Source organism: Saccharothrix sp. CB00851, from assembly GCF_001905065.1.
In the GTDB taxonomy this organism is placed as follows: Bacteria; Actinomycetota; Actinomycetes; order Mycobacteriales; family Pseudonocardiaceae; genus Actinosynnema.
Genome location: NZ_LWLC01000020.1, coordinates 1 through 56,535 on the forward strand (window position 1 = coordinate 1; position 56,535 = coordinate 56,535).

Genomic DNA, 56,535 nt, shown 5'->3' on the forward strand with positions numbered 1-56,535 from the left:
GCGACAGGTTAAAGATCAAGGTAAGGGGCCCCATGTCAAATCGAGCCGGGAGCAACCACCGAGCCGACCCAACCCACCGAGCCGACCCAGCCACAAGCCGACCCAACCCACCAAGCCGACCCAGCCACAAGCCGACACACCTACCCACCGGCAGGTGCCGTCCTCCAGCCGCCCCGCTAAGTTATCCCGTATGCGCAGGTCGGGAATCGTGCTGCACACTCGGGACCTGGGTCGTCACGACCACGTGTGCTGGTCGTACGACGACCGGGCGGACGTCGGCCTGCGCGTCGCCGAGTTCCTCCTCGACGGCCTCTCCCGCGGCCAACGCGTCCTCTACGTGGGCTCCGGGGACGCCGAGACGCTCACCGACTCCGTCCGCGGGCTCGACGGGATCGAGGCGGCGTTGGCCAGCGGCGCGGCGCAGGTCGCCCCGCTGGAGCCGCGGTACGCCGACGGCGCCGTCATCGACCCGCAACGCCAGGTAGAGGCCTACGCGGAAGCCACCGAGCAGGCGGTAGCGGCCGGGTACCGCGGGCTGCGGGTCGCCTCCGAGGCCACGCCCCTGGTGCGCAGCCCGGCGCAGCTGACGGCGTTCCTGCACTACGAGCACCTGGTCGACCGGTACATGGCCGACCACCCGTTCTCCGCGCTGTGCGCCTACGACCGAACCCGGCTCAGCGAGCAGGCGCTGGAGCAGTTGGCCAGCGTGCACCCGAGCACGAACCTGCCGGGTGTCGGTTTCCGGCTGCACGCCTCGGCCAGACCCGGCCACAGCGCCGAACTCAGCGGGGAGATCGACATGTTCAACCGGGACGTGCTGGTGCAGGTCCTCGAGCGGGTCCGGCCGCAGCCCCGCGACGGGCGGGTCGTGCTCGACGGCGCCGGCCTGACGTTCATCGACCACCGCGGCCTGATGAGCCTCGACGAATACGCCCGCCGTCGGGCCACCACGCTGGTCCTGCGCACCGCGTTCCCGGGCGCGGCGCGGATCGCGGGCCTGCTCGACCTCCCCGGTGTTCGCGTGGAGCCCGTCGCGTGAACGCCGTCAACCACACCAGCGGCCTCAGCGCCATCAGCACCGAACCGGACCCCCTGTTCATCCACCCGGCCCTGTTCTACCGCTCCGACGCGGAGTACCTGGCGGCCCTCGTCCCGTTCGTCACCGACGGCGTCGACCTCGGCCAACCGGTCGCGGTGGCCGTCCCCGGCGAGCGGCTCACCCTGCTGCGCGCCGCCCTGGACGACGCCTTGGGCGACGCCGCACGGCACGTGACGATGCTCGACATGGCCGAGGAGGGCCGCAACCCGGGCCGGATCATCGCCCGGGTGCTGCGCCGGTTCGCCGACGCCCGCACCGGTAGCCACGTGCGCATCATCGGCGAGCCGATCTGGGCGAGCCGGTCCGGCGTCGAGTACCCCGCCTGCGCGCAGCACGAAGCGCTGATCAACGCCGCGTTCACCGGCCGTGACGTCACGATCCTGTGCCTCTACGACACCTCCGCGCTGGACGACACGGCGATCGCCGACGCCAGGCAGACCCACCCGGTGGTCTGGGAGGCCGACCGCCGCTACACCAGCGACCGGTACGCCCCGGACCGCGTCGTAGCCCGCTACAACGCGCCGCTGCCCGACGCCGCCGGCACCGCCGACCACGCGTTCCCCGTCAGCAGACCCGCCGACCTCTCCCCGGCACGCCGGTTCGCCGCGGACCGCGCCCGCCGGTTCGGCCTGGCCGAACCACGTCTGGCCGACCTCGAACTCATCGCGGGCGAGCTGGTCACCAACAGCCTCCGGCACACCTCCGGCCCGTGCCGGCTCGGCGTGTGGGCCGAGGACGGCCACCTGGTGTGCGAGGTCCGCGACGGCGGCCGGCTCACCGATCCGCTGGTCGGGCGTCGGCCACCGGAGCCCGACGGGACGTCCGGGCTCGGCCTGCTGCTCGTCAACGACCTCGCCGACCTGGTGCGCGTCCACTCCGACGCGGAGGGCACCACCGTCCGCGCGCTGCTCCGCCTCCGCCAGTGATCCTCTCGGGTCGTCCGCCGACACCACGACCGGCAGGCTGACAGCACGACCCGAGAGGAATTACCCTTTTCCCCCGTAGGCCCGCGCCCCGCGGCCGACGACCCGGAAGACGTGCCGTTGTGGATTGGTTCCTGGACAGAAACGACCGGCGGGTCCCGACCGCGCTGCGCCGTGACATCAGGGACTACCTGGCCCGCCACTCCGACACCGATCCGGATCACCTGGCCGACGCCGAGCTGATCGCCCAGGAGATGCTGGCCAACGCCATCGACCACAGCGACGGCCCGATCTGGGTGTCACTGGAGTGGTCCGAGGCCAACCCGGTGCTCACCGTCCGCGACATGGGCGCCACGTTCACCCTCCCCGAGCACGTGCCGGACACCGCCCAGCCGCGCGGTCGCGGGCTCTGGCTGATCTCGCAGCTCGCCCCGGAGTTCACGGTCGCCGCCCGCCGGGTCGGCAAGGCCGTGGAATCGGTGCTGCCCCTCACCCGTCCGGTGGAACCCCTCGATCCACCGCGGCACACCGTCAACCCGCTGCCGCACCTGTCCGAGGCCGGTCCGCGCGGCGGTTTCGGCCGGGAGAGCTTCCTGCGCGCGTTGGTCGTGCAGCTCGCCAACGCCGTCGAAGCGCAGCAAGGGCCCGACGCCGCGCAACGCGCCATCGCGCAGGTCGCCGTCGACGTCGGCGGTCAGGCGGAACTGGAGTTCCGGCAGGCCACCGGGACCACCGGCACCGCGCTGACGCCCCAGCAGATCGCCGACTGCGCGGTCCGGCTCAAGGCGGCGATCGGCGGTGGCTTCCGCGTGGTCGACGTGACCGACGAGCGGATCGTGCTGGTCAACAGCCAGTGCCCGTTCGGCCTGGAGGTGCGGCAGTCGCCATCGCTGTGCCGGATGACCACCGCCGTGTTCGGCGGTATCGCCGCGCGCAACACCGGTCGTGCCGCCGTCACGCTCGAGGAGCGCATCGCGATCGGCGACCCCGGCTGCCGGGTCGTGATCCACCTCGGCGACTCGGCGGCCAAGGCCACCCGCGCCCATCACTACACGGCCGCGCCACCGTTCACAGCAGGGCGTTGAGCAGCACGGTCAGCAGCACCGACACCAGGATCGACACCACGAGCATCGTCAGGCACCCGGCCCGACCGCCGAGGAACTCCACCCTGGTGTTGCCGATGCGCACGACCCCTCCCGTCGACTGTCACCACCACCCGACCAGCCCACCACGTCATTCCGCCACGCACGAGATCCAATACCTGCCACCCTCGTGGTGCACACCGTGCGTCTCCGCCGCGAACCCGGGGAACCGCTGGTCGAACGCCTCCAGCACGCGCAGGTACCGCAGCAGCGGGCTGTCGGGCGACCCGACGCGCTCGCCGGGCACCAGCACGGGGATGCCGGGCGGCGTGGTGGTGACCTGGGTGGCCACCACGCGATCGGCCAGGTCGTCCAGTCCGACCAGCTCGGTCCGGCCGCGGATGAACCGCTGGTAGGCCTCGGCCGGCGTCATCACGGCCGTGGGCGGCGTCGGGCTGGTGAACGCCTCGTTGAGCAGCTGCACGACCTTGCTGTCGGCGAGGGTGTGGTGCATCTCGTCGCACAGCTGCGGCAACGTCAGCGGCCCGTACCGCTCGGGGTGCGCCTTCACCAGGTCGGGCAGCACGTCGCCCAGCGGTGCGTCCCGGTCGTGGAGCTGCTTGAAGTCGGTGAGCGCGTCGAGCAGCGTGCCCCACTTGCCCTTCGTGATGCCCATGGAGAACAGCACGAGGAACGTGTAGACGTCGGTCTTCTCCACCACGATCCGGCGGGTCTCCAGGTACGCGGTGACCACCCGGGCCGGGATGCCGAACGCCGACACGTCGCCCAGCGCGTCCACGCCGGGGCAGGTGATCGTCACCTTCACCGGGTCGAGCAGGCAGAAGCCCGGCTCCAGGTCGGGGAAGCCGTGCCACCCGGCGTCCGGTTCCAGCGTCCAGCAGCCCGGTTCGGTGCGCAGCAGGTCCAGCGGTGCCTGGTGGAACGGCACCCGCTCGCCGGTGGCCGGGTCGGTGACCTCGCTCGGCTGCCACACGCCGAAGAACCACGGTGGCCGGTCGCCCGCGTCGGCCAGCCGCCTGCCGAGCCGGATCATCGCCTGCCGGAACCGGACCGCCTCGGTGATCGCCTCGGTGGTCAGCCAGTTCCCGGCCGGGCCGTCCATCATGCCCGCCGCGACGTCGCAGGAGGCGATCATCGGGTACAGCGGCGAGGTGGTGCCGTGCATCATGTACGTCTCGTTGAACCGGGACCGGTCGAACGGCGCCTTGCCGCCGGACTTCACGTGCACCATCGCGGACTGGGACAGCGCGGCCAGCAGCTTGTGCGAGCTGTGGGTCGCGAACACCGTGGGCCGCTGGTCCTCCGGCAACGCGTCGAGGTCGGCCGCCATCCCGTACCGGCGCGCGTAGAGCGGGTTGAACCGGCCGTAGGCGAACCACGCCTCGTCGAAGTGCAGCGCCCTGGTCGACGCGCCGAGCAGTTCGGTCACCCGGACGGTGTCGTAGCAGAGCCCGTCGTAGGTGGAGTTGGTGACGACGGCGTACGCCGCGTCCCGGCTCACCGCGTCCGCCGCGATCGGTGTGCGGTCGACCTGCGCGCGCACCGCCGCCGCGGACAGCCGTTCCGGCGGGATGGGCCCGGTGATCCCGTAGCCGTTGCGGGTGGGCACCAGGTAGACGGGACGTGCGGCGGCGAGCGTGACGCCGTGGTTGATCGCCTTGTGGCAGTTGCGGTCCAGCAGCACGATCTCGTCGTTGGCCACCGCGCTGTGGACGATCATCCGGTTGGACGTCGACGTGCCGTGCAGCACGAAGTAGGTCTCGTCGGCGCCGAAGATCCGGGCGGCGTTGCGCTCGGCCTCGCCGACCGGCCCGGTGTGCTCGAACAGGGAGCCGAGTTCGCCGACCGACACCGAGATGTCGGTGCGGAACAGCCGCTCGCCGAAGTAGTCGAAGAACGCGCGCCCGACCGGCGACTTGAGGAACGCGATGCCGCCGGCGTGCGCGGGGGTGTGCCACGAGTACGGGTGCGTGTCGTCGAACCGGCGCAGCTCGCGGAAGAACGGCGGCAGGATGTGGTCGAGGTAGTGGCGCGCGGCGAAGTCGATCCGGCCCGCGATGAAGTCCGGGGTGTCCTCCAGCAGCCAGATCCAGCCGTTGATCACCTCGGAGACCCACAGCGGTGTCTCGTCGCTGTAGTCGCCGGTGGTCAGCAGGAACACCGGCAGCCGTGAGGAGAACCGGTCCAGCAGCATCCGCAGCACCCCGCCCTCCACGGCCGGGCCGGTGTCGGCGGGTCGGACGGCGCCGCCCGCCAGTTCCCAGCTCACGACGGCGGCGGCGAGGTCGGGCTGCGCGGTGATCGCCGAGGCGGCGTCGGTGGCCGAGTGGACGACCATCACCTGGTGCCCGCACTCGCCCAGGTGCGCGCAGACCTGCTCGACCTTGGCCGCCGGCACGGTGTTGTCCTCCGCCGGCTTCTCGGTGGCGATGAGGATGGTGGACCGGGTCATCAGGATCATCTGCTTCCTACGCCGGGATACCCACCGAGCGTAGAAGCGGCGTGGACGAGCGCCGGCCACGTCACCGCAACGTGTACAGGCTCACCCGACCGTGGCGGAAGCGCTGCGCTCAGTCGAGCGGATAGGCCATCTCCACCCCGGCCAACGTCACCCCATCGTGGAGCTGAACCCGAGTGCGATTCACCTCGCGGAAGCCGAACGACCGGTACAGCGGCACGCCGGGCAGCGTGGCCATCAGCACCAGGGACCGGAAGCCGGCCGCCTCGGCGTCCCGGGCGCACGCGGCCAGGGTGGCGCGGCCCAGACCCCGGCGCGTCCAGTCCCCGCGGACGAACATCGCCCGCACCCGCGCGGGCTCCGCGGCCGGGTCGAGCAGCCGGCCGTCGGTGGGCCGGTCCCCCGATCCGGTGTAGAGCTTGTCGCGCTTGCTCCACCCGCCGCACGCCACGACGTCCCCGCCCACCTCGTGGACGAAGTAGGTGCCGTCGTCGATCAGCACCACGTCCGGCTCGGTGAGGTAGCGTGCCGCGCTCACGGTCTCGCGCTCGTCGTGGAAATGCGGGAACAGCTCCAGCACCGACCGGCGCATGAGCGCGGCGATCCGCGGCACGTCCGACCGGACCGCTTCGCGGTGCACGGGAACCGGGTCCACGTGTCCCTCCCCTCGTCGGGGAGATCATCCCACCGGTTGCGCGCGCGGCGCGTCAGCCGCCGATCCCGACCAGCGCCACCATCACCGGCAGGCCGAGCAGGATCAGCACCGCGCCGAGCACGTCGAACGAGATGCCGGACCTGATCATCTTCGTGATCGGCACCACGCCGGACCCGTAGACGACGGCGTTCTGCGGCGTCGACACCGGCAGCATGAACCCGAACGACGCGGCGAACGTCGCGGCCAGCGCGGGGACGAACGGGTCGACGCCGGCGGCGACCGCGATCGGGATGACGATCGGCACCACCACGGCCGCCGACGCGGTGTTGCTGGTCGTCTCCGACACCACGATCGCCAGCACCACGGCGAAGATCGTGATGGGCACGACGCTGCTCAGCCCGAGCGCGTCGGACGCGGTCTCGCCGAGGGTCTTGGCCAGGCCGGTGCTCGCCAGCAGCGAGCCGAAGACGATGCCGGTGCCGAACAGCAGGATGGTGCCCCAGTCGATCTCCGCCGCGTCCCGCCAGCGCAGCGTGAACTCGCGCCGGCGCCAGTCCGTCGGCAGGAGGTAGAGCAGGGACGCGCCGAGCACGGCGACGATGCCCTCGTCCAACCGGTCGCTGATCACCGCGTAGACGTCCGAGTCGTTGCCCGCCACCAACGCGACGACGCCGGGCACGATCCACAGCGTCACCGTGACGCCGAACGCGATCAGGGTGTTCTTCTCCGCGCGGGACAGCGGTCCCATGGCCGCCCGCTCGCGCGCGACGTAATCGGCCACGCCCTCGATGCGCCGGATCTCCGGCCGGTTGAGCAGCAGCAGGACGACCGCCAGCGCGACGAACATGAGCGCGCAGATCGGCAGCGCGGTGGCCGTCCACTGGGCGAACGAGATCCGCTCGCCGGTGGCCTCCTCGATCAGGCCGCGCCCGATCAGGTTCGGCGGCGTGCCGACCGGGGTCAGCAGGCCGCCCACGCTCGCGCCGTAGGCGAGCATCAGCATGATCGCCGCGCCGACCCGCAGCCGCAGCGGGTCGAAGTCCGCCGCCACGAGACCCCGGTCCTGCAACAGCTTCGCGATGACGCCGAGGATGCCCAGCGCCGTCGGCAGCAGCATCGCCACCGTGGCCGTGTTGGACACGAACGCGGACAGCACGCAGGTGATGCCGCCGAACGCGACGATCACGCCGGTGGTCGAGGAGCCGACCCGGGGCAGGGCGAGGATCCGGAACGCGAACCGGCGGGCCAGGCCGTGCTTGAGCATGGCCTGGGCCAGGATGAACGCGCCGATGAACGTGAAGATGGTCGACGAGCCGAACGGGCGCAGCGCGGCGTCGGGCGGCACGACGTTCAGGATCACGATGAACGCGACACCGATCAGGCCGCCGATCGGGATCGGCACCGCCTCGGTGATCCACAGCACGATCACGCCGAGCAGGATGCCGCCCAGCGTCTGCTGGTGGCCCGGGATGTCCAGGGGCAGGGCCAGGAACACGATCGCGACGAGCGGTGCGAGCCACAGCCCCACCGTCCGGCGTCCGCGCTCGAACTTCTCCTCGGCCGGGGACAACCGCTGCTCGCCCAGACCCCGGTAGGTCGAGTGGCCCAGCAGCGCCTTGTCGACGTCGGTGCGGTTCGTGGGCTTCCCGTCAGCCATGATCAGCCTCCCGTCGTCCACCTCCACCCTGGCACCGCACGGCCGGGACCGGCTATCCGCCGGCCGCGTTGTCCTGGCGGGGCGATCGGTCACGGGCGCGGGCGGTGCCGCGTCCACTTGCGCCCGCCCCGTTCGGCGCGCGGGGTGGTGGCGGCGGTGCAGCGCGGGCACAGCGACAGGTTCTGCTCGGCGGTCTGCGCGAGCCACACCGCGTCCGCCCACGGCACGTGCCGGAACCGGCCGAGGCGGCTGCGGCTGAGCGCCTGGCCGCACAGCGTCTGGTTGGTGCCGGGCGTCCACGCGTGCACGTCGCCGGACGGTTGGCGGACACCGTCCTCGTCCACCCACTGGCTCGACGCGGCGACGCACGGCTGGGTACCCATGACGTCGGTGTACCCGTTGCGCGGCACCCGACACCGTGCGTCCTCAGTGGACGGTCAGGCGCCCCGCGGCAGCGGAACCACGGCGGCGGCCGTGTACGGCGCGAGGCGTCCGACCAGGTCGCGCCGGTCGCGTGGCGACTCGGGCAGCGGCCGGGCCGACCGGTCGCCGCGCATCAGGCCGCGGACCCAGCGGGCGACCGCTTCCGGGGCCGGCAGGACGTCCGGGCCGAAGTGCGCCTGGACGATGACGTCCTCGCCGCTGTGCGTCTCCACCGCGGCCGACCACCCGTGCTCTTCGTCCCACAGCAGCGCCACGTCGCGGTCCGGGAACCCGGGCAGCCTGCCGTCCAGCGCCAGGTAGGCCGAGACGGGCCGATCCGCCTGCACGTACGAGCACTCGCCGGAGAGCCCCAGCGCCCCGGTGACCTCGCGGACGTAGCCTCGCAGGCCCCAGGTCAACGCGTCGTCGAAGTCCAGTTCCATCGCGCATCGCCGCCTTCTCCGACCATCGGTCGGGTTTGTCGATGCGCCGGCTGTTTGACGCCTTCGGCGAATACCCCAACCGGGTGAAGCCGAACCCGCGACCACGACTGTTTCGATTCAGTCGACCTCGGTTGACCATGGTGTTCGCGCTCAAGCACAGTGGTGGCGTGCAGAGGGCGTTGAGCATCCTGACGGTGGTGGCGTACGTGACGCTGCCGCTCGGGTCGGAGAGCTTCGAGCAGTCGCTCGTGCCGACCCTGCTCGTCGGGCTGGCCTACGGCGCGCTCGCCGTCTTCGGTTTCCCGTTCGTGCAACGGCGGAGCAGGGCGTTCGCCGCGGCGTACGTCCTGGTCCAGCTGCCGCTGGGGTTCGTGCTGTTCGCGCTGTCCGGCGCGGCGGTGGGCGCGGTGCTGTTGCTGGTGGTGCTGGTCGCGCAGGGCGTGCTCCTGCTGCCGCTGCCGGCCGCCGCCGCGGTGGCCGCTGTGATCCCCTTGATCCACGTGGAGATGGAGTGGCCCGACGGGCTGCGCGAAGGGCTGGGCACCTTGGCCGTCACCGGGTTCACGGTCGTCATCACGGAGCTGCTGGTGCGCGAGCAACGCGCCCGCGCGGAACTCGCGGTGGCCAACGAGCGGCTGCGCGGGTACGCGGCGCAGGCCGAGCAGCTCGCGATCACGCAGGAGCGCAACCGGGTCGCCCGCGACATCCACGACGGGCTGGGCCACCACCTGACCGTCGTCCAGATGCTCCTGCAGGCCGCACGCGCGGTGATCGGCACGGCCGAGCCCGACCGGCTCGACGCGATGCTGGCCAAGGCGCAGGACCAGTCGAAGCAGGCGCTGGCCGAGGTGCGCCGCTCGGTCGCCGCGCTGCGTGAACCCCGGCCCGAGCCGCTGGTGGACGCGGTGCGCGCGTTGGCGTCCGAGGTCACCGAGGCCGGTGTGCCGACCGACGTCGAGGTGCGCGGCGCGGCCCGTGCCTGCCGCGCCGAGGTCGAGGAGTCGTTGTTCCGGGCCGCCCAGGAGGGGTTGACCAACGTGCGCAAGCACGCCGAAGCGACCGCCGCGACCGTCGTGCTCGACTACGGGCCCGACCTGGTCCGGTTGGAGGTGCGTGACGACGGCCGCGGGCTCGGCGGCGACCCCGGCGGCGGGTTCGGCCTGGTCGGGCTCGAGGAACGCGTCGCCGGGCTGGGCGGCCGGGTGTCGGTCGACTCGGCCGCCGGGCGTGGCGTGACGCTGACGGTCGAGGTGCCGGCATGACCGACTCACCCGTGCGCGTGCTGATCGTGGACGACCAGGCCCTGTTCCGGGAGGCGCTGGCGACGCTGCTGGAGGTGCAGCCCGGGATCGAGGTGGTCGGCGAGGCCGGTGACGGCGAGCAGGCCGTGCGGCTGTGCGCCGAGCTGCGGCCGGACGTCGTGCTGATGGACCTGCGGATGCCCGTGCTGGACGGCATCGCGGCCACCGACCGGCTGCGGGTCGAGCAGCCCGGGGTGCGGGTGCTGGCGCTGACCACGTTCGACGACGACGCGGACGTGTTCGCGGCGGTGCGCGCCGGCGCGCTGGGCTACCTGCTCAAGGACGTCTCGTCGGCCCGGCTGGTCGAGGCCCTGGTCGCGGCGCGGCGCGGCGAGTCGGTGCTGCAGCCGTCCGTGGCGGCGAAGCTCGTGGCGCGCGTCGCGCAGCTGCCGCAGGAAGGCGCCCCACCGCCCCGGCACGTGCCCGTGCCGCTGTCGGACCGTGAGCTGGAGGTCGTGCGGCTGCTCGCCGAAGGCCGGAGCAACCGTGAGATCGCCGGCAGCCTGTACCTGGCCGAGGGCACCGTGAAGAACCTCGTCACCAGCGTGTTGGCCAAGCTCCAGGTGCGCGACCGCACGCAGGCCGCGCTGCGCGCCCGTGAACTCGGGCTCTGCTGAGGTCATGTGACCTCACGCATGACCTTCGGCACCTGACCGCGCCGCCCCGGCGGCACAGGATCTCCCTTGCGCACAACGGATCGCAACGGAGGAGCTGTGATGAGTTCGGAGCAGACGGTCACCCGGACGGGCCGCAAGCGGTGGCTGCGCTTCGCCCGGCACGCGGTGGAGATGGCCGTGTCCATGGTGGTCGGCATGGTGGCGCTGGAGCCGGTCTGGTCGTTCGCCTGGCCCGGCCTGACCGACAACGTGACCGCGCACGTGCTGGTGATGGCGACGAACATGTCGCTGGGCATGGGGCTGTGGATGAGGATCCGGCGGCACGGCTGGGCGGGTATCGCGGAGATGTCGGTCGCGATGTTCGCGCCGTTCGTCGTGCTGCTGCCGTTCCACTGGGCCGGCGCGCTGTCCGGGATGGCGCTGATGACCGCCGGGCACGTGCTGATGGTCCCGGCGATGCTGGTCGCGATGTGGCGCCGCCGCCACGAGTACGGGTGCTGACCATGCGCACCGTCGCGCGGATCGCGGTCTTCCTGCTCGCCGCCCTCGCCCTGCCCACCGCGCTCGGCGCGCCGACCGTCCGTGCCGCGTTCGACCACCTGAACGCGGCACGTGCGGACGGCGCCTCTCCCCCGCCCGCACGGGTGGCGCACGATCCGGCCAAGCCGACCGCCGTGGTCGTGGTGGGTGACCGCGGCGCCGTCGTGTCCGACACCCTCGCCCCCTACGAGATCCTGGCCACGACCGGCGCGTTCAACGTCTACGCGGTCGCGCCGTCCGCCCGCCCGGCATCGCTCACCGGCGGCCTCGACCTGGTGCCGGACCTGACGTTCGCCGGGCTGGAGGACCTGCTCGGCGAGGCGGCCGACGTGGTGGTCGTGCCCGCCATGCCCGACCTGGGCGAACCCACGTCGAAGTCGGTCACGGACTGGCTGGCGCGGCAGGCGGCCGGTGGGGCGCTGCTGCTCGGCGTGTGCAACGGCTCCGGGGTGCTTGCCTTGGCCGGACTGCTCGACGGCCGTGACGCCACCGCGCACTGGTTGCGCCTGGACGCGTTCGAGGACGACTACCCGGACGTCGTCTGGGCTCGCGGCACCCGGTACGTGGACGACGGTGACGTGATCACGACGGCGGGGATCCTGTCGGGGGTCGACGGCACGCTGCGGGTGGTCGAGCGGCTGGTCGGCCCGGACGCCGCGGCCCGCGCGGCGGAGGCGACCGGTTGGCGGCACTACCACCCGGGCACCGCGGCGTCGATGGCGCAGGCGCGGGTGCGACCGGCCGACGCCGTGGTGGCGCTCAACACCGCGTTCGGCTGGGACCGCGACACGACCGGGGTCCTGCTGACCGATGGCGTCGGCGAGATCGAGCTGGCGTCGGTGTTCGACACCTACGGCCAGTCGTTGGCCGTGCGCACGGTGGCCGTGGGTGCCGGGCCGGTCCGGTCGCGGCACGGGTTGACGTTCGTGCCGAGGGCGGAGCCGGGCGGTGACGTGGACCGCTTGGTGGTGCCGGGGGCGCGGGCCGCGCAACGGCGGGCGGACTTGGCCGTGGAGGCGGTCTACCCGCACGAGGACGGCGGGTTCCCGTTCGACGGCGTGCTGCGCGACCTGGCGCGCACCACCGACGTGGCGACGGCGACGTGGACGGCCCGGGTGCTGGAGTACCCGACCGACCACCTCGCGCTCAGCGGGCGGGCATGGCCGTGGACGCGCACGCTGCGGCCGTTCGGGCTGGCTTTCCTGGGCGTGCTCGTGGCGCTCGGGCTGATCCGGTTGGCGCGCTCCCGGCGTGCGGTCAGGTCGACACCAGCCGCACCGCCGCCACCGCCTCGTCCACGGACGGGTGCAGCGGCAGGGCCGCGTCGACCTGGCTGATCTGCAACGGCCGCAGCACGGCGCGGGTGTTCGCGACGATGGCGAACGGGATGCGCAGCCGGCCGGCCCGGTGGTGGCAGTTGACCAGCATGGCGATGCCGACCGAGCCCATGAACTCGACTTCGCCGACATCGAGCACGACGCCGGGCGGGCGTGCCTCGAACACGGCGTCGAGTTCGCCCACGACCGGCCGGTGCGTGGCCGCGTCGAGGGCGCCGGACACGCCCACCAGCAGGATGCCGCGGTCCAGTTCGGTGGTGGTGAGGCGGTGGGCGGGCTCGGTCATGGCGGGCGCTCCTCGCGGTCGGAGACCACGAGACTCCTACCCCCGGCCGGAAGCCGCAAAACCTGGCGTGGCCGGCTGAACCCGTCGGGGAGGGTTCAGCCGGCCACGAGGCACGCGCCCGAGGGCACCTGGGAGCGCGCCCAGCCCGGGTCGGCGTCCACCCGGCGGGTGGAGGCGCCTGCTCAGCCGGCCAGGGCGAGCACGGCCCGGTTGCGCTCGGGGTCGCGCAACATCCGGAGGGACTCCTTCTCCAGCTGCCGGATCCGCTCCCGGGTCAGGCCCAGTTCCTCCGACAGCTCCTGCAGGCTGCACGCCCGCCCGTCGGACAAGCCGTAACGTGCGGTGAGGATTCGTGCCTGGCGCTCGGGCAGCGTGCCCACCAGGGCACGCAGCTGCGCGGCGAGTTCCTGCTGCTCGACCACCTGGTGGGCGTCCACGGCTTCGGCGTCCTCGATCAAGTCGGCCACCGAGGCACCGCCGTCGTCACCGATCGGCGTCTCCAGGCTGAGCGCGGTGCGGCTCGCGGCCAGCAGCTGGACGACCCTGGCCACCGGCATCTTCGCCGCCGCCGCGATCTCCTCGGCGGTCGGCTCGCGGTCGGTCTCCAGGCGCAGCCGCTGCTCGGCCTTGCGCAGCTTGCCGACCTCCTCGTGGACGTGCATCGGCAGCCGGATGGTCCGGGTCTGCTCGGCCAGGCCCCGTTCGATGGCCTGGCGGATCCACCAGATCGCGTACGTGGAGAACTTGAAGCCCTTGGCGTAGTCCCACTTCTCCACCGCGCGGATCAGGCCCAGGTTGCCCTCCTGCACGACGTCCAAAAGCGGCAGGCCGCGGAACGAGTGCTTCTTGGCCACCGACACCACCAGGCGCAGGTTCGCCCGGATCATGTGGTCCTTCGCACGCGCGCCCTGGGCGGCCACGGTGCGCAGCGCACGGTGACGCTCAGCGTCCAGCGGCGAGTCCTCGCCCTCGTCGGCTCGCCGCAGCAGCTCCGCCGCGTAGACACCGGCCTCGATGCGCTTGGCGAGCACGACCTCCTCGTCGGCGATGAGCAGGGGCGTCGACGTCAGCTCGCGCAGGTACCGGCCGACCAGGTCGGCCTCACGGGCACCTTCACGCACGGTGGTGGCCGGGCGGGTCTCCCGATCGGGGCCGGTCTGACGGGGCATCTCGAACGTCAACGTCATGGCGTCTCCTTGCCGAACGGCAGCCACGCACGGGTGACGTGCGGGACTACGTGGGATTTCGGGGGTCACCCGCCGGTACACCGGCTTCGGGCGACCTGTGCCCCGCGCGCCTCGGGCAGGGCCGACACCGGTTCAACGGAACGCTTTCGGCTCGTATTCCACCCGGGTTGGTGGTGTGCGCGTGGACGTGACGGGGCACACGGGGAACGATGCGGCAGAGGCGTTGGCCGACGACATCAGGCGGAGGTGGCCGGGGTGGCCGAGGACACGATGAGCGAGGACCTTGCCGCGCAGCTGAACGAGGTCGCCCGCACGCTGCACGGGCAGGACGGCGCCCAGGACACGCTGGACGAGATCGTGCGGGCGGCGGTGGGCACCATTCCGGGCGCGTGGCACGCCGGGATCATGACGATCGTGGGCAAGCGCGAGGTCCGGACCGTGGCGAGCACCGGCGACGTGCCGCGCGACGTGGACCAGATCCAGTACGACACCGGCCAGGGACCGTGCCTGACCGCGCTCTACCAGCAGACGATCGTCAGGGCGCCGGACCTCGCCGAGGAGACCCGGTGGCCGGTGTTCGCCCAGCGGGCGCTGGCTCTGGACGTGTCCAGCATGCTGTCGTTCCGGCTGTACGTGCACGGCGACGACCTCGGGGCGCTGAACCTGTACTCGCCGGACGCGCTGGCGTTCGACGAGGAGTCCGAGCACGTCGGCCTGCTGTTCGCCGGGCACGCCGCCGTGGCGCTGGCCACCGCCCAGGAACGCGAGCACCTGACCGAGGCCGTGCGGACGCGCGACCTGATCGGGCAGGCCAAGGGCATCCTGATGGAACGCCACAAGCTCACCGCCGACCAGGCGTTCGCCGTGCTCGTGCGGGCCAGCCAGCAGGCCAACCTGAAGCTGCGCGACCTCGCCGAAAAACTCACCCGAACGGGCGAGCTACCTCGCCGCTGACACCGCGGCTCGGCTGTGCCGGATCATGGTGGTTCCGCTACCGATCGGAGTCCCGTGGACGACCTGCCGCTGCACCCGTCGGCCGAGGAGTTGCTGGATCCCGGTCTCACCGCGCCGGCACGGCCGGAGCACGGCACAGCGGCGGAACTGGCGGACCGCATCGGTCTCACGGACCTCACCGCCTGCTGCCGTTCGGCGCGCTGCGCACCTGGCGGATGGGACGAACCGCACCTGGTGGTCGACTCCGCGACCGAGCCCTCCGAGGCGGTGTTGCGACGCGTGCTCGACCACTGCCGTTCGTCGCGATAGAGCACGCACGCGCACAAGTCGCCGTCGACACGATCACTACTTACGGTGATGTCACATCGACGCGCAGGAGGCGACTCGTGGAGCTGGACATCACCGACCAGCGGTGGCAGGACGCGCGTGACGCCCTCACCGCCGCCACCGAGCGGTTCACCCGGATGCTCCTGGACTGCCGGACGCCGGACCGCCGCTCGATCGGTGACTGGTCGGTGGCCGAGACCGCCGCGCACGTCGCCGTCGTCGCCCGGCTCAACGCCGGGCTGATCGACGGTGACCTGGCCCCGCTCGACACACCCGAACTGGACCGCGGCTGGCAGGAGGCGAGCCTGGGCGGGTTCGCGCGGCTCAACGCGCTGACCCTGGAGCACTTCCCCGAACGCGCGCTGGACGTCGTGTCGAACACCCTGCTCGACGAGGTCGACCTGTTGCTGACCCGGGCGAAGGACGTCGACCCGCGCGAGCTCCGGCCGTGGCTCGGCGGCGCGCGGCTGCCCGCGGCCTCGCACGTGGCCCACCAGCTCAACGAGACCCTGATCCACGGCCTGGACATCGCACGGGCGCTGGACGTGCCGTGGGACATCTCCGCGCACGAGGCCGCCCTGGCGTTCGACCTGTTCCTCATGCCCATGCTCGGCGGGCGGTCCGGCCGGCTGCTGGCGGGCCGGGGCAACCCGGGCCGCGTGACCCTGGAGTTCCGCTCGAAGCACACCACACCGGTCGTCCTGACCAGCGACAACGGCCGACTGCACGTCGCACCGGCGGACGGTCGCAAGACCGACGCGCGGGTCAGGTTCGACCCGGCCACGATGATGCTCACGATCTTCCGCCGCACCCGCCTCGCCCGCGCCGTGGCGACCGGGACGGTCTTCGCCTTCGGCCGCCGTCCCTGGGCGGCCGTCACCTACCTGCGCGGTATGCGTTCCCCGTGATCACCGCGGTTCACCGCTCCCCCGGGTACTCCGCGTGGACGTCACCGCCGAACAGCTGCCAGTAGAAGTCGTTCATGCGCGCGGCGGTGGGCGCGCGGCGGGCCAGGATCTCGGCCACGTGCGGCGGCACGTCGTCCGGGACGTCGCCGGCGGCGCACCGGCGGACGCAGGCGTTGCGGGCGGTGGGCACGCCGTCGGGTGGCACGGTCACCCCGCACACGGTCGTCACGAGCCAGTTCACCAGGCGCATGGCGGCGTAGTCGGCGTCGTGCCCGGCGTTGCGCCGGACGAAGTCCCGCTCGGCCGCCGAGAGGTCGAACCGCGGTGACGTGACCAGCCCGAAGTCGGTCAGGTAAAGCCGCTCGCCGTCGGTGCGCAGGTTGCCGAGGTGCCCGTCCATGTGCAGCAGCTCCCGGTCGCGCAGGACGGCCACGACCTCCGCCAGCTGCCGCTCGACCGCGACCGCCTTGCCCGCCGGGTCCTCGCCCAGCCAGCCCTCCACCGGGTGCGGGATGTGCTCGAAGAACAGCACCAGGCTGTGCGACGCGGCGGCGAGCGCTTCGAGCCGGGCGCGCACGGCCGGGCTGCCGCCCAGCGCGGCGACGACGGCGTCCACGTCGGCGTGCTCGGCGGCGACGGGCGCGCGGCCGGGCAGCACCCGCCAGTGGTGCAGCAGCGGGAACGCCGCCGTCTCGCCCGCCAGCACCGCGTCGGTGACGATCTCGTTCGCGGCCAACTCGCGCCACGCGGTGAACGACGGGCCGCCGATGCCGTACTGGCAGAACAGCGGCAGGTCGAACAGGTTCGCCGTGTCGCGCGGCCGGGCGTGCTCCCGGTCGCTCAACGGGATCCGCTTCACGAACACCGGCGTGCCCCCGACGTCGACCACTCCCGAACCGCCGCCCACGCCGACCTCCCCCCGCGTGCCCGCGAACCCGGCCAGCTCACCGTCCGCCCGGGAAGCGAGGAAGGCCGACAGTCGCTCGTGCCGGGCACGGCGGGAAGTGATCACCTCCCGATCATGCCGCGCCGAACCGCCCGACGGCCACGAACACGGCCACCGCGAGCAGCAGCACGTTCACCGCCACGGCACGCGGTTCACGCAGCCTGGCGTGGAAGTACGCCGCTCCGACCATCACCAGCCCGAGGCCGACCGCGGCGATCGGGGTGAGGACCGGCGCGATGCCCGTGGCCCACGGCACGACCACGCCGATCGCGGCGGCCACTTCCAGCGCGGCGACCACGCGGATCGCGGGCAGCGACAGGAAGGCGACCCCCGTCTGGCCGGTGGCCGGCATCCGTTCCTTGGACTGGGTGGACTTCGCCGCGCCGGACATCAGGAACACCGCCGCCGGCAGCACCTGGCCGATCCACAGTGCGATTTCCATCGCGCAACCTCCTGTCGAGTGGGCTTCACCCGGTGGACGACGCACCACACCGCGACGTGACAGGCGGCCGGCGGCGACTTGATCGGTTCCCCTTCCCGGGTACCGGAAATCCCGGTGGACCGGAACCGCACAGTGGCTACTGTGCACCTGACGTTGGGGGGCGACACGTGGGTGCATCAGTCATGGCACGCCGCTGTGCCCGGTCGCGGCGGGGGTAGGCGTGGGGCAGCCGATGGTGGTGCCGGCCGGGTGGCCGCGGGACGCGGTGGTGCGCACGGCGCGGTTGCGGTTGGAGCCCGTGCGGGTCGGGCACGCCGAACAGATGGCGGCGGTGCTGGGCGATCCCGCGCTCTACGCGATCACCGGCGGTGCGCCGCCCACGGCCGCACAGCTCACGGCCCGGTACGAGCGGTGGGAGCGGCCGTCGTCGGACGACGGGCGTGAGGGCTGGCTGAACTGGGTCGTGCTGAGGGACGCGGACGACACCGCCGTCGGCACCGTGCAGGCGACGACCACGGCCGGCGGGCACGGGCTGATCGCCGAAGTGGCGTGGGTGGTGGGGGTGCCGTTCCAGGGGCACGGCTACGCCACCGAGGCCGCCGAGGCGGTGGTGGGCTGGCTGGTCGCGCGTGGCGCGCGGGACGTGCACGCCCACATCGCCCCCGAGCACCTGTCCAGTGAGGCGGTGGCCCGGCGCATCGGCATGCGCGCCACCGGCGAGTTCCGCGACGACGGCGAACAGCGGTGGCGGTACCGACCGGCGACCAGGAACCCGTCGGCGAATCCGGGATAACGCTCGGTCTCGATCCGCCGCGCGACGGCGGTGTCGAGTTGACCTCGCCGGTCGGACGGGTTATCCACGGTTGTGAGCGATGACCAGATCGGGCCGGTGCCGTACGACGACCGCGTGTCCGCGCCACCGCCCCCCGCCCGGGAACGACGGGCCGGGCCGGCGCTGGTGGTCGTGTTCCTGGCCGGGCAGCTCACCATGCTCGTCGTGTCGGTGCTCGTGCTGCTGTCCTACGGCTCGGGTGACCCGGCGCTGCTGGAGGACGGTCGGCTGCTGGCGTTGCTGGTCCTGCCGACGTCGTTGGGCGCGGTCGTGGCGGCGGTCGCGACCGGCTGGTTGGGCGGCGGCCCGAAGGCCGGGCGGCGGTGGCGTGAGCTCGCGGTCCGCTGGAACCTCAGGGACATCGCCATCGGCTTGGCGCTCGGGGCGGGCGGGTTGGCGCTGACGCTGCCCGCAGCGGCGGCGTGGACGGCCTGGGTCGGCGAGGACCGGGCGTCGTCCGCGGTCGGTGACGCGTTCGCCGGGCGCGAGATGGCGCCGACGGCGGCCGTGGTCGCGTTCCTGGCGGTGTGGCTGGTCGCGCCGGCCGCCGAGGAGGTGCTGTTCCGGGGCGTGCTGTGGCGCGGGTTGGAACACCTGGGCTGGAACCGCTGGGTCGTGTTCGTGGCGACCAGCCTGGTGTTCTCGTTCGCGCACCTGGAACTGCTGCGCACCCCGCTGCTGCTGGTGCTGTCGATCCCGATCGGCCTGGCCCGGCTGCTCACCGGCAACCTGCTCGCGAGCGTGGTCGCCCACCAGGTCAACAACTTCCTGCCCGCCCTCGCCCTGCTCCTGGCCACCACCGGAAACCTGCCCTGACCGTTCCTCCGTTCGGGGGATACGGGGACACGACCGCATGATCCTTCGCGATACCCGGAGTACACGCCAACACTCCGCGCGGAGGTCCAGGTGCGCACGTCGGGAGGCACCACCGAGAACCGGGCCGCGTCGCCGAGGGGCCCGCGCAGCCCCCTGTGGGCACCGGTCTACGCGCTGGTAATCTCGTTCCTGGCCGTCCTGCTGCTCGGGGTGGTCCTGCGCGAACCCGTGGTGCCGCAGTCCGTCGACCTCCGGTTCGTGACCGCCGGGCAGGGCACCGCCCGGCTCGACGACGCCCAGGTCACCGTGCTCGCCGGACAACGGTCGGACCGCACGGTGGACGCCGAAGGGCGGGTCGACGACGTCCCGTCGGACGGACCGCTGACGGTGTGCGTGCGGCTGCCCCGGGACTGGTCGGCCCCCGCACCGGCGGAGCGGCTCGGCGACCTGACCTGCTGGCCGGACCTCGACCCGGACGCCGATGGCCGGATCGAACTGGTCGTGACCCGGTCGGAGGTCCCCCCATGAGCACGCGGGACACGGTCGTCCCGGCGCTGACCGCGGTCGGCGCCGCGCTGGGTGCGTTGATCGGCCTCCAGCTCGTGGACCTTGGCCCCTGGCGGTCGTCGGGCGTCGTCGCGGTCGGCGTGGTGCTCGGGGTTCTGGTCGCGCTGGGTCCGCTGACCGTCGACCGCCGTGCCACCACGCGGCCGCGGAACACGGTGCCGGTCCGCCCGGCAACCCAGGCCGCTTCCCCGAACCGGACGTGGTGGACCGAGACCCCCGCGCGCCAGGCGACCGTCCCCACCGGACCGGAGCACGCGCGCGACGGCCGCGAAGTCGACCGCGCGGTGGTCGCGCAGTGCCCGCGCTGCGGCGACTTCCGGCTGGACGTCACCCAGGACGCCGACGCCTACGCCTTCCGCTGCCGCAACCCGCGCTGCGGCCACCGGTGGGAGTGGCACGCGGGCGCGCCGTGGCCGACGACGGTGGTACGCCGCAACCTGACCGGATGACGAAGAGGGGGTGTGCAGTGGAGACGTACCGGCAGTCCGTGTCGCGGTCGCAACCAAGGTGCGTGGTCATCCTGCTGGACCGTTCGGGTCCGGGCCCGGCGGTGGTGCTGGGTGTGGCGGCGGCGCTCATCGCGTACAAGATCGGTTCGGCGCGGAAGCGGCCCTCTGGTTAGGCACCCGCCGCGACCAGTGCGGCGACGATCACGAGGAGCAGGACGGCCCCCGCGATCACGGCGAGCACCAGCCGGCGGCGGGCGGACGACTTCGCGGGCGGTTCCGGCGCGGCCGGTTCCGATGTGGACTGTCCGGTAGTGGACGGTCGGCCGGTGAACGGGTTCGGCGCGGTCTGGTTGTGCTGCCACCACGAGCCGGTCGTCGGCTGCTCGACGGGTCCGGCAGGCCCGGCGGGTCGGGGCTGCCCGACGGGCTTCGACTGCTCGGCGGCCGGCACGTTCCGCAGCCACGTCGGCGGCGTGCCCGCACCCGCGTCGGCCGGATCCCCGGTTGAACTCCGGGCGGGATCCTCGGGCGCCGTCGGCTCCGGAACCGGCGGCGGGCCGATCACCACCGGGTTCTCCTGCCAGTGGTCGGCCGCCGGGAGCCAGGTGACGCCCTCGGGCAGTCCCTCGCCCTCCCCTGGCTCGACGTTCGCCAGGATCTCGTCGATCTCCCGCGAGTTCAGGTTCGTGATCTCGCCGCGCTCGCGGAATTCCCGCAGCAGCTTGATGATGTCGGCGCGGGCGACCTCGTCCCGCTCGGTCCGCAGGTGCCGCCGCAACTGGCCGATGATGATCTCCTGCCGGTCGGGTGCGATCGGCTGCGGACCGAGGAGTTCGGCGATGCGGTAGAGGTACTCGAACGGCACCTTGGGCGGCGGGGGCATCGGGTTCGGCAACGCGCGCGGCCGGGCGGCCAGCTCGGTGAGCGCGCCCGCCAGCGCCACGATCGCGTCGACGTCGCGCTCCCGGTAGTCGACCAGCTGGCGTTCCATGATCGGGATGCGGAGGTTGTCCAGCGGCCCCACGTGCACCGGGAGCACGGGCACACCCAGCTGCTGGGCGTAGTCGAACTCCGCGTGGCAGGGCACCGACTTCCACGACGCCTGCGACAGCGCGAACACGAAGACCCGCGCGGCCTGGATGGTGCGGATGATCTCGCGCCACCACAGCTCGCCGCCGTGGATCTCGTGGTCCAGCCACACCTCGTGCCCCATCCGGCCGAGGTCGTCGCGCAGGGCGCGCACCACGCTCTCGTCGGCACGGGTGTAGCTGACGAAGATGGTCATGGTCACGCCCTCCGGTCCGGGCACGTCGCTCTTACCTGATTGGTCGCACGCGAGGCCCCTTTCGTTGCGCCCGGACGCCGGGTCGATCACCTATCGGCTTCGCCGCAACGACTTCTCCCGACGGAGCGCCACGCTCGACCCGGACTCGCGACGGGCCATCCGGCGCAGCACGACCGGCGCCAGGACCAGGCCCAGGACCGCCCACGCGGTGAGCACGCCGACCGTCTCCAGGTGCCGCCACGACTCCCCGATCTCGACGGCCACGGCGGCGTCGGGCAGCAGCGCCGAACGCATGCCGAGGCCGAGCCAGTACACCGGGAAGACCTGGGCCACCCACTGCACCCAGCCGGGCAGCGCCGTGACCGGGTAGAAGATGCCGGAGATGGCGATCATGCCCAGGATCGGCAGCATGAGCAGGCCCTGGGCGCGTGCGCTGGAGAACACCGAGCCGAGCACCGCGCCGATGGGCAGGGCGGCGACCATGCCCAGCGCCAGCACCCACGCCAGCGTCAGCCACGCGTCCGGGCTGCCGGTCACCAGGCCCGGTACCAGGAACAGGCCGGGGACCAGGAAGAGCGCCAGGTCCACGACGAGGCCGCCGGACACGTGCACGATCTTGCCGACCAGGTAGGCCGGCATCCCGTTCGGCGTGGCCTTGGCGCGCAGGAGCGTGCCGTCCTCGCGTTCGGCCGTCAGCAGTTGGCTCATGGTGACCATCGCCATCGCGGCGTTCATGCCGAGGATGCCGGGCAGCGCCAGTGCACCGACCGTGAACCCGGTCCGCCCGAACGACACGTCCCGCAGGAAGTACGTGACCACGAGCATCAGCACCGGCCAGAACGCGTGGTTCCACAGGTCCGCGCCGTTGGTCAACGACTGCCGCAGCTCGATCACGCCGCGCCGCCAGCCCGCGCGCAACGCCGTCGCGGTCGGGTTCACCTGCCCGCTCCTTCCGCCTCGACCCGGCGCACCAGCGACAGGTAGGTGTCTTCCAGCGAGGCCCGGCGGACCTCCAGGTCGGTGATCGCGTCGCCGTGGCGGCGGAACAGGTCGTGCACGAACCGGGTGGACTCGCGGACGTGCCGCACGTGCGGCCGCCCGGCGTGGGTCCACCGGACCTCGTCCTCGCCCGCGATGCGCTGCGCCAGTTCCTCGGCCGTGCCGTCGGCGACGATCCGGCCGCCGTCGAGGATGACGATGCGGTCGGCGAGCTTCTCGGCTTCGTCCAAGTCGTGGGTGGTGAGCAGGATCGTGGTCGAGTCCTGTGCCGCGAGCCGGTGCACGAGCTCGTGGAACTCGCGCCGGGCGACCGGGTCGAAGCCGGTGGTCGGCTCGTCCAGGAACAGCAGCTCGGGGCGTCCGACGATGCCCACGGCGACGTCGAGCCTGCGCCGCTGCCCGCCGGAGAGCGTCCGCACCTTCCGGTCCGCCTGCGCGGTCAGGCCGACCGCCGCGACCAGGTCGTCCGGGTCCCACGGTCGCGCGACCTGATTGGTGGCGTAGCACGAGTAGTAGGTGCCGAGGTGGTGCAGCAGCTCGCGGACGCGCCACTTGCCGTGGTCGCGCCAGGACTGCAGGACGACGCCGACGCGGGCCCGCCACCGTTCGTCGGCGTGGGCCGGGTCGACGCCGAGCACCGACACCCGGCCCGCCGACCGCAGCCGGAAGCCCTCCAGGACCTCGATGGTGGTGGTCTTGCCCGCGCCGTTCGGGCCGAGCAGGGCCAGCACCTCGCCGTGGCGGGCGTGGAACGTGACGTCGTGCAGGACGTCGGTCGTGCCGTACCGCATGCGCAGGCCTTCGACGTCGAGCGCGAGTCGCTCGCTCGTCATTCCTCCCCCTTTCCCGGGGCCGATCTTCATGGGAGGCGAAAGCTACGTTGCGTTTTACCGACCAGCAACGAGCATGAATGCCGCGCGTACGGTTCCAGCTGGTAGAAGTGATCTCATCATTGCAATGACCCTGCCGATCAACGCAATGATCCAGCCGATGTCGTTGCACTGTGCTGCCGGTGAACGCACACTGGACCGCAACCGGTGAAAGGGGTGGACTCATGCCGGGAGGCAGGCTGACCGACGAGGACCGCCGTGACATCGCCTCCGGCCTGACCGACGGCCTCGGGTACGCCGAGATCGCGCGCCGGCTGGGCAGGCCGACGTCCACCATCACCCGTGAGGTCGGCCGCAACGGCGGCGCCCGCGACTACCGGGCCGACCGCGCCCACCTGGCCGCCCGTCGACGTGCCCGCCGGCGCAAGACCACCACACCCGGGCCACCACCGGACGTCGTCGGCGCGGAGGGCCGCGACCCGGCGGCGGTGCTGGCGTTCGCCGAGGAGTTCGCCGAGCTGATGGTGCGGATGGGCCTGCCGCGCATGGCGGCCCGCGTGCTGGCGAGCCTGGTCACGACCGATGCCGGCGCGCTGACGACGGCGGAGCTGGTCGGCAGGCTGCGGGTGAGCCCCGCGTCGATCTCCAAGGCCGTCGGCTACCTCGAAGGGCTGGACCTGCTGCGCCGCGAACGCGACGCCCGGCGCCGCGAGAGGTACTCCATCGACGACGACGCGTGGCTGCGGACGTGGCTGACGAGCGCGCGGACCAACGCGATGCTCGCCGACGCGGTCCGGCGCGGCGTCGAGGTCTTCGACCCCGCCACCCCCGCCGGCGCCCGGCTGGACCGCATGCGCCGCTTCTTCAGCCGGCTCAGCGACGACATGTCCGGCGGGCCGGGCATGGTCGACGGTGACGTGGTGACCGTGCTGGCCGCCCTCGTCCGCACCGTCACCCCGGAAGCCGCGAACCGGCTCGCGTCCGACCTGGGCTGGCCGGCGGACCGCGTCGCCGAGGCGCTGCGCGACGCCGGGATGCTGTGCGAGGCCGTGCCGGTGATCCGCGCGACCGACCCGGCGGGCCAAGTCGATCCCGCGGTCACCACGCGGACTTGATCCACCGCGTCCGCCGGCGCGGAGGTGCCCGTCGTGGGCGCTTGGTCGACGGTGACCCGGTGTTGATCGTAACGGCCACCGTCGAACTGGCCGTCCGCCGTCGCCTCGACACCGCGGGCGGGCTCACCGGCGCCCTCCTGACCGGGACGTGGCCCGGCCAGGGGACACCCGTGCCGCCGGCCTCCGCGACGCCGGTCAGTCCTTCCAGGGCATCTCGTCGCGCAGTCCTTCGTGGATCGCGTAGGCGTTCTTCACCGCCGCCTTGAGCGCGCCTTCGACCCACCGCCGGTGCCTCCGGTCGCACGCGTCGTTGGCGAACCACACCCGGTTCACCGGCCGGATCACGTCCTCGTAGAACGTCTCGCTCATCTCGAACGCGCGGTACAGCGGGCCGATGCCGCACGCGAACCAGTCGAGCGCCCAGTCCTTGTAGACGCCGAACTCGAACGTGTCCCGCGCCTCCGGGTGGATCTTGACCAGGTCCTCCAGCGCCTGCATCACGCTCTCCTCGCCGGCCAGCGGCGTGTACGGCATGGAGTCCTGCTCCCAGCAGTACGACGCGATCATCACGCCCTTGCGGAACCGGGTGTCCTGGCCGGCCGGCGGGTAGACGATGTTGCGGATCGCCAGGTCGGTCACGGTCAGGCCGTGCGTGATGCCGTACGCGCTCTCCCACCACCGCTCGCTGAACTGCATGAACAGCTTGTGCGCCCGGCCGTAGTAGGTGTTGCGGATGGCGTACCACTTGTCCGGGTCGAGCCCTTGGATCTCCATGTGCCGCAGGCTGGCGAACGGCACCGTGATGACGCACTCGTCCGCCGTGATCGTCTGCGTGCGACGCCCGGCGCGGTAGTGCACGCGCACCTCGCTGTCGGTCTGGTCGACACCGTGCACCAAGGCGCCGAGCCGGATGTCGTCCATCAGCATCGGCTCGAACGCGCGCGGCAGGGTGTCCGCACCGTCCACGATGTACACGAGGTGGCCGAACACGTCCTCGTAGAAGTGCGAGAACCACTCGACCAACGAGAAGTGGTAGCGGCCCTCCAGGTTGAACAACGGCCCGAGCATGGCCAGCGCGCCGTCGCTGAGGCCGCGTTCCTTGAGGTAGCCGAGCAGCGTGTACCGGTCGTAGTCGTCCAGCAGCCGGTGCCACGCCTTCGCTTCGTCCTCCTGCTCCATGATGTCGATCAACGGCTGCACGGTGTGCCGCAGCAGGTCGTGCGGCGCCTTGTCCGCCTCAGCGGGCCGCAGGTCGAACGAGAACTGGTCGGCGGTGAAGTCGCGGCGCCGGACGCCCTTTCCCTGCAGGTACACGAAAGTGTCCTCGTCGTACATGGGAAACGGTCTGGTGGCGAGCTTGAACTTCTCCTCGATCAACCAGGAGACCAGCGGGTGCTGCTGCGGGAACCGCATCGCGCCGAACTCGCCGTACATGTCGCCCGCGAAACCGCGATGGGTGAGGATGCGCCCACCCAACCGGTTCTGGCCTTCGAGGATGGTCACCTCGTGGCCCGCTTCCTTCAGCAGCAACGCGGTGGTGAGCCCCGCCATCCCGGCACCGACGACCACGATCCGCCGCCGTGGCGCGGAACTGTCCGGCAAACCGTCTTTGAGCAGGTCCAGAGCGTCCAAGGTCATCAGTGACCACCTCACACCCGATCGAAAGCCGCGGTCGGTGCCGCGGACTGTGCTGGCAGCGGAGGTGGCCACCCTCGAAGTCCGACCGTACTCGGCCGCAAACCGGTGGCCAACGCCCTGATGGGGTGAGGCGAATTGTCGCCGAATGCGCCGAACCAGGCCGGGAAAACGCAGAAGTGCGGATCCGCCGGAGGTCGGACGGCGGCCGAACGGGGAGGTCCGTCCACCTCTCGGGTGGCTATTCCGGCGAAGTGCGGACCCGCTGGGCCAGCACCTGCCCCGGCCACTCCCCCACCGTGAACGGCTCGGTCGGCTCGAACCCGTTGCGGCGGTAGTAGTCGACCAGCTTCCCCTCGGAACCGGCGTAGCAGTCGACCCGCAGCAGTTCGACGCCGGCGCGGCGCGTTTCCTCGCGGGCGTGCGCCAGGAGCGCGCTGCCGACACCCATCCCGGCGTACGACCGTGACGTCACCAGCAGGGTCACGTACACCTCCGGCTCGGCGGCCGGCCGGACGTAGTGCGGCGGATTGGGCGCGAGCGTCATCGCGCCCGCGGGCGTGCCGTCGACCTCGGCGATCCAGGCCGCGCCCTCGCGGATCTTCTCGGCGATGCCCTCGACCCGACCGGGCTGGTCGGAGAACGGCTCGCTGCCCCACTGGCCCGTGCGACCGGAGGCGTCCAGCCAGGCCACCGCGCCGTCCAGCATCGCCATGATCGCGGACAGGTCGTCCAGGTCGCCTTCTCTGATCCGCACCCGTGCACGGTAACCCGGACCGGGCGGCCTCGGTCCGGGCACCGGGTCAACGCCCTCGCAGGACCTCAGCGGTAGTGATTCCACGCCTGCGCGACCCGGCCGGACGGCAGGTACCCACGACGCCGGGCGTCCTGCTTTCGTCGCGTCATCCCCGCCACGCAGGACATCCCCGCCGAGGTGAAGCCGCCGACCGAAGCTCGGTGAGCGACCACGCGGCCCGCCAATCCGCCGAAATCGGGAGTGAGCACCGCTCGAAGCGATTTGCCAACGCGAATTACGGCGGATCTTGTAACTCACCGAAAGCGTCGCGCGAACAAACCGTCGAACAGGGTGCGCAACCGGCGGCGAGAGCCGCACAAATGCGGTCCACCAAGGGCGGGAAGCGAGCGACGACGAATGCGGAACGGGCTCATCAGGGTCTACGGCACCGAAGGTGACTCCACCTTTCAGGTCGAGTTCGCCCTCCAGGAGGGTGCCGAGTGGCGTACCTTGGCGTTGGAGTCCAGTACCCTTCCGTCCACTCTCGACGACTACCCCGACCTCGGCGATCCCGTCGGCGACAGCGTGGTGGACATGATTGTTGCTCATGTTGACGGCAAGGCGGAGTCGGCCGGATTCGGCGCGGTCGGGCGTTTCCTGCACGACCTCGTCTTCAAGGAGAAAATCAGCAGGCAGTGGTTGGACGCGGTCACCGCCGAAGGTGGTTTGCGCACCTATCTGCTGATCGAGCAGCCGGAATTGCGGTCGCTGCCGTGGGAGCTGATGTGCGACCGCGACGACATCGACCTGGCACGGGTCGACCGGGCGCCGATCCTGCGGGTCGACCGATTACCCGACGGCGACTGGACCGAGGTCGAGGACCTCCCGCTGCCCATCCGCATCCTGGTCGTGGTCGGCCAGGAGGACGAGGACGAGCGGATCGGCGCCGTCACCGAGGTCCGGGCGATCAAGGAAGGACTGGCCAAGGCGCGCGGCCGGTTCGAGCCGCAGTTCCTCATCGCGCCGAGGTGGCAGGAGGTGAAGCTGGCGTACCAGCGGTTGCGCCCCCACGTGCTGCACTTCATCGGCCACGCCACCACCCACGACGGCGAGCCGGAGCTGCTGTTGCACCCGGCGGGCTCCGACACCAGGGACGACGGGATCACGGCTCGCGACATCCGGGAGCTGCGCCCCGCACCGCGGCTCGCGATCCTCAACGCGTGCCGACCCGCCTCGTCCCGGGAGCACCGGTCGCTGGCCGAGGCCTTCCTCGAATCGAACCTGCGCGGCCCGGGTGCGCTCGCCGTCATCGGCATGCAGGGCGACATCAGGGGCCAGGCGGCCGCCCTGTTCACCCGCTCGCTCTACCGCGACCTGGCCCGACACGTCCCGCTCGACATCGCGGTCACCAGGGCACGCGACGAGGTGCACACGCACGCGGGCGGGCGCAGCGGCCACCATGACTGGTTCCTGCCCGCGCTGACCGTGCGCAGGGCCGTCGAACGGGTCCTGAGCGCACCGCTGCCCGTGCCGAAGCACGAGGTCACCGCGCTGGAGGGCAGGCTCCACTCGAACATCGTGCAGTTCGTGGACCGGGACGAAGAACGACTCCGGGTGACCGACCGCATCGTCGGGTTCCTGACCGACGAACCGACGAAGGTCCTGCTGATCCAAGGCGAGTCGCGCGTGGGCAAGAGCCTGCTCGTGGACTGGACCCGCCGGTGGTGCGCCCTGCGCGGTCACCGGGTCAAGTACGTGGACCTGAAGGGCCGGCGCACGCTGGGCCTGATCGACACGCTCGACGCCATCGCCGGCAAGAGCGACGACATCGAGTCGATCGCACCGGGCGCCGACGCCGGGCTGGCCCGGTTCACCGACCGGTTGTCCCGCTTCGGCGAGTCGTCCCAGAGCAGGCACCCCGGTTCGCCGGAGACGCTGCGCGGGCTGTTCGACGCGCTGATCGACGCGATGCGCCAGTCCGCCGAAGACGCGCCGCTCGTGCTGATCCTCGACCACGTGGAGAACGTGGTGGGCGGGGTGCTCCACGGCATCCTGCGCCCGATGCTGATCGAACGGGCCCTCGACGGAGCGCTGCCCGACGTCCGGCTGGTGCTGGTCATGGACACGGGGCACGCCGGGTACGCGCAGCTGAGGCGAGGTGTCGACCGGGCGGACTCCGTCGACGTCCGGCGCTTCGCCGCCGACGACTTCGTGGCGCTGGTCGAAGACGCCGTGCACAAGCTCGAATTGCCGTTCGACTCGCACTTGGAGCAGGTGGCGGCGGGCTTGATCGGCTGGATCGGCCGTGTGCCGTGGCTGCCGGAGCAGTTGATCCACGCCACGGACACCCTGCGGTGGTACAACGCCAGGAGGACCTCGTGACCGTCGACCCGAGCCACGCGGACAGCTTCGACGACATCATCTCGCGCCTGGTGGCCGGTGAGTCGCCGCACCGGTTGGTCGTCGCGCTCCGCCCGCCGCGTGACGTGGAGAGCTTGAAGAGGTGTGCCGTGGTCGACACGTTCGACCGCGAGGTCTACGAGGACGTCCTGGCGGCCGGGCAGGCGGGCGTCCTGCCCTTCGGCGATCTCGTGGAGCTGCCCGAGGTCGAACGCGTGCCGAGGACGATCGGCCGCTACCGGCTCAGCGCCGAGGCGCGGACGACCTACTGGCAGGCCTGGTGGTTCGACCAGCCCGAAGGCCAGGACCTCGTGCTGCCGCCGTTGCCGGCGGAGCTGGTGTGGCGGCTGACCGCGTTCTACCGGGAGAAGAAGGAGCCGGTGGACGAACTCGCGCAACTGGTGCTGGTCGACGCCGACGCCGCCCGGCGGCTGTTCGAGGAGTGGTTCGCCCAAGCCGACGGCCGCTCCGACCTGCCGCTGTGCCAGGACCTGCTCAACGCGCTCAACGACCCCGACCGCGCCGAGCTGATCGACCCGGCGCTGCTCGAACTGCACGACGAGCGCGCCGCCTACCTCCAGGCACGCAGCCACTTCCTGCTGGACTTCCTCCGGGCCGGCACGTTCTACGAGCCCGAAGGCACCCTCGACACCTATCGCCGGCTGCTGTTCGGCGGCGGTGAACGCGTCCTGCAACTGCATGCGCCCGGCGGCAGCGGCAAGACCATGGAGCTGCGCTGGCTGCTGTCGAGGGTCCTCATCCCCCAGCACACCCCACTGGGACAGGGCCGGATCCCCGGCACGCTGGTCGACTTCGACTTCCTCGAACCGGTCAACGTGACGCGCACCCCGTGGCTGGTGCTGTTGGAGGTCGCGACCCAGCTCAACCAGCAGTTGCCCGGTTACCCGTTCAAGGAGTTCCTGGAGGCCTACGGGTGGGCGGCGCCGCTGCTGCAGCGCGAGGTCACCAACCCCACCGACGAGGTCACCGACCCCGCCCGCGTGGTCGCCGCCGGCCGACGACTCCGCAACCAGCGGTCCCGGTTGGCGCGCAGCGTGCGGAACCGGTTCCTCGCCACGCTCAACAGCGTCATCGACGCCGACACGCCGGTGGTCATGGCGTTCGACACGCTCGAAGAGGTGCACCTGCGGCCGGACGGCGACCTCGACGGGTTGCTGCGGCTGCTCCGCGAAGTGCACGACGGCGCACCGGCCGTCCGGCTGGTGCTGGCCGGGCGCTACCCGGTCAGCGAACGCGCGGTCGAGATCGGGCTGCCGCCGTTCATGTCCCGCGAGCTGCCCGAGTTCACCTCCGCCGACGCCCACCGGTACCTCACCCGACGGGGGGTCACCGACCCGGCGCTGCGCGACGCGATCGTCACGAAGGCGGACGGCGGCCGCCCGTTCCGGCTCTCCCTGCTGGCCGACCTGGTGCAGCAGCAACCCTCGCTCACCCCGGAGCAGGTCGCCCGGTACGAGGACGACATGATCTACCTGGTGCTGCGGGTGATCAACCGGGTCGCCAACCCCGACGTCCGCTGGCTGCTCCGCTACGGCGTGGTGCCCCGCACCCTGGACCTCGAATTCGTCCGCGTCATGGAACCGCACCTGCGCAGCGGGATGTCGGGCGACACCGGGCTGGACGACCCCTCCCGGGACGTGCTCCCGAACGACCTGCGCGGCGACGGCTCGGCGTTCCCGACGAGCGCGCGGCGTGATCCGGCGCGACCGCTGGACGTGGAGCGCATCTGGGCGGAGTTGCAGGCGTACGCGGGCACGAGCTCGTGGGTGAACACGGCACCGGACAACCCGAACGCCCTGCGCATCCACGCGGACGTGGTCACGCCGATGCGCAAGCTGATCCGGCCGCACCCGGTGCACGCCGTGCTGCAGCGGGAGGCGGCCGAGTACTACGAGCGGCAGGCGGCGCTGAACCCGCAGCGCCGGGAGGTGTGGCTCCGGGAGGCGATCTACCACCGCTTCCAGTCGGAGGGCCACGCCGCCGGGGCCTACTGGCAACGCCTCCTCGACGACGTCGGCCTGGACGAGCCCGAGGTGCGGGAAGAACTCGCCGCGGAGGTGCTCGGCCCGGACTACGTGGACGAGGTCGGACGGCCCAGGTCGTGGCACGACGACGTGCCGATGATCGCCGAGGAGACCGTGGCGGAGGCGATGGCGGTGCGCGCCAACGCGTTGGCGCAGATCGTCCGGCTCGACGGCATGGGGCCGGAGGACCGGCGCTGGAACAAGGTCGACCAGTTCGTCGCGGGCATCGAACGGTTGTGGCAGGTGCGCGAACCGGACGGGCCGGAGTTCGTGCCGCACCGGCGGCTCGCCTACGCCCGAGCCGCCCTGGCGCTCAAGGCGAACCGGTTGGACGTCGGCGAGCAGGTCCTGACCGAGGCGTTGGAGCACCTGCGGACGCTGGACGGACCGCCGACCACCGAGGAGTCGTACGACAAGGTGCGGCTGCCCGTCCTGCTCGGTGACGTCCAGCTGGCGATGCGGAAACCGGCGGCGTTCGACTCGTACCGGGCCGCGCTGGCGGAGCTGCCGTCCCTGGTGCGGGGTCGGCGGCGGCTGGAGCCGATCATCCGGACCAGGCTGGTCCACGCGTACCAGGTGGTCAACCGGTACGACGAGGCCGAAGCGCAGTTGAGCGCGGCGCGGGGTCCAGCCGACCTGGACCACGACCACGCCACCGCGTTGCGCCTGCGGGCGATCCGGAACGACCGGTCGACCGGTCGGCTGGAGCGCGCGAAGGCGGAGGTCGAGCGCCTCGGTGCCGAGGTGGTGGCGAAGGACCGCGTGCGGGAGGCCGTGCTCGTGGCGTTGGCACAGCACGACCCGGAGGCAGCGCGGCGCCTGTTGCACCCGCCGGGTCCGCGGCGGATCGACCCGCTGAGGTCGGTCACGCGTGAGGCCTGGGAGCACGAGCTGACCGGTTTGACGCTGGCGTCACTGGCCGACTACGGCGCCTCGATGAACGCGTTCGAGGCCGCGCGTGCCTTGTGGCACGACGAAGGCGACCTCGAAGGCGAGGTGCGCTGCCACACGCACGCCGCGCTCCTGCAGATCCGCGACGTGGGCAACCTCTCCCTCGCCGAGCAGCACCTCGCGGAAGCCGCGGACCTGCACCCCGGCACGGGAGGACGGGAGTGGTCGCGGCTGGTCCTGGCACGGGCGGAACTGCTCGTGCGCCAAGAACGCGCCGCCGACGGCGCGAACGCCGTGCGGTTGGCCATCGACGTGCTGAAACAGCACCAGGCGAGCCCAACGGCCCTGGTGCGCGCCGCGGTCGAGGGCCTCGCGACCGGGCACCGGCAGCACGTCGCCGAACTGCTCGACGTCCTCGAGTCCAACCTGGCGCTCATCACCCCGGCCTCGGCCCGGATCACGGCGTTGAAGTACCTGGACCGCGTGCCGACGAGCCAGGACGTTGCCGTGCGCGAGGCGTTCCAGCGGGTGCACGACCTGCTGGTGCTCGACCGGGGGTTCACCGCGGCCGACCTCGCCCTGCTGGAACTGACCCTGGCCGAGGTCCACCGCCTGCGGGGACACCCGGAGGAAGCGGCCGAGGTGCTCGCCTCGGCCGCGCGCCACGGCGAGCACCTCCCCTCGCCGCACTTCGTGCGCCGGTGGGCACGGGCCCTGGACCGCGTCGACCGACCCGTCACCGACGAGTCACCCGGCGTGCCGCGCTACCTCGAAGCGTGTGCCGAGCTGCCGCGGTTGCGCGGCGCGTTCGCGGTGGAACGCGCGGAGGCCGCGGTGAAGCGGGAGGACCGGTTGGCCGCCACGCGGTGGATGGACCGGGCAGTGGACGCCTTGGCGCAGGCGGGCGGGCAGGAGACCCTCTGGCACATCCGGCTCGAATTCGTCAAGGGCGAAGTGGGCCGCATCAACGAGTCCGCGAACGCGAGGGCGCAGGCGCTCGCCATCGTGAGCAGGCTGCACAGCACGATCCACGTGTCACCCCTGTCGTCACGCTTCGCGGGCGCGGAGCCGGAGGCACCCGCCATGCACACCGTGCTGGCACGCGCGGTCATCGACGCGTTGCGGCAGCAGGTCCGGCCCTGGGGACCGGACGCGCAGTCCGTCGTGGACATGCTGATCCGCCTCGTGGAGGAGATCCCCACTGGACTCGCCGACCAGGACGCCTCCGAAGAGCTGGCCAACCGGCTCGACCAGAACTGGCGGTTGATCGCGCGGGCACTCGGCCAGCTCATCCTGCAGGCTCGTCCGGCCTCGCTGCCGTACCCGGCGCTCGGGCTCGGGCTGGAAGTCCGGCACCGCAGGTGGAGCATGATGCCGTGGGAGCTGGCCTACCGCCCCGACACCGACCGGCTGCTGTCGCTGGACTCCGTCGTCGGCCCGCTGTACCGGGCGCTGTCGGCGAAGGCGGTGCGCAGCGGCGAGGTGTCGTTCGTCCAGTTGGCGCTCAACCGGCTCAACTACGCGAAGCTGCTGCTGGATGGCGAACTCGGGCCGATGACCAGGCGGGCGCTGGCCGCGTACCAGAAGGACCACGGGCTCGAACCGAGCGGGCAGCTCACCATCGGACTGCGCAGCCGGCTCCAGTCGGCCCTGACCACCGAGCACAAACCGCTGGTCGTCCTCGTGCGGCAGAGCCCGGGGCGGCAGCTCATGTCGCACCGGGGCCACGCCAACACCGGTGTCGACCTGTCGCGCCTGTACCGCCGGTACGGCTTCGAGGTCGAGGTGGTCGAGAACCCGACGCTCCACGGCTTGTCGGGGGTGGTGCGGTCGCTGATCTCCGGCGGGCGCGTCCCCTCGCTGCTGCACCTGTCCGGTGGTCTGCGCGAGTCGAACGGCACGGTGGCGTTCTCGTTCCTCTCCGGTTCGGGTGAGGAGGAGTCCTACCGCGGGTACTCCGACGACATCCCGGTCAGCTCCATGGACGGCCTGCTGTCGACGTTCCCGAACGACCAGGTGGCGCCGATCGTCGTGCTCGACGTCGACCGTCCTCGCGGTACCGCCGAGACCGCGCTGCACCTGTTGCAGCGCAACGCTTTCGCGGGCGAGCTGTTCTCACTCGGCCGGTGCGCCGCGGTCCTGGGCACCGGGCTCGTCGGCCGCGAGGGCACCCAGCTCTACGAGCACCTGGTGCGCTCGCTGGCCGACGGCAGCTCGCTGAGCGAGGTGATCACGAACGTCCGCCGGCTCGGCTCGGCGCCGGGACCGCGTGACGACCTCGACCTGGGGCGGGTGCTGTCGTTCGTCGGCATCGCGCTGTTCACCAACCTGCCGTGGCTGCGCCTGCCGCGCCGTCGGGAGCGCGGAGCGTGAGCCGGGTCGATCGCAGGCGCGTCGAGCTGGACGTGAAGCTGGCCGCGATCGAGCACGAGCTCGCGCTGTGGTTCGGCGACACCGGCAGGGGCGGTCCCCTGCGCAAGCACCGGTCGCAGCTCGGGCGCGTGGTCGAGACGGTGCGCGGGCTGCTGGGTCGGGTGGCCGACCAGGTCGGGCTGATCGGACCGGACACGGCGGACACCGCTTACGAGGCCCAGGAGAACCTGCTGGAGGCTTACCGGGTCTGGGAGTTCTTCCGGTCGAAGTTCGCGTTGCGCTACCAGCACGGGTACCGGGAGCCGCTGGCCGTGGCGGACGAGTACGCGTGGGCGTGCTACCGGCCGGTGCTGCGCGCCGCGCGGGCCGCGCGACCGGACCTGGTCGGCAAGGAGCCCCCGCTGGTGCACCTCAGCGGCGCGTTCAGCCCGTACGCCCACCTGCGCGGCACCCTGTTCACCGTCGAGGAGCCCGCCGGCGCGCTCAACAGCAAGGTGTTCCAACGCGTGGTGCTGTCGCTGCCGGTCCCGGTGGTCGGGATGCCCTGGCACCAGGTACGCCACCTGCCCGACTTCCCGCTGCTGGCGCACGAGGTCGGGCACTGCGTCGACCACGACTTCGAGCTGGCCCACGACATCGAGGACCACCTCTACCTCGCCGTGAAGGACCTCCCGGCCGCACGGCGGGCCGACTGGGACCGCTGGGGCAGCGAGGTGTTCGCGGACTGCTTCGCCGCCCTCGCCGCCGGGCCCGCCTACGTGGCGGCGCTGGCCGACTTCCTGTCCTCGCCGGGTCCGTCGGCCGAAGGCCCGTCCACGCACCCGCCGACGGACGTCCGGCTGAGCCTGACCCTCGCGGCGCTCGACGTCATCGGGCTCACCGCGCACGCCGACGCGTTGCGCCACGACCTCGGTCCGTCCTCGGAGGACAGCCCGCACGCGCTCGACGCCCCGGCCGTCGCGGCCGCCCTGCTGGGCGAGCCGCACCCCCGGCTCGGTGGCCAGGCGCTGAAGGACGTCGTCACGTTCTCCCCAGGGCACCAGGATGACGCCGTAGCCGCCATGACGGCCGTGCTCGACCGGCGCCGCCCGCGTCCGTCGGAGGTCCGCACGCTCGTCGCCGCGGCACGGCTCGCGTTCGACCACGCGCCGCGGGAGTTCACGGCGGTGCAGGACGTCGTGCTCCAGCGCGCCGTCGACGCCATCGACGACGGCACCCGTGCGGCGACCGACCGCCGCCACCGCGGACTCGGTGACCGCGAGGTGGGCGCCGCGTTGTTCGACCTGATCAACGAAGCACGAGGAGCAGCACGGTGACCGAAGTGATCGACCCGTTCAGAGAACCCGCCGCCCGGCTCGCCCGCGCCTTGGCCGGCGACGACGACCTCCGCTTCGCCTTGGTGTTCCAGGCCGTGGTGGACCAGGTGGTCGGGTTCGCCGAGGCGGACGACCTGGTGGAGGCGGCGACCGAGGCCTTGAACGGCGAGGTGGACACCCGGTCGGTCTCGTCGTCCCCGGTGGAGGGTCTGTACGCGGACCGCACGTACTTGGCCAACGCCCGTGCGATGGCCGAGGACCACCGGCGCATCGTCGGCGGCGCGCCCACTTCGGACTTCCCCGACTGCGTCGCCGTCGGCACCGCGAACAGCTGGTGCTGCTCGGGGACGCTGATCGCACCGGACGTCGTCCTCACGGCCGCGCACTGCGTCGACGCCGAGGACTGCGGGCAGCGGGTCCACATCGGGGACGACGTCCGGTACGCCGACGCCGGCACGATCGTCAAGGTGCGCAAGGCGGTCATCCACCCCGAGTACCGGGGTTCGGGATCGTCCGACCTCGCCGTCCTCCGCCTCTCCCGGCCGGTCGACGTCGCGCCGCGCGCTGTCGCGCCCGCCGACGCGCTGGAGGACAAGACGTTCGTCCGGGTGGTCGGCTTCGGCCGCACCGACTTCGCCGGCCTGGTCGGGTACGGCCGACGTCGACAGGTGGACGTGCCGCTCGCGGGCCGGGACGTGGACTACGGGGCGGACCTCGACACCGAGTTCGTCGCCGCCACCCCGTCCCGCAACCGGGACAGCTGCCGGGGTGACAGCGGAGGCCCCGCCTACGCGCGGATCGGCGACCGGTGGCTGCTGGCCGGGGCCACGTCGCGGGCCACCAAGAGCAAGGACAAGCGGCGCAAGTGCGGCGACGGCGGCATCTACACCCGCGTCACCGCCCACGAGCGGTGGATCCGGTCGGTCGCGGGTCGGTGACCGGCCGGCGACCCGGCGGAACCGGTGGTTCCGCCGGGTCCGTCGCTCAGTGGTGGTAGGCGTGCACGACCGCGTGACCGCGACCGCGGCCGATGAGCCACTTGTTCACCGGCACCGTCACCACGAAGGCCACCGCGAAGGCGAACGCCAGCGCGCCCCAGAACAACCAGCTGGCCAGGCCCGCTTCCATCGCACCGGGCACCACCAGCATCACGCCGTTGTCGACGACCTCCATGACGATGATGGACACGGTGTCCGCCGCCAGCGCCACCTTCACCGCCCGCCGGAAGCCGACACCCGCCTTGAGCACGCCGCGCATGGTCAACGCGTAGCCGAAGACGAAGGCCAGGGCGACGGCCAGCGCGATGGTGGGGAGGTTGCCCCAGCCGAGGGCCGTGCCGATCACCATGCCCAGCACCTCGCCGATGGCGCAGCCGGTCAGGCAGTGCAGGGTCGCCGACGAGGCCATCCCCCAGGTGACACTCCCGGCGTGGCCGTGGTGCCCCTCGTGGTCGGAGTGACCCTCGTGGCCGTGGTGGGCCCCGTGGTCGGCGTGCTCGTGTCGCATTTCGACTCCCATCAGAGCGGTACCTCCGGATCAGGCGCGGGTGACCGCGTAGCCCGCGTTCCGCACGGCGTCGGCGATCGCCGACTCGTCGGCCGAGCCCGTGACGCTGAGCCTGCCCGCGCCGAGGTCGACCTTGACCTCGTCCACGCCGGACACGCCCTGGACCGCACCGGCCACCTTGGACGCACAGCCGCCGCAGGTCATGCCCTGGACCACGAAGTCCAGCCCGTCGGTCGAGTCGGCACCGGTCCGGGCAGCGGGCGTCTCACAGGTGTTGCACATACGGGACATCCTCCGTTCGTATACCCCCTCTGGGTATATCGGGTACCGTAGCATACCCCCGGGGGTATCGCGATCCCAGCCGCGTCGAGGGTCAGTTGCCAGACCCGGACCGGCACGCGCGGGAACGCCGCGGTCAGGAACTGTTCGGTGACGCGGTCGCGCAGGAGGCAGTCCGGCCAGTCGTCGAGCACCTCGGACAGGGTGCGGTGGCCGAAGACGAGCCGGAGCAGGGCGCCGGGCGGGATGGCCACGTGGGTCCCGGGATCGATGGACGGGCTGACTGCGCCACGAACGGCCGTCACCGCGGTCGGTTCGCCGTCCGCGAACTCCAGCCGGGCGGCACGGCCGTACGTGTCGACGGTCAGCGTGGACTCGGGCCAGCGCAGGTCGGCCGCCCGCCAGCGGTCGCGCAGCAGCGGCAGCAGCGACGCCGCCGCGAACAGCAGCAGACCGGCCAGGACGAGCCGACGGGCTCCGAACACGTCGGCGGCGCGTCCGCCGAGCAGCAGCAGTCCGCCGAACGCGAGGGTGTACCCGCTGACCACCCAAGTCAGGGCCTCCCGCTCCAGGTCCAGGTCCGCGCCCAGGTGCGGCAGGGCAATCGCGACCACGGTGACGTCGAGGACGAGCATCAACTGCACGACGCCGACCATCCCGAGGATCCGCCAGCGGCGTGGATCGGGCGTCCCGGTAGGACTGCTGGTCGCGGGCGTTGACTCGGACACGGTGAGCGCCTCCGGAGATTAAGTCGTACAGGATGTGTTCGACTTATGGTCCGATACGGTAACCCGAACATGCCCTGTTCGAGTTAAGGAGCCGCATGCCTGACCCCACCGCGAAGGCGACCCGCCGGGCGGACGCGCGGCAGAACGCGGAGAAGATCGTGCGCGCGGCCGTCACGTGCCTGGGCCGCGACGCCGACGCGAGCATGAACGACATCGCCCAGGAGGCCGGGGTCGGCCGGGTGACCCTGTACGCGCACTTCCCGTCCCGGGAAGCCCTGGTGGAAGCCGCGATGACCCGGCTGTTGGCGGAGGGTGACGAGGTGTTGGAGGCCGTCGACCTCGACGGCGACCCGCGGGCCGGACTGCGGGCGCTCATGGAGTCCGGCTGGCTGCTACTCGCCCAGGCCACCTCGGTCCTGCGGGCCGCGCAGACGTCCCTGCCGCCGGGGCGCGTGCAGGAGCTGCACGCCAAACCGGAGCAACGGGTCCACCACCTCATCCGGCGCGGCCAGGCCGAGGGCGTCTTCCGGGCGGACCTCCCCGCCGACCTGCTGGCCGGCGTCCTGCACCACATCCTGCACGGCGCGGCGGGCGACGTCGTGGCGGGCAGGCTCGACCCGGCCGACGCACCGCACTTCATCGCCGAGATGGCGTTGGCCGTCTGCGCGATCCCGACCTGACTACACCGGCGGCCGGTCCGCGGTCGGCTCCGGCGCGTCGACGGCGAAGCGGCCACGCCGGGCCAGCACGAAGCCGACCAAGGCCGGAACACCGACCGCCGCACCGGCCAGCAGCCACTGCCAGACCGTCATCGTGGTCAGCGAAGCACCCGTCACCGTGTAGACAACCGTCGCCGGGACCACGCCCACGGCGGTGCCGAGCACGAACGCGCCGACCCGCAGGCCGCTGAGCCCGGCGACGTAGTTGACCAGTCCGAACGGGACGACGGGCAGCAACCGCAGCGCGATGACGGCCGGCAGGCCCCGGCGTTCGAGCATCCGGTCGACCCGCGCGACCCGGCCTCGCGCGGACCGCGGCCGGACGACCTCGCGGCCCAGCCGACGGGCGACGGCGAAGCTCGCCACCGCCCCGATCGTCACACCGGCCACCACCACGACGGTGCCGACCACCGGCCCGAACACCACCCCGCCCGCCACGCTCAACAACGGCTTGGGCACCAAGGCGACCGATCCGGCGGCGGACACCACCACGAACACGAACGGCGCCGCCGCACCCGTGCCCTCGACCCAGGCACGCAGTTCGGCGACGTCCGGCGTCACCCCGGTGAGCACACCCACCGCCAGCGCCACCACGATCAGCACGAGCACCCCGAGCCGGACCACGCCCGCCCGCACGTGGTCGGCCACGCTCACGTCGCCTCGCGGCCTCACCCTAAGAGGCGGCTTCGAACGACACGTCGGTGCCGCGCCAGGTGGCGGCCAGCTCCTGCACCGGGAGGCCGAGCGCCTCGCCCAGGCAGACGATCGTGCCGAAGCCGGGGGACGGCAGCCGCCCGGTCTCGATCTTGCGCAGCGTTTCCGGCGAGATACCGGCCGCCCGCGCGACTTCCGCCAGGTCACGTCCGGCTCGCGCGCGGCGCAGCAGGGCGCCGAGACGCCTGCCTGCTTCGATCTGCTCGGGCGTGAGCGGTTGGCGGACCATGGGCCCAGGATACGGTTGGTATTACTATACCGACAAGTGCTAGAGTTTCGGTATTACTATACCAACCGGGTGACGTGAGGTACTCGTGATCGAGCTGAAGACGCCTGCGGAGATCGAACGCATGCACGTGACCGGGCGTTTCGTCGCCGAGGTGCTCTCCGAGGTCGGCCGGCTCGCCGACGTGGGCGTCAACCTGCTGGACCTGGAGCACCACGTGCGCGGCATGATCAAGCGGCGCGGTGCGGAATCGTGCTACTGGGACTACGCGCCGTCGTTCGGCGAGGGCCCGTTCCGCAACGTCATCTGCCTGTCGGTCAACGACGCCGTCCTGCACGGACTCCCCCACGACTACGCGTTGCGCGACGGTGACGTGCTCAGCGCGGACCTCGCGGTCGGCATCGACGGCTGGGTGGCCGACTCGGCGCGCACGATCATCGTCGGCACGCCCGCCGAGGAGGACCTGCGGATCATCCGCGCCACCGAGGAAGCGCTGGAGGCGGCGATCGAGGTGGCCCGTCCGGGCAACCGGCTGGGTGACATCTCGGCGGCGATCTGGGCGGTGGCCCGGGACCACGGCTACCCGGTCAACACCGAGTTCGGCGGCCACGGCATCGGCCGCACCATGCACGAGGACCTCCACGTGCCCAACAAGGGCCGGGCGGGCCGGGGCCTGAAGTTGCGGCCGGGGCTGACCCTCGCGCTCGAACCGTGGTTCACCCGCACGACCGACCGGATCGTCTACGACGACGACGGCTGGACCATCCGGTCGGCCGACGGCTCGCGCACCGCCCACTCCGAGCACACGATCGCCGTCACCGAGGACGAGCCCTTGGTGCTCACCCGGCGTGAAGAGGAACAACCCGCGACCTGATCGACCACGGGCGAAGGGCCGCGGGGTTCCCTCGCGACCCTTCGCCCACCCGGTCAGCGGGCGGCGTACTCCCGGGCCAGCTCGTCGGTGGGTCGGCTCAGGCGAGGTCGAACCGGTCGAGTTCCATGACCTTGGTCCAGGCCGCGACGAAGTCCGCCACGAACTTCTCGCGGGCGTCGTCGCTCGCGTAGACCTCCGCGAGGGCGCGCAGCTGCGAGTTCGAGCCGAAGACGAGGTCGACCGCGGTGGCCGTCCACTTCAGCTCGTCCGTGTCGACGTCACGGATCTCGTACACGTGCTCCTGGGACTCCGACGCCTTCCACCGGGTGCCCGGCGAGAGCAGGTTGGCGAAGAAGTCGTTGGTGAGCACGCCCGGCCGGTCGGTGAAGACACCGTGCCGGGCACCGCCGTGGTTGGCGCCCAAGGAACGCAGGCCGCCGACGAGGACGGTCATCTCGGGCGCGGTCAGGTCCAGCATGTACGCGCGGTCGACCAGCAGCACCTCGGGCTGCAGCTTCTCGCCGGGGCGCACGTAGTTGCGGAACCCGTCGGCACGCGGCTCCAGGACCTTGAACGACTCGACGTCGGTCTGCTCCTGCGCGGCGTCGGTACGACCCGGCCGGAACGGCACGGTCACCTCGACGCCCGCTTCGCGCGCCGCCTGCTCGACGGCCGCCGAACCGGCCAGCACGATGAGGTCGGCGAGCGAGATCTTCGCGCCGCCCGCCTCGTTGAAGTCCCGCTGGACGCCCTCCAGGATCTCCAGCACCTTCGCCAGCTGCTCCGGCTGGTTGATCTCCCAGTCGCGCTGCGGCTCCAGGCGGATCCGCGCGCCGTTGGCGCCACCGCGCTTGTCGGTGGACCGGAAGCTCGCCGCCGACGCCCACGCGGTGGTGACCAGCTCGGCGGTCGTGAGCCCGGAGTCGAGCACCTTCGCCTTCAGCGCGGCGATGTCGGCCTCGCCCACGAGCTCGTGGTCGACCGCGGGCACCGGGTCCTGCCACAGCTGCGGCTCGGCGACCCACGGCCCCAGGAACCGGCTGACCGGGCCCATGTCGCGGTGCAGCAGCTTGTACCAGGCCTTGGCGAACGCCAGGGCGAACTCGTCCGGGTTCTCCAGGAAGCGGCGGGAGATCTTCTCGTACGCCGGGTCGACGCGCAGCGACAGGTCGGTCGTGAGCATCGTGGGCTTGTGCTTCCTGGCCGGGTCGTGCGCGTCCGGGATGATCGCCTCGGCGTCCTTGGCGACCCACTGCTTGGCGCCGCCGGGGCTGGTGGTCAGCTCCCACTCGTAGCCGAAGAGGATCTCGAAGAAGCGGTTGCTCCACTGCGTCGGCTTGTCGGTCCACGTCACCTCGAGACCGCTGGTGATCGTGTCCGCGCCCTTGCCGCTGCCGTGGGTGCTCAGCCAGCCCAGGCCCTGCGCCTCCAGCGAGGCGCCCTCGGGCTCCGGGCCGACGTGGGCGTCCGCGACACCGGCACCGTGCGCCTTGCCGAAGGTGTGGCCACCGGCGATGAGGGCGACGGTCTCCTCGTCGTTCATCGCCATCCGGCCGAAGGTCTCCCGGATGAAGTGCGCCGCCGCCAGCGGGTCCGCGTTGCCGCGGGGACCCTCGGGGTTGACGTAGATCAGGCCCATCTCGGTGGCGCCGACCTCGGGCGCCATCTCCGACTCGCTGACGTAGCGCTCGTCACCCAGCCAGGCGTCCTCGGGGCCCCAGAAGATCTCCTCCGGCTCCCAGACGTCCACGCGGCCGAAGCCGAAGCCGAAGGTCTTGAAGCCCATCGACTCCAGGGCGACGTTGCCGGCGAGCACGAGCAGGTCGGCCCAGGAGATCTTCTGGCCGTACTTCTGCTTGACCGGCCACAGCAGACGGCGGGCCTTGTCCAGGTTGGCGTTGTCGGGCCAGCTGTTGAGCGGCGCGAACCGCTGACCGCCGTCACCCGCGCCACCGCGGCCGTCGTGGATGCGGTAGGTACCGGCGGCGTGCCAGCTCAGCCGGATCATCAGACCGCCGTAGTGGCCGAAGTCGGCGGGCCACCAGCTCTGCGAGGTGGTCAGCACCTCGACGATGTCGCGCTTGACGGCCTCGACGTCGAGCTTGGCGAATTCCCTGGCGTAGTCGAAGTCCGGACCCAGCGGGTTGCCCTTCGACGAGTGGGCGTGCAACACCGAGAGGTCGAGCTGGTTGGGCCACCAGTCCCGGTTGGTGCGGGGACGGCCGCCGGTCTTGGCAGTCGGCGAGTCGATCGCGGGGTTCTCGCTCTCGCTGCCGTGCGCGGTCACGGAGTCGTGCGCGACCGGGCATCCGACTGCGGCCTTCTGGTCCACGCCCTGGGAGCTCGACGGGGGCGTTGCCTTGGGGTCGCTCATCTACTTCCTTCCAACTGGCGGTTCATTGGCGGAATTCTCGGCCGAGCAGTCGGGACAGGTGCCCCAAAAGACGACCTCCGCCTCGTCGACCAGGAAACCGGCGTCGTCCGAGGCGGTGAGACAGGGGCTGTGGCCGACGGTGCAGTCGACGTCGGCGATGGCGCCGCACGAGCGGCACACGACGTGGTGGTGGTTGTCACCCACCCGTGACTCGTAGCGGGCGGTCGCGCCGGCGGGCTGGATGCGCCGCACCAGCCCGGCATCGGTCAACGCCCGCAGCACGTCGTACACGGCTTGGTGGGACACCGACGGGAGTTCCTCCCGCACCAACGTGATGACCGTCTCGGTGTCGACGTGCCGGTGGTCGCGCAGCGCCGCGAGGACCGCCAGCCGAGGGCGGGTCACCCGCAACGAGACCGCGCGCAACTGCGCCTCGAAGTCCGATGTCACGAGTCGACCTTAAAGGACATATCTGGAGCCAATCAAATTTAGCTCCGTCACACCCTCACCCGTTCGTGTCCAGGAACAACGTCCGAACGCGCCTGGCCACGCACCGCGCCGTGCCTGCCCACAGTCCCGGCCACTGTGACCGAAACCACTGTCCGGTCCGGACGCTGCTCCGCGCACCCCGAGCGGCCGACGACTCCGCGGCGACCTGACCCTCGCCCGCGGTCCATTCGGGTGTCATGGCCGCGGTCCGGGCCGTGGAGTCCGGGGTGGCGGGCAGGATCGGGTCATGGACGATCAGTACCCGCCACCGGGCACGGACCACGGTGGCGCGGCGAGCGTCGACCAGGTCGGTATCGCGTCCGGGTTGTCGCCCGTGGTGCAGGCCGGACGTGACGCCAAGGTCGAGGTCAACTACGGGATCACCCAGCCGGTGCCGCGGCCGAAGGCTCTCGCCGGACTGCCACCGGCCGGGGCCGCGTTCACCGGCCGCTCGACCGATCTCGCGGTGCTGGAGGACGTCCTGCGCCCGGACGCCCACGACCGGCCGACCGTGGCGGTGATCGCCGGTCCGCCCGGGATCGGCAAGACGACCTTGGCGCTGAAAGCGGCACACGACGCGGTGGACGCCGGGTGGTTCCCCGGCGGTGTGCTGTACCAGGACTTGCGCGGTTTCGCCCGGCAGGGCCGGGTCGAGCCCGAAACCGCCCTCGCCGATCAGCTGCGCAAGCTCGGCGTGGCCGGCGAGCACATCCCGCCCGACCTGGACGGCCGCTCGGCCCTGTTCCGGTCGCTGCTCGCCGAGCGCGCGGACCGGGTCTTGATGGTGCTGGACGACGCCGAACTGGCCGATCAGGTGACACCGCTGCTGCCCGGTGACCGACGGCACCGCGTCCTGGTCACGAGCAGGAACACCCTGGACCTCACCTCCGCCCGGCACCACACCCCGGGCGTGCTCACGGGTGGGGAAGCGGTTGACCTGCTCGGCGAGCTGCTGACCGCCGCGCACCCCCACGACGACCGCATCGCCCGGGCCGGGGACGCCGCCCTCCGGCTCGCCGAGCTGTGCGGCTTCCTGCCGCACGCGGTGGCGATCGCCGGAGGATTGCTGGTCGGCGACCGCGATCAACCGGTCGCCGAGCTGGTCGACGTGCTGGCCGATCGCACCGAGCGGTTGGCCGAACTGGCGACGGGCAAGCGGTCGTTCCGGGCCGCGGTCGCCCTGTCCTACGAACGGCTGGACCCGCCGGATGCCCGGGTGTTCCGCCTGCTCGCGGCCAACCCGGGGCCGACGACGACCGCGGCCACCGCCGCCGCGCTGGCCGATCTGGACGAGCGGTCCGCGCGCCGCTCGCTCGACCTGCTGCGGCGGGCGCACCTGGTCGAACCCGCCGGGCCACGGGGGCGGTTCCGGTTCCACGACCTGATCAGGCTCTACGCCGAGGACCGCCTGCTCCGCGAAGAGCCCGACGAACTGCGCGACGCGGCACTTCGCCGGCTGCTCGCACACTTCGAACGGCTGATCGCCGCGGCCTGGGTCCACGAGTTGCCGACCTCGATGCTCGATGAGAAGCGGCTCGCGTTGGCCGGGGTCTTCGAGTCGCCCACCGGCGCGTTGGCGTGGTTCGACGCGGAGCGGCCGAACCTGGTGGCGGTGGTCGACCAGGCGTTCCGGTCCGGGCACCACGCCGACGTGTGCCTCGCGGCCATCGTCCTCGGCTACTCGTTGCAGAAGCGGGGCGACTGGGACGAAGCGCTCGCCGTGCACCGGTTGGCGGTCGAGGCCGCGCGGCAGGCCGCCGACCCGGCGGCGGAGGGCAAGGCGTTGCTCGGCCTCGGTACCGCCTACCGGACCACGCGCGACTTCGAGCGCGCCGACGCCGTGCTGCGGCAAGCGATCGACCTGTTCGGTCGAACCGGTGACCGGGCAGCGGCCCGGGCGGCTTCCCGCGAACTCAGGGGCAGCAGGCTTTCGTCGCACGTCTTCACCCCGCTCACCGAGCCGGCCGACGACCGGCCCGACGTGCCGGAGAACGCGTCCGAGTCCTCCCCGGGGACCGATGTGCCGGCTGCCATCGCGGCAATGGAGACCACGAGCAACGACGCGCTGCAACTCTTCCTCCAAGGCAGGTTCGACGAGGCACGCGCCGCGAACGAGAAGTTGCTCGCCGGGTGCCGGAAGATCGGCTCGCGGGAGGGCGAGCGCGTGGCGCTCAACAACATCGGCGACTGCTACTACCACCTGCGCCGGCTCGACCAGGCCATCACCTCCTACACCGCGTCGATCGAGGCGGCACGCGAGGTCGGGAACCGCCACGGCGAGGCGCAGACGAGCAACAGCCTCGCCAACGCCTATCAGCACCGTGGCCGGCCGGACCTGGCCGTCACGCACTACGAGGGGGCCGTGGAGCTGTTCCGGGAGTTGCGCGACCGGTACGGCGAGGGGATGACGCTGACCAACCTCGGCGCCGCACTCGCCGCTCAGGACGAGCGCGAACGGGCTCGTGACTGCCTGCTGCGCGCGGTGGAGCTGCTCGACGGGCAACCGCGGCAACGGGACGCGGCCCGGGCACGGGCGCTGCTCGACACCTTGGGCGGGTGATCCCCGCGCGTCGGCCGGAAGGCAGGCCCGCTGCCCTGTCGAAAGGCAGGGAAGAGTCGTCGCTTCCGGCCGAGGGCAGGGGAAGTCGATCTCCGTAGCGTCGGGTTCATGCCGGATTCCCTTGCGAACGACGCAGTGTCGGTTGACGACGTGCCCGATGTCAGTGCCGAGTGGTACCTCGACATCGCGGGCTGGGGCGCGTCGAGCCCGGAAGCGGTGCGGGTGTTCAGCGTGATCGCCACCGAAGCGGTGGTCGGGGTGTTCGCGGTCGTGTTCGGTGTGCTGTAATGGCGTGCGCGCCGCGGGCCGGCGGTGACGATGGCACGGGCGGTGCTCGCGCCGGTGGTGACCGTGCTCGCGTACGCGGTGAGCGAGGTCGCGAAAGGGCTGTGGCAGCAGGACCGCCCGTGCCGGGTGCTCGGTGAGGTCGCCACGGTCGCCGGGTGCCCGGAGTTCGGCGACTGGTCGTTCCCCAGCAACCACGCCACGATCGCCGGTGCCGCGGCCGTCGCCATCGCGTGGTCGAGTCGACGGACCGGGATCGTCGTCACGGGCGTAGCGCTGCTCGCCGCCGCTTCACGGGTGTTCGTCGGCGTGCACTACCCGCACGACGTGGTGGCGGGTCTGCTGCTCGGCGCGGTGATCGCGATGGTGCTGCCGGGGGCGGCACGCGTGCTGACGCCTGCCGTCGTCCGGGTGCGCGCGCACGCCGCGGGCGCGGCGCTCCTGGGTAAGCGATGATGCCCCTCGTGCGCACGGTGATCTTGTGGGTGGTCGCGGCCCTGCCGGTGGTGTGGGCCGCGATCACCTCCCTGCCCGGCCGGCTTGCGCCCTGGGAGGCCGCGGCGTACCTGGTCGTGCTCGGGGTGGCGGTGGTGCTGGTCCGTCGGCGCCCGGTCACCGCGCTGCTGGTGGCCGGCGCGGCGTGGCTGATCGCCTTCCTCTCCAAGGCGACGGTCGACAGCACGGTCGGCGTGGGTGTGCTCGCGGCGGGCCTGGTGACGGTGAGCTTCCTGGCCGGCCGGCACGCGACCGCGGGCGAGCGGGGTGTGGTGGCGCTGATCGGCACTTGTGCGGGAGCGGTGACGGCAGCGCTCGTCGTCCTCGGCGGCGTGGACACGGCGTTGGCCGCGGTCTCCGGCATCGCGGCGCTGGCGGCCGTTCCGTGGGCGGTCGGTCGTTACCGCCGCCAGTACCTCGGGATGGTCCAGGCGGGCTGGGAACGCGCGGAACAGCTGGAACGGGAGGCCGACCGCGCGGTGGAGCGGGCCGGGCTGCGCGAACGGGCGCGGCTCGCGGCGGAGATGCACGACATGGTCGGGCACGAGCTGGCGCAGGCGGCGCTGCTCGTCGGCGCGCTCGAAGTCGCTCCCGCCCTGGGCCAGGAGCACCGGGAGGCGGCACGTGCGGCGCGCACCGCGGTCACCGCCGCCGCGGAACGGTTGGCCGACGTCGTGCTCGTGCTGCGTTCCGGCGAACGCGAGCCCGTGCGGTCGGTGGACGAGATCGTGGCACGCGCACGGCGTTCCGGCCTGTCCGTGGAGGTGACCGGTGACGGTGCCGAGCCGGCGGACCCGGTGATCGCGCGCACGGTGCACCGGGTGCTCACCGAGGCGATCACCAACGCGATCAAACACGCCCCCGGCGCACCGGTCACGGTCCACCTGGCGGGTGCCGGAGACGGCGTCGAACTGCGGGTGGTCAACGGTGCGGCACGGCGCACGCCGGCCGATGCGCCCGGAAGCGACGACGGGTTCGAGGTGACCGCCCGCTTGCCCGAGGAGCCCGCCACCGCGGTCGCCACCGGGTCCGCGGCCCACCGACGCCCTGATCGATCGGCCCGGTGCCCGGTGCCCGCGAGTCCGGGTTGAAGTGAAAACGATTGTCATTTACAGTGCCGACATGGACACCTCCGTCATCCTGGTGGCAGGCCTGGGCGAGCACACCGTGGCCGAGGAGGTGCGGCGGGCACTGCCGGGAGCGGTGCTGGTTCGCCACGACCTCGCCAGGTTGGCCGAAGGCGTGGTGCGGCGCCACGTCGACGGGGTGCTCACCGAACTGCACCTCGAACACGGCTGCGTGTCGTGCACGATGCGGTTGGACCTGCTGCCGCTGCTGCGACAGCTGCCCGGCCCGGTGGTGCTGCACCTGGATCCCGCACTGGAGCCCGAAGCGGTGTGCCACGCCCTGGCGGACGAACCGGTCCGCGTCGAGGCGGTGATCACCGTGGTGGACCGGGCCACCTGGCTCGCCGACGCGACCGGCGACGAGACCCTGGCCGACCGCGGGCTCGGTGCCGCGCCCGGCGACAACCGCACCGTGGCGCAACTGGTCGTCGGACAGGCCGAGTTCGCCGACGCGCTGGTCCTCACCGGACCGGTGGGCGACGAGCGCGTGCCCGCCGTCCTCGACCGCCTCAACCCGATCGCCGTGCGGCAGGAGCTGGCGCACCTGGACGTCCCGGCGCTGGTGGCCGCGATCCCGGCCTCCGCTCGGCGTGGCGAGGTGGACGACACGTTCAGCCCACTGCTGCGCGGCGAACCGCCGTTCGAGCCCGCGCACGGCGTCCACCTGGTGCACTTCACCGCCCGCCGCGCCTTCCACCCCGCCCGCCTGCACCGGGTGCTCACCGCGCTGTCCCGCGGCATCGTGCGCATCCGCGGCCGGGTCTGGTCGGCCGGTCGGCACGACACAGTCGTGTGGCTCGAGGCGGCGGGCAGGGCGGTGCGCGTCGGTGAGGCCGGTCCCTGGCTCGCCACCGCCGACGACTGGTCCGAAGTGGACGAGGACTACCGCGCCGCCGCCACCGCGGCCTGGGACCCGGACACCGGCGACCGTGCGCAGGAACTCGTGGTCATCGCCTACCGCTCGTCGGGCCGGAACATCGCCTCCGCCCTGCGTGAAGCGCTGCTGACCGACGAGGAGCTGGCGCTGAGCGCCGAGTTGGACTTCGCCGACCCGTTCCCCGGCGCCCACGGCAAGTTGGTGTGAGCGACCGGTCTCAACCGGCGGCTCCCGACCGGGCGGCACGCTGCCAGGCGGCACGGCGGAGCAGGCGCAGTCCGTTGAGCCCGACGATGACAGTGGAGCCCTCGTGACCGGCCACCGCGAGCGGCAGCGGCAGGGTGCCCAGCAGGTCCCAGGCCACCAGCACGCCGATGAACGTGCCGGCGACGACCAGGTTCGCCACGACCAGCCTGCGCGCCCGGCGGGCCAGGGCGATCACCGCGGGAACGGTGGTCAGGTCGTCACGGGTGATGACCGCGTCCGCGGTGTCGAGGGCGAGGTCGGAGCCCGCGCGGCCCATCGCGATCCCGACGTGGGCGGTGGCCAGCGCCGGGGCGTCGTTGACGCCGTCGCCGACCAGCACCACCTTCTCCCCCGCCGCCTCCAGCTCGCGCACGGCGGTGACCTTGTCCTGGGGCAGCAGACCGGCGCGGACGTCGGTCACGCCCACCTCGGCGGCGAGCAGGGCGGCGGCACGCGGGTTGTCGCCGGTGAGCAGGACCGGTCGCGTCCCGGTCAGCGCGCCGAGCCGGGCGACGGTGTCGGCGGCACCCGGCCGCAGCCGGTCCGACAGCCCGAGCACCCCCACCGCACGGCCGTCGACGCGCACGACCACCGCCGTGTGCCCGGCCCGCTCCAACTCCTCGGCGCACGTCCGTTCCGCGTCCTCGCCGGCGAGGTGCGCGGGGCTGCCGACCTCGACCAGCTGCCCGCCGACCCGGGCCGTGACGCCCCGTCCCGGAGTGGACGAGAAGTCGTCGGCGGAACGCAACGACAGCCCCGCGTCACGTGCGGCGGCGACCACGGCGCGTGCCAGCGGGTGCTCCGACGGGTGCTCCACCGCGGCGGCCAGCGCGAGCACCTCGTCGTCGGTGAACCCGGCGAGGGTGCGCACCTCGGCCAGCCGCGGGGTGCCTTCGGTGAGCGTGCCCGTCTTGTCGAACGCCACCGCGGTCGCGGTGCCGAGCTGTTCGAGCACCACGGCGGACTTCACCAGCACCCCGTGCCGCCCGGCGTTGGCGATCGCGGACAGCAACGGCGGCATGGTGGCCAGCACCACGGCGCACGGTGAGGCGACGATCATGAACGTCATGGCGCGCAGCAACGTCGGTTCGAACGCGGCCCCGAACAGCAGCGGGACGACGAACAGGGCCACGGTCGCCGCGACCATGCCGATCGAGTAGCGCTGCTCCACCTTCTCGATGAACAGCTGCGTGCGGGCCTTGGTCGCGCTCGCCTGTTCGACCATCGCGACGATGCGGGCGATCACCGTGTCCGCGGCCGGGCGGGTGATCCGCACGCGCAGCACACCCGTGCCGTTGAGGGTCCCGGCGAAGACCTCGTCCCCGACGGCCTTGTCGACCGGGAGCGGCTCGCCGGTGATGGTGGCCTGGTCGACCTCGCTCGCGCCGTCGACCACCTCACCGTCGCCGCCGATGCGCTCGCCGGGCCGCACCAGGATCTCGTCACCGACCCGCAGCAGTGCCGTGTCGACGGTCTCCTCACCGGCCGGGGTGAGGCGGGTGGCCCGCTCCGGCGCGAGGTCGAGCAGCCCGCGGACGGAGTCCTCGGTGCGTTTCGTCGCGATCGCCTCCAAAGCGCCGGAGGTGGCGAAGATGACGATCAGCAGACCACCGTCGAACACCTGCCCGATGGCGGCGGCGCCGATCGCCGCGGCCACCATGAGCAGGTCGACGTCGAGGGTCTTCTCCCGCAGCGCCCGCAAGCCGGACCAGGCGGGCTCCCACCCACCCGAGACGTAACAGGCCAGGTAGAGGCCCCACCAGGCCCACGCCGGACCATCCGCGAGCTGGGTCAGCAAGCCCAGCCCGAACAACACCGTGGCCGTGGTCGCCCACCGCACCTCGGGCAACGACCAGGCCCCGGTCCGGCCACGCGGTCGGGCGCCGTCGTCGGTGCGGTCCACGGCAGGGGTCTCAAGATCCGCGATCACCCTGGGAGCATATCTGCGCAGTCACGCATATACGCAATAAGCCAGTAAGTCGCGGCGCGGAACCCCGATCGGGACGTCCGCGTCTGACCGACCATGGCAAACGGCCGTATGGCGATCCGCATGGCGGCGGTGCTCGCGCTCGTCCTCGCGATGGTGGTGGGCAATCCCGCGATGTCCGGCGCGTGCGCCTGCGGCGCGTTCGTCGCCAACGACAAGCTGAACGCCGTGCAGGAGACAGCACTGGTGGAGCTGACCGGCCGGACGGAGTCGATCACCCTCGCGGTGCAGGCTCGGTCCGACGCGACGCAGGCGGCGTTCCTCATGCCGGTTCCCACCCGCGCCCGGTTCGAGATGGCCGACGGTGAGCTGTTCGCCGAACTCGACCGGATCAGCCGGCCGGACGTCGAGGTGCGGCGCGTCGTGGTGGACGGGGAAGGCGGTGGCGCTCCCCCGCGGTCCGCTCCCGGCGCCACCGTCGTCGACCGCGTCGAGATCGGCCCGTACGAGGTCGCCCAGCTCGCCGGCACTGACGCCACCGCCGTGACGCAGTGGTTGGGCGACAACGACTTCACCCTGCCCACAGCCCTGGGAGGCGCGCTCGCGCCGTACCTCGCGGAGGGCTGGCTCGTCGTCGCGGTGCGACTGGCCCCGACGTCCGGCAGCCTCGCCTCCGGGCTGCCGCCGATGCGGCTGACGTTCGAGACCGACACGCCGGTCTACCCGATGCGGCTCTCGGCCACCGCCGAGCGCAGGCAGCCACTGCGCCTGTACGTGCTGGCCGACCACCGGATGGACATCAGCAACCCGGCACCCGAGGGCGCGGCACCCGACCTGACGTTCGCGGGCGAGGTGAAGCCCGACCCGCAGTACCCGACGCTCTCCGCCGCGTTGACCGGACCGCGCTTCCTGACCCGCTACGACGCGGAGCTGAGCCCGAAGCTGATCACCGACGACATCCGCTTCACCCGTTCCGCCACCGACGAGCCGCACCGCGAGCTGGTGATCGTCAAGGAGTACGTCCACCTGCCGTGGCCGTACCCGGCGGTGCCGTTGATCCTCCTGACCTTGGCGCTGACCGGCGCCGTCGTGGTCGTGCGTCGCCGCCGGGCCAAGCGGAACGCTCCGGCCACGCCCTGACCGGCCGCTCACCGAAAGTGCTTGCCGTGCCGATCGGAGAGTTCTAGAGTTCTAGAAGTGTTCAGTCAGAGAGTCAGCACCGGCGTGATGAGCGCACCCGACGCGGCCGGTCGGTTCGGGAGGTTCGGCGGGCGTTACCTGCCGGAAGCACTGATACCCGCAGCCCAGGCGGTGGAGGCGGCGTTCCGCGAGGCGTGGTCCGATGCGGCGTTCACGGCGGAGTACCGACGACTTCTGGAGACGTACGTGGGTCGACCCACGCCGTTGACGGAGTGCCCGCGCCTGTCCGACGCGTTGGGCGTGCGCGTGCTGCTGAAGCGGGAAGACCTCGCGCACACCGGCTCGCACAAGATCAACAACGTGCTCGGCCAGGCGTTGCTGGCCCGGCGCATGGGCAAGCGGAAGCTGATCGCGGAGACCGGGGCCGGGCAGCACGGCGTCGCCACGGCCACCGCCGCCGCGCTGCTCGGCCTGGCGTGCACCGTCCACATGGGACACACAGACGTGCGGCGGCAGGCGGTGAACGTCTTCCGGATGGAACTGCTCGGCGCCGAGGTCGTGCCCGAGACGTCCGCGAACGGCGGTGGCACCTTGAAGGAGGCGACCAACGGCGCGCTGCGCGCGTGGGTGAACGAGACCGAGCACGCGCACTACTGCGTCGGCTCCACCATGGGACCGCATCCGTACCCGTGGATGGTGCGCGAGTTCCAGCGCGTCATCGGTGACGAAGCACGCGCCCAGTGCGCCGTGCGGCTGCCCCGGGCGGTACCGGAAGTCGTGGTCGCCTGTGTCGGCGGCGGGTCGAACGCGGCGGGCACGTTCGCCGGGTTCGCCGACACGCCCGCCCGGCTGGTCGGGGTGGAGGCGGCCGGCGGCAGCGCGGTCGACAAGGGCAAGCTCGGCGTGCTGCACGGGTTCATGTCGCACTTCCTGCAGGACGACGACAGCCAGGTGCTCGAAGCGCACTCGATCTCGGCCGGGCTGGACTACCCGGGCGTCGGCCCGGAGCACGTGCACCTCGCCGAGACCGGTCGCGTGCACTACACGAGCGTGACCGACGACCAGGCGCTGCGGGCGTTGAAGCTGGTGACCAGGACCGAGGGGATCCTCCCGGCGCTCGAATCGGCGCACGCCCTGGCGTGGGTGGTCGACGCCGCCGCGACCGGCGAGCTGGCGGCCGGGACGACGGTGCTCGTCACGTTGTCCGGCCGCGGTGACAAGGACATCCAGCAGATCAGGGAGCACCTGCGATGAGCGTCGCGTTGACCTTGCGGGCCGGTGGGCGCCCGCTGTTGATCCCGTACGTGATGGCGGGTGTCGTACCGGACTGGCTCGACCTGGTGCGCGGTGCGGCGCGGGCCGGTGCGGACGCGGTCGAGATCGGCCTGCCGTTCTCCGACCCGATGCTGGACGGGCCGACGGTGCAGCGGGCCGCCGCGCTCTCCACCGCACGTGGCGGACGGCCGAGGGCGTTGCTGGACGAGCTGGCCGGGCTCGACCTCGACGTGCCGCTCGTCGTCATGACCTACGCGAACGTGGCCATGACGTTGACGCCCGAACGCGGTGTCGGCGGGTTCGTGGAGTACCTGGCGGCAGTGGGCGTGCGCGGTGCGATCGTGCCGGACCTGCCGCTGGAGGAGTCGGCGGAGTACCGGGCACGTGCCGCGGCAGCCGGGATCGCGGCCGTGCTGCTGGCTGCCCCGGCGTGCGGTGACGACCGGTGCCGGGAGATCGCCCGTGCGTCGTCCGGGTTCGTCTACTGCATGAGCTCGATGCGGATCACCGGTGAACGCGCCGACCTGCCCGCGACGGCACGGGAGACGGCTCGGCGGCTGAAGGGCATGACCGAGCTGCCGGTGGTGACCGGGTTCGGCATCTCCACGATCGCGCAAGCGGTGGAGGCCTGCGCGGACGCCGACGGTGTGGTGATCGGCTCGGTGTTGATGCGGATGCTCGTCGACGGCGCGCCGGTGGCCGAGGTCGTGGAGGAGGTGGCCGCGTTCCGCCGGGCGCTATCCTCGGGGCCCGATTCCTTCGGGCACCATTCCCCGGCGGGGGGCTGAGAGTCGGGAGTGTCCACCGGTGAACGACGGGCGGCGCACGGGCCGCGAGTACGAGACGCGCGTGCCCAAGTACCTCGCGATCTACCGGGTGCTGGCCGACCGGATCGCCGACGGCCGCTACCCGCCGGACGCGCCGCTGCCCGCGCAACGGGAGCTCGTCGAGGAGTTCGACGTCTCGTTGATGACCGTGCGGCAGGCGATCCAGGCGTTGGAGGCCGACGGGCTGCTGGAGACCCGGCACGGGGTGGGCACGTTCGCGCGGCGGCCCGCGTTCGCCTACGGCCTCACCGGGTTGCGCAGCCTGTCGCAGGACCTGGTCGAGCAGGGCATCGAGCTGGAGACCGAGGTGCTGGACGCGCGGCTCGTCGTGCCGCCGGCGGACGTGGGCACGCGGTTGGGTGTCGCGGAAGGAGATCGGGTGCTGGCGGTCGAACGGCTGCGCCGCACCCACGCGGTCCCGCTGCTGTTGCAGACGTCGTACCTCCCCGAGGAACTGGGGATCGGCGCCGAGCAGCTGCGCCGGCACTCGCTCTACCGGCTCCTGGAGGAGTCGGGTCGGCCGGTGCGGCAGGCGAGCGAGACGATCCAGGCCGTCGCGCTGACCGCCGACCAGGCCCGCGTGCTCCAGCGCGAGCCCGGCTCACCCGCCCTGCTGAGCTGCCGGCTCAGCCGGGGCGAGGACGGCACACCGCTGGTGGACGACCGCGCGCTGCTCGTCGGTGACACGGTGATCACCGCGGAACGTGCCGTCACCGGGACCAACCTCGCCTACGAACACCGCTGACCGCCGCGTCAGGGCTTGCGGTGCTCGGATAGCCAGGCTTCGGCGTAGGCGACGGCATCCGCCATCGGGAACAACCAGGTGGTGGCGGCGCCCACCCGGCCGCGGACGACCGGCCGTTCCGCGGCGAAGGCCGCGCCCAGGTCCGCGAAGTCGTCATTGCGCAGGGCGATGTCGCGGACGGTTTCCCAGCGCCGGCCTGCCGAGGTCGTGATGGCGAAGGAGTTGTCGACGTCCCGCGCCGGAAGGCGGTACTCGGCCAGGTGGAACGCGGTGCAGGAGTCGAAGCCGACGCCCAGGAGGAGCACGCGCGCACCCATCGCCGCCAACCGGGCGAGCGGGCTGTGCTCGCCGAGCTGGCAGTCGAGGGCGTGGTCGGCCACGACGTCGGCGGCACGCGGGCCGACGGCGGCGAACGACGTCTGCGGGTGGGCGCTGCGCAGCGCTCCCGGCCAGGTCCGCACGACCTCCGCGACCACGCCCATGCCTCTCGACGGGGTCGTGCGCGGGTCGTACGGCGGCATCGAAGCGCGGATGTCGGCCCACCACGATTCGGGCACGGGCGGGTTCCGCCACGCCGACGGGTCGGAGTTGTCGCCGGACTGCGTGGGCACGACGAGCGTGCCGCCCTCACCCAGGACGTCGAGCAGGGCCAGGACGACGGCGTTGGCACCGCCGCAGACCCAGCCGAGTGAACTCAACGAGGAGTGGACGAGGACGGTGTCACCCGACCGCAGGCCCAGTTCGCCGAGCTGGGAGCCGATCGACTCCCGCGTGCACAGGGGACCGGCGGGCGGCTTCGACATGATCACAGCATAGGGATCGCGGGAAGGCGCTCACCGGTCCAGGGCGGTTTCCCGGTCCAGGTGCGAGAGCTTCGCGGGGTTGCGCACGGCGTAGATGCCGGTGACGAGCCCGTCGTCCACGCGCACCGCCAGGACGGTGTCGACCTCGCCGTCGAGCCGGAGGACCAACGCCGGGTGGCCGTTGACCTCTACCGGGTGCAGCGAGGCGGCGGCGAGCCTGCCCAGCCGGCCCGCCAGCAGGCGAGCCACCCTGTCGGCTCCCACGACGGGCCGCGTCGCGGTGCGGACGACCCCGCCGCCGTCACCCAGCAGCACGACGTCGGGCGCGAGGATGTCGAGCAGCCCCTGCAGGTCGCCGGTGTCGACCGCCCGCTGGAACGCGGCGATCTCGTCGTAGCCGAGCACCTCGCGCAGCACGAACACC

At 72.2% G+C, this 56,535-nt stretch carries 54 protein-coding genes (1 of these 54 only partly in view); 30 read left to right on the forward strand and 24 right to left on the reverse strand.

All coding sequences use genetic code 11. The annotated features are described in order from the left end of the window. Positions 1-190 precede the first annotated feature (190 nt). The 3 genes from A6A25_RS19950 (at position 191) to A6A25_RS42325 (ending at position 3,107) form a co-directional block, all read left to right on the forward strand. Entirely contained in the window at positions 191-1,039 is an 849-nt protein-coding gene (locus A6A25_RS19950) for an MEDS domain-containing protein (protein ID WP_073892188.1), read from the forward strand. Further along, positions 1,036-2,025: an anti-sigma factor RsbA family regulatory protein gene (locus A6A25_RS19955; protein ID WP_241828804.1), complete on the forward strand. Its 990-nt coding sequence runs from the start codon at positions 1,036-1,038 to the stop codon at positions 2,023-2,025. The genes A6A25_RS19950 and A6A25_RS19955 overlap by 4 nt, the downstream gene beginning before the upstream one ends. Positions 2,026-2,144: 119 nt before the next feature. Then, positions 2,145-3,107, forward strand: a complete 963-nt coding sequence (locus tag A6A25_RS42325) for a methanogen output domain 1-containing protein (protein ID WP_143193285.1) — start codon at positions 2,145-2,147, stop codon at positions 3,105-3,107. A 148-nt stretch (positions 3,108-3,255) separates the two neighbouring features. Here A6A25_RS42325 and A6A25_RS19970 read toward each other — a convergent pair whose 3' ends face one another. The 5 genes from A6A25_RS19970 to A6A25_RS19990 form a co-directional block, all read right to left on the reverse strand. Continuing rightward, a complete protein-coding gene (locus A6A25_RS19970) occupies positions 3,256-5,586 on the reverse strand; it encodes an Orn/Lys/Arg decarboxylase N-terminal domain-containing protein (RefSeq protein WP_241828805.1) in 2,331 nt (776 codons plus the stop codon). Positions 5,587-5,695: 109 nt separating this feature from the next. Then, positions 5,696-6,238 carry a GNAT family N-acetyltransferase gene (locus A6A25_RS19975; RefSeq protein WP_073892189.1) on the reverse strand — a complete coding sequence of 181 codons (543 nt, stop codon included), beginning with the start codon at positions 6,236-6,238 and terminating at the stop codon, positions 5,696-5,698. Between the two features lie 52 nt (positions 6,239-6,290). Next, positions 6,291-7,895: an SLC13 family permease gene (locus A6A25_RS19980; protein ID WP_073892336.1), complete on the reverse strand. Its 1,605-nt coding sequence runs from the start codon at positions 7,893-7,895 to the stop codon at positions 6,291-6,293. 89 nt (positions 7,896-7,984) lie between these two features. Continuing rightward, entirely contained in the window at positions 7,985-8,278 is a 294-nt protein-coding gene (locus A6A25_RS19985; RefSeq protein WP_073892338.1) for a hypothetical protein, read from the reverse strand. Positions 8,279-8,332: 54 nt separating this feature from the next. Then, positions 8,333-8,761 carry a DUF6292 family protein gene (locus tag A6A25_RS19990; protein WP_073892190.1) on the reverse strand — a complete coding sequence of 143 codons (429 nt, stop codon included), beginning with the start codon at positions 8,759-8,761 and terminating at the stop codon, positions 8,333-8,335. Positions 8,762-8,898: 137 nt separating this feature from the next. On the opposite strand from A6A25_RS19990, the gene A6A25_RS19995 reads away from it, so the two are divergent. The 4 genes from A6A25_RS19995 (at position 8,899) to A6A25_RS20010 (ending at position 12,556) form a co-directional block, all read left to right on the forward strand. Further along, complete coding sequence (locus A6A25_RS19995) at positions 8,899-10,023, forward strand: sensor histidine kinase (RefSeq protein WP_083668500.1); 1,125 nt, start codon at positions 8,899-8,901, stop codon at positions 10,021-10,023. After that, positions 10,020-10,679 carry a response regulator gene (locus A6A25_RS20000; protein ID WP_073892191.1) on the forward strand — a complete coding sequence of 220 codons (660 nt, stop codon included), beginning with the start codon at positions 10,020-10,022 and terminating at the stop codon, positions 10,677-10,679. The genes A6A25_RS19995 and A6A25_RS20000 overlap by 4 nt, the downstream gene beginning before the upstream one ends. A gap of 99 nt (positions 10,680-10,778) precedes the next feature. Continuing rightward, positions 10,779-11,180, forward strand: coding sequence for a hypothetical protein (locus A6A25_RS20005; RefSeq protein WP_073892192.1), 402 nt, complete (start codon positions 10,779-10,781; stop codon positions 11,178-11,180). Between the two features lie 2 nt (positions 11,181-11,182). Then, a complete protein-coding gene (locus A6A25_RS20010; RefSeq protein WP_083668501.1) occupies positions 11,183-12,556 on the forward strand; it encodes a DJ-1/PfpI family protein in 1,374 nt (457 codons plus the stop codon). Here the strand turns inward: A6A25_RS20010 and A6A25_RS20015 are convergent. Beyond that, the gene (locus tag A6A25_RS20015) at positions 12,477-12,842 is read right to left on the reverse strand and encodes an STAS domain-containing protein (protein WP_073892196.1); all 366 of its coding nucleotides are present in this window, start codon (positions 12,840-12,842) and stop codon (positions 12,477-12,479) included. The two genes, A6A25_RS20010 and A6A25_RS20015, sit on opposite strands and share 80 nt — an antisense overlap. Before the next feature lie 182 nt (positions 12,843-13,024). Beyond that, entirely contained in the window at positions 13,025-14,029 is a 1,005-nt protein-coding gene (locus A6A25_RS20020; RefSeq protein WP_241828806.1) for a sigma-70 family RNA polymerase sigma factor, read from the reverse strand. 255 nt (positions 14,030-14,284) lie between these two features. On the opposite strand from A6A25_RS20020, the gene A6A25_RS20025 reads away from it, so the two are divergent. The 3 genes from A6A25_RS20025 to A6A25_RS20035 all read left to right on the forward strand — a co-directional run bounded on the left by A6A25_RS20025 (position 14,285) and on the right by A6A25_RS20035 (position 16,218). Continuing rightward, the gene (locus A6A25_RS20025) at positions 14,285-14,983 is read left to right on the forward strand and encodes a GAF and ANTAR domain-containing protein (protein WP_143193286.1); all 699 of its coding nucleotides are present in this window, start codon (positions 14,285-14,287) and stop codon (positions 14,981-14,983) included. A gap of 54 nt (positions 14,984-15,037) precedes the next feature. Continuing rightward, entirely contained in the window at positions 15,038-15,292 is a 255-nt protein-coding gene (locus tag A6A25_RS44125) for a hypothetical protein (RefSeq protein WP_073892198.1), read from the forward strand. Positions 15,293-15,369: 77 nt separating this feature from the next. Beyond that, positions 15,370-16,218, forward strand: coding sequence for a maleylpyruvate isomerase N-terminal domain-containing protein (locus tag A6A25_RS20035; RefSeq protein WP_158073767.1), 849 nt, complete (start codon positions 15,370-15,372; stop codon positions 16,216-16,218). A gap of 10 nt (positions 16,219-16,228) precedes the next feature. Here A6A25_RS20035 and A6A25_RS20040 read toward each other — a convergent pair whose 3' ends face one another. Both A6A25_RS20040 and A6A25_RS20045 read right to left on the reverse strand, forming a co-directional pair. Further along, positions 16,229-17,230 carry a serine/threonine protein phosphatase gene (locus A6A25_RS20040; RefSeq protein WP_073892199.1) on the reverse strand — a complete coding sequence of 334 codons (1,002 nt, stop codon included), beginning with the start codon at positions 17,228-17,230 and terminating at the stop codon, positions 16,229-16,231. A 7-nt stretch (positions 17,231-17,237) separates the two neighbouring features. Beyond that, positions 17,238-17,606 (reverse strand): DoxX family protein, encoded by a 369-nt coding sequence (locus A6A25_RS20045; protein WP_073892201.1) that lies wholly within the window; start codon positions 17,604-17,606, stop codon positions 17,238-17,240. Positions 17,607-17,826: 220 nt separating this feature from the next. Between A6A25_RS20045 and A6A25_RS20050 the strand changes: the two genes are divergently transcribed. From A6A25_RS20050 to A6A25_RS20065, 4 genes are all read left to right on the forward strand, one after another. Then, complete coding sequence (locus A6A25_RS20050) at positions 17,827-18,399, forward strand: GNAT family N-acetyltransferase (protein WP_198932781.1); 573 nt, start codon at positions 17,827-17,829, stop codon at positions 18,397-18,399. Between the two features lie 72 nt (positions 18,400-18,471). Next, a complete protein-coding gene (locus A6A25_RS20055) occupies positions 18,472-19,254 on the forward strand; it encodes a CPBP family intramembrane glutamic endopeptidase (protein ID WP_241828807.1) in 783 nt (260 codons plus the stop codon). A 90-nt stretch (positions 19,255-19,344) separates the two neighbouring features. Then, a complete protein-coding gene (locus A6A25_RS20060; RefSeq protein WP_073892204.1) occupies positions 19,345-19,782 on the forward strand; it encodes a hypothetical protein in 438 nt (145 codons plus the stop codon). Then, complete coding sequence (locus A6A25_RS20065) at positions 19,779-20,270, forward strand: hypothetical protein (protein WP_073892206.1); 492 nt, start codon at positions 19,779-19,781, stop codon at positions 20,268-20,270. Before A6A25_RS20060 ends, A6A25_RS20065 begins: the two co-directional genes overlap by 4 nt. Positions 20,271-20,439: 169 nt before the next feature. Here the strand turns inward: A6A25_RS20065 and A6A25_RS20070 are convergent, their stop codons facing one another. The 3 genes from A6A25_RS20070 to A6A25_RS20080 all read right to left on the reverse strand — a co-directional run bounded on the left by A6A25_RS20070 (position 20,440) and on the right by A6A25_RS20080 (position 23,387). Further along, complete coding sequence (locus A6A25_RS20070) at positions 20,440-21,555, reverse strand: toll/interleukin-1 receptor domain-containing protein (protein ID WP_143193287.1); 1,116 nt, start codon at positions 21,553-21,555, stop codon at positions 20,440-20,442. A 90-nt stretch (positions 21,556-21,645) separates the two neighbouring features. Next, positions 21,646-22,494, reverse strand: a complete 849-nt coding sequence (locus tag A6A25_RS20075; RefSeq protein WP_073892209.1) for an ABC transporter permease — start codon at positions 22,492-22,494, stop codon at positions 21,646-21,648. Continuing rightward, on the reverse strand, positions 22,491-23,387 hold the full coding sequence (locus tag A6A25_RS20080) for an ABC transporter ATP-binding protein (protein ID WP_073892211.1): 897 nt from the start codon (positions 23,385-23,387) through the stop codon (positions 22,491-22,493). Before A6A25_RS20080 ends, A6A25_RS20075 begins: the two co-directional genes overlap by 4 nt. Before the next feature lie 221 nt (positions 23,388-23,608). On the opposite strand from A6A25_RS20080, the gene A6A25_RS20085 reads away from it, so the two are divergent. After that, on the forward strand, positions 23,609-24,499 hold the full coding sequence (locus A6A25_RS20085; protein ID WP_073892212.1) for a GbsR/MarR family transcriptional regulator: 891 nt from the start codon (positions 23,609-23,611) through the stop codon (positions 24,497-24,499). A 195-nt stretch (positions 24,500-24,694) separates the two neighbouring features. Here the strand turns inward: A6A25_RS20085 and A6A25_RS20090 are convergent, their stop codons facing one another. Next, positions 24,695-26,137 carry a flavin monoamine oxidase family protein gene (locus A6A25_RS20090; protein WP_073892214.1) on the reverse strand — a complete coding sequence of 481 codons (1,443 nt, stop codon included), beginning with the start codon at positions 26,135-26,137 and terminating at the stop codon, positions 24,695-24,697. 238 nt (positions 26,138-26,375) lie between these two features. Next, a complete protein-coding gene (locus A6A25_RS44780; RefSeq protein WP_073892215.1) occupies positions 26,376-26,891 on the reverse strand; it encodes a GNAT family N-acetyltransferase in 516 nt (171 codons plus the stop codon). A gap of 396 nt (positions 26,892-27,287) precedes the next feature. Here A6A25_RS44780 and A6A25_RS20100 point away from each other — a divergent pair, with 396 nt between their 5' ends. The 4 genes from A6A25_RS20100 to A6A25_RS20115 are packed head-to-tail and all read left to right on the forward strand — an operon-like array spanning position 27,288 to position 36,833. Continuing rightward, complete coding sequence (locus tag A6A25_RS20100; protein ID WP_073892217.1) at positions 27,288-29,252, forward strand: CHAT domain-containing protein; 1,965 nt, start codon at positions 27,288-27,290, stop codon at positions 29,250-29,252. Then, positions 29,249-34,579 (forward strand): peptidoglycan-binding protein, encoded by a 5,331-nt coding sequence (locus A6A25_RS20105; RefSeq protein WP_073892218.1) that lies wholly within the window; start codon positions 29,249-29,251, stop codon positions 34,577-34,579. Before A6A25_RS20100 ends, A6A25_RS20105 begins: the two co-directional genes overlap by 4 nt. Continuing rightward, positions 34,576-35,895 (forward strand): hypothetical protein, encoded by a 1,320-nt coding sequence (locus A6A25_RS20110; RefSeq protein ID WP_073892220.1) that lies wholly within the window; start codon positions 34,576-34,578, stop codon positions 35,893-35,895. The genes A6A25_RS20105 and A6A25_RS20110 overlap by 4 nt, the downstream gene beginning before the upstream one ends. Further along, the gene (locus A6A25_RS20115; protein WP_073892221.1) at positions 35,892-36,833 is read left to right on the forward strand and encodes a S1 family peptidase; all 942 of its coding nucleotides are present in this window, start codon (positions 35,892-35,894) and stop codon (positions 36,831-36,833) included. Before A6A25_RS20110 ends, A6A25_RS20115 begins: the two co-directional genes overlap by 4 nt. 46 nt (positions 36,834-36,879) lie before the next feature. Here A6A25_RS20115 and A6A25_RS20120 read toward each other — a convergent pair whose 3' ends face one another. The 3 genes from A6A25_RS20120 to A6A25_RS46640 are packed head-to-tail and all read right to left on the reverse strand — an operon-like array spanning position 36,880 to position 38,408. Continuing rightward, positions 36,880-37,401 (reverse strand): DUF4396 domain-containing protein, encoded by a 522-nt coding sequence (locus A6A25_RS20120; protein ID WP_083668487.1) that lies wholly within the window; start codon positions 37,399-37,401, stop codon positions 36,880-36,882. Positions 37,402-37,431: 30 nt separating this feature from the next. Beyond that, complete coding sequence (locus A6A25_RS20125) at positions 37,432-37,617, reverse strand: heavy-metal-associated domain-containing protein (protein ID WP_241828808.1); 186 nt, start codon at positions 37,615-37,617, stop codon at positions 37,432-37,434. After that, on the reverse strand, positions 37,602-38,408 hold the full coding sequence (locus A6A25_RS46640) for an MFS transporter (protein WP_338013218.1): 807 nt from the start codon (positions 38,406-38,408) through the stop codon (positions 37,602-37,604). Before A6A25_RS46640 ends, A6A25_RS20125 begins: the two co-directional genes overlap by 16 nt. A gap of 95 nt (positions 38,409-38,503) precedes the next feature. Between A6A25_RS46640 and A6A25_RS20135 the strand changes: the two genes are divergently transcribed. Further along, complete coding sequence (locus tag A6A25_RS20135) at positions 38,504-39,088, forward strand: TetR/AcrR family transcriptional regulator (protein ID WP_073892225.1); 585 nt, start codon at positions 38,504-38,506, stop codon at positions 39,086-39,088. On the opposite strand, the gene A6A25_RS20140 is transcribed toward A6A25_RS20135, so the two are convergent. Together A6A25_RS20140 and A6A25_RS20145 are read right to left on the reverse strand one after the other, a co-directional pair. Further along, positions 39,089-39,781 (reverse strand): TVP38/TMEM64 family protein, encoded by a 693-nt coding sequence (locus A6A25_RS20140; RefSeq protein ID WP_158073769.1) that lies wholly within the window; start codon positions 39,779-39,781, stop codon positions 39,089-39,091. It abuts the gene before it with no gap. A 19-nt stretch (positions 39,782-39,800) separates the two neighbouring features. Beyond that, entirely contained in the window at positions 39,801-40,070 is a 270-nt protein-coding gene (locus A6A25_RS20145; protein WP_073892227.1) for a helix-turn-helix domain-containing protein, read from the reverse strand. 85 nt (positions 40,071-40,155) lie between these two features. Between A6A25_RS20145 and map the strand changes: the two genes are divergently transcribed. Next, positions 40,156-40,941: a type I methionyl aminopeptidase gene (map, locus tag A6A25_RS20150; protein ID WP_073892228.1), complete on the forward strand. Its 786-nt coding sequence runs from the start codon at positions 40,156-40,158 to the stop codon at positions 40,939-40,941. A gap of 97 nt (positions 40,942-41,038) precedes the next feature. On the opposite strand, the gene katG is transcribed toward map, so the two are convergent. Both katG and A6A25_RS20160 read right to left on the reverse strand, forming a co-directional pair. Then, positions 41,039-43,315, reverse strand: coding sequence for a catalase/peroxidase HPI (katG, locus tag A6A25_RS20155; RefSeq protein WP_073892229.1), 2,277 nt, complete (start codon positions 43,313-43,315; stop codon positions 41,039-41,041). Then, positions 43,316-43,765 (reverse strand): Fur family transcriptional regulator, encoded by a 450-nt coding sequence (locus tag A6A25_RS20160; protein WP_073892231.1) that lies wholly within the window; start codon positions 43,763-43,765, stop codon positions 43,316-43,318. 286 nt (positions 43,766-44,051) lie between these two features. Between A6A25_RS20160 and A6A25_RS20165 the strand changes: the two genes are divergently transcribed. The 5 genes from A6A25_RS20165 to A6A25_RS20180 all read left to right on the forward strand — a co-directional run bounded on the left by A6A25_RS20165 (position 44,052) and on the right by A6A25_RS20180 (position 49,355). Then, on the forward strand, positions 44,052-46,364 hold the full coding sequence (locus A6A25_RS20165) for a tetratricopeptide repeat protein (RefSeq protein ID WP_073892233.1): 2,313 nt from the start codon (positions 44,052-44,054) through the stop codon (positions 46,362-46,364). 108 nt (positions 46,365-46,472) lie between these two features. After that, positions 46,473-46,652 carry a hypothetical protein gene (locus A6A25_RS43160; RefSeq protein ID WP_143193288.1) on the forward strand — a complete coding sequence of 60 codons (180 nt, stop codon included), beginning with the start codon at positions 46,473-46,475 and terminating at the stop codon, positions 46,650-46,652. Between the two features lie 30 nt (positions 46,653-46,682). Next, entirely contained in the window at positions 46,683-47,105 is a 423-nt protein-coding gene (locus A6A25_RS20170) for a phosphatase PAP2 family protein (protein WP_083668489.1), read from the forward strand. An 8-nt stretch (positions 47,106-47,113) separates the two neighbouring features. Continuing rightward, positions 47,114-48,235 (forward strand): sensor histidine kinase, encoded by a 1,122-nt coding sequence (locus A6A25_RS20175; RefSeq protein WP_073892236.1) that lies wholly within the window; start codon positions 47,114-47,116, stop codon positions 48,233-48,235. 31 nt (positions 48,236-48,266) lie between these two features. After that, complete coding sequence (locus tag A6A25_RS20180) at positions 48,267-49,355, forward strand: GTP-binding protein (protein ID WP_073892237.1); 1,089 nt, start codon at positions 48,267-48,269, stop codon at positions 49,353-49,355. 10 nt (positions 49,356-49,365) lie between these two features. Here the strand turns inward: A6A25_RS20180 and A6A25_RS20185 are convergent, their stop codons facing one another. Then, positions 49,366-51,297: a heavy metal translocating P-type ATPase gene (locus A6A25_RS20185; RefSeq protein WP_241828813.1), complete on the reverse strand. Its 1,932-nt coding sequence runs from the start codon at positions 51,295-51,297 to the stop codon at positions 49,366-49,368. A gap of 135 nt (positions 51,298-51,432) precedes the next feature. Here A6A25_RS20185 and A6A25_RS20190 point away from each other — a divergent pair, with 135 nt between their 5' ends. The 4 genes from A6A25_RS20190 to A6A25_RS20205 all read left to right on the forward strand — a co-directional run bounded on the left by A6A25_RS20190 (position 51,433) and on the right by A6A25_RS20205 (position 55,308). After that, positions 51,433-52,461, forward strand: coding sequence for a DUF2330 domain-containing protein (locus tag A6A25_RS20190; protein ID WP_158073770.1), 1,029 nt, complete (start codon positions 51,433-51,435; stop codon positions 52,459-52,461). Between the two features lie 87 nt (positions 52,462-52,548). Beyond that, positions 52,549-53,715, forward strand: coding sequence for a tryptophan synthase subunit beta (gene trpB, locus A6A25_RS20195; RefSeq protein ID WP_073892241.1), 1,167 nt, complete (start codon positions 52,549-52,551; stop codon positions 53,713-53,715). After that, positions 53,712-54,524, forward strand: a complete 813-nt coding sequence (gene trpA / locus A6A25_RS20200) for a tryptophan synthase subunit alpha (RefSeq protein WP_073892243.1) — start codon at positions 53,712-53,714, stop codon at positions 54,522-54,524. The genes trpB and trpA overlap by 4 nt, the downstream gene beginning before the upstream one ends. Before the next feature lie 19 nt (positions 54,525-54,543). Further along, entirely contained in the window at positions 54,544-55,308 is a 765-nt protein-coding gene (locus A6A25_RS20205; RefSeq protein WP_083668492.1) for a GntR family transcriptional regulator, read from the forward strand. An 8-nt stretch (positions 55,309-55,316) separates the two neighbouring features. Here A6A25_RS20205 and A6A25_RS20210 read toward each other — a convergent pair whose 3' ends face one another. Further along, entirely contained in the window at positions 55,317-56,111 is a 795-nt protein-coding gene (locus A6A25_RS20210; RefSeq protein ID WP_198932782.1) for an aminoglycoside N(3)-acetyltransferase, read from the reverse strand. A gap of 30 nt (positions 56,112-56,141) precedes the next feature. Then, on the reverse strand, positions 56,142-56,535 hold the 3' portion of the coding sequence (locus A6A25_RS20215) for a hypothetical protein (RefSeq protein WP_241828809.1). 230 nt of this gene lie beyond the right edge of the window; 394 of the gene's 624 nt are visible here — the last part of the coding sequence; its start codon lies beyond the right edge, outside the window; its stop codon occupies positions 56,142-56,144.

Coding starts and splice junctions, on each gene's coding strand:
- A6A25_RS20080 (WP_073892211.1), bottom strand. CDS start 23,387: ATGACGAGCGAGCGACTCGCGCTCGACGTCGAAGGCCTGCGCATGCGG.
- trpA (WP_073892243.1), top strand. CDS start 53,712: ATGAGCGTCGCGTTGACCTTGCGGGCCGGTGGGCGCCCGCTGTTGATC.
- A6A25_RS20020 (WP_241828806.1), bottom strand. CDS start 14,029: ATGACGTTGACGTTCGAGATGCCCCGTCAGACCGGCCCCGATCGGGAG.
- A6A25_RS19980 (WP_073892336.1), bottom strand. CDS start 7,895: ATGGCTGACGGGAAGCCCACGAACCGCACCGACGTCGACAAGGCGCTG.
- A6A25_RS20005 (WP_073892192.1), top strand. CDS start 10,779: ATGAGTTCGGAGCAGACGGTCACCCGGACGGGCCGCAAGCGGTGGCTG.
- A6A25_RS20010 (WP_083668501.1), top strand. CDS start 11,183: ATGCGCACCGTCGCGCGGATCGCGGTCTTCCTGCTCGCCGCCCTCGCC.
- A6A25_RS20145 (WP_073892227.1), bottom strand. CDS start 40,070: ATGGTCCGCCAACCGCTCACGCCCGAGCAGATCGAAGCAGGCAGGCGT.
- A6A25_RS20085 (WP_073892212.1), top strand. CDS start 23,609: ATGCCGGGAGGCAGGCTGACCGACGAGGACCGCCGTGACATCGCCTCC.
- A6A25_RS20070 (WP_143193287.1), bottom strand. CDS start 21,555: ATGACCATCTTCGTCAGCTACACCCGTGCCGACGAGAGCGTGGTGCGC.
- A6A25_RS20100 (WP_073892217.1), top strand. CDS start 27,288: ATGCGGAACGGGCTCATCAGGGTCTACGGCACCGAAGGTGACTCCACC.
- A6A25_RS20045 (WP_073892201.1), bottom strand. CDS start 17,606: ATGGAAATCGCACTGTGGATCGGCCAGGTGCTGCCGGCGGCGGTGTTC.
- A6A25_RS20170 (WP_083668489.1), top strand. CDS start 46,683: ATGGCACGGGCGGTGCTCGCGCCGGTGGTGACCGTGCTCGCGTACGCG.
- A6A25_RS20180 (WP_073892237.1), top strand. CDS start 48,267: ATGGACACCTCCGTCATCCTGGTGGCAGGCCTGGGCGAGCACACCGTG.
- A6A25_RS19985 (WP_073892338.1), bottom strand. CDS start 8,278: ATGGGTACCCAGCCGTGCGTCGCCGCGTCGAGCCAGTGGGTGGACGAG.
- A6A25_RS20120 (WP_083668487.1), bottom strand. CDS start 37,401: ATGCGACACGAGCACGCCGACCACGGGGCCCACCACGGCCACGAGGGT.
- A6A25_RS19990 (WP_073892190.1), bottom strand. CDS start 8,761: ATGGAACTGGACTTCGACGACGCGTTGACCTGGGGCCTGCGAGGCTAC.
- A6A25_RS20065 (WP_073892206.1), top strand. CDS start 19,779: ATGAGCACGCGGGACACGGTCGTCCCGGCGCTGACCGCGGTCGGCGCC.
- A6A25_RS20190 (WP_158073770.1), top strand. CDS start 51,433: ATGGCGATCCGCATGGCGGCGGTGCTCGCGCTCGTCCTCGCGATGGTG.
- A6A25_RS20135 (WP_073892225.1), top strand. CDS start 38,504: ATGCCTGACCCCACCGCGAAGGCGACCCGCCGGGCGGACGCGCGGCAG.
- A6A25_RS19970 (WP_241828805.1), bottom strand. CDS start 5,586: ATGATCCTGATGACCCGGTCCACCATCCTCATCGCCACCGAGAAGCCG.
- A6A25_RS20015 (WP_073892196.1), bottom strand. CDS start 12,842: ATGACCGAGCCCGCCCACCGCCTCACCACCACCGAACTGGACCGCGGC.
- A6A25_RS19950 (WP_073892188.1), top strand. CDS start 191: ATGCGCAGGTCGGGAATCGTGCTGCACACTCGGGACCTGGGTCGTCAC.
- A6A25_RS19995 (WP_083668500.1), top strand. CDS start 8,899: ATGGTGTTCGCGCTCAAGCACAGTGGTGGCGTGCAGAGGGCGTTGAGC.
- katG (WP_073892229.1), bottom strand. CDS start 43,315: ATGAGCGACCCCAAGGCAACGCCCCCGTCGAGCTCCCAGGGCGTGGAC.
- A6A25_RS20165 (WP_073892233.1), top strand. CDS start 44,052: ATGGACGATCAGTACCCGCCACCGGGCACGGACCACGGTGGCGCGGCG.
- A6A25_RS43160 (WP_143193288.1), top strand. CDS start 46,473: ATGCCGGATTCCCTTGCGAACGACGCAGTGTCGGTTGACGACGTGCCC.
- A6A25_RS20000 (WP_073892191.1), top strand. CDS start 10,020: ATGACCGACTCACCCGTGCGCGTGCTGATCGTGGACGACCAGGCCCTG.
- A6A25_RS20210 (WP_198932782.1), bottom strand. CDS start 56,111: ATGTCGAAGCCGCCCGCCGGTCCCCTGTGCACGCGGGAGTCGATCGGC.
- A6A25_RS20090 (WP_073892214.1), bottom strand. CDS start 26,137: ATGACCTTGGACGCTCTGGACCTGCTCAAAGACGGTTTGCCGGACAGT.
- trpB (WP_073892241.1), top strand. CDS start 52,549: ATGAGCGCACCCGACGCGGCCGGTCGGTTCGGGAGGTTCGGCGGGCGT.